General features: G+C 66.8%; 58 protein-coding genes and 1 tRNA gene (2 of these 59 cut by a window edge). 17 read left to right on the top strand and 42 right to left on the bottom strand.

What is annotated here, in order from left to right; genetic code table 11:
• The 4 genes in view from NZ773_02800 to NZ773_02785 are tightly spaced (at most 42 nt apart) and all read right to left on the bottom strand, a layout consistent with a single transcriptional unit that may run on beyond the window.
• On the bottom strand, positions 1 to 785 hold the 5' portion of the coding sequence (locus NZ773_02800; protein ID MCS6800857.1) for an alpha/beta hydrolase. 64 nt of this gene lie to the left of the window's left edge; 785 of the gene's 849 nt are visible here — the first part of the coding sequence; it begins with the start codon at positions 783 to 785; its stop codon lies off the left edge, out of view.
• Positions 786 to 817: 32 nt separating this feature from the next.
• Positions 818 to 1,567: a type I methionyl aminopeptidase gene (map, locus tag NZ773_02795; protein MCS6800856.1), complete on the bottom strand. Its 750-nt coding sequence runs from the start codon at positions 1,565 to 1,567 to the stop codon at positions 818 to 820.
• Between the two features lie 42 nt (positions 1,568 to 1,609).
• The gene (locus NZ773_02790) at positions 1,610 to 2,101 is read right to left on the bottom strand and encodes a hypothetical protein (GenBank protein MCS6800855.1); all 492 of its coding nucleotides are present in this window, start codon (positions 2,099 to 2,101) and stop codon (positions 1,610 to 1,612) included.
• Positions 2,094 to 2,327, bottom strand: coding sequence for a hypothetical protein (locus tag NZ773_02785; GenBank protein MCS6800854.1), 234 nt, complete (start codon positions 2,325 to 2,327; stop codon positions 2,094 to 2,096). The genes NZ773_02790 and NZ773_02785 overlap by 8 nt, the downstream gene beginning before the upstream one ends.
• 272 nt (positions 2,328 to 2,599) lie before the next feature.
• Here NZ773_02785 and NZ773_02780 point away from each other — a divergent pair, with 272 nt between their 5' ends.
• Positions 2,600 to 3,532, top strand: coding sequence for a ribokinase (locus NZ773_02780; GenBank protein ID MCS6800853.1), 933 nt, complete (start codon positions 2,600 to 2,602; stop codon positions 3,530 to 3,532).
• Here NZ773_02780 and NZ773_02775 read toward each other — a convergent pair.
• From NZ773_02775 to NZ773_02740, 8 genes are all read right to left on the bottom strand, one after another.
• On the bottom strand, positions 3,520 to 4,383 hold the full coding sequence (locus tag NZ773_02775; GenBank protein MCS6800852.1) for an oxaloacetate decarboxylase: 864 nt from the start codon (positions 4,381 to 4,383) through the stop codon (positions 3,520 to 3,522). The two genes, NZ773_02780 and NZ773_02775, sit on opposite strands and share 13 nt — an antisense overlap.
• A gap of 103 nt (positions 4,384 to 4,486) precedes the next feature.
• Positions 4,487 to 5,347 carry an alpha/beta fold hydrolase gene (locus tag NZ773_02770; GenBank protein MCS6800851.1) on the bottom strand — a complete coding sequence of 287 codons (861 nt, stop codon included), beginning with the start codon at positions 5,345 to 5,347 and terminating at the stop codon, positions 4,487 to 4,489.
• Positions 5,348 to 5,362: 15 nt separating this feature from the next.
• The gene (locus tag NZ773_02765) at positions 5,363 to 6,499 is read right to left on the bottom strand and encodes an NAD(P)/FAD-dependent oxidoreductase (GenBank protein ID MCS6800850.1); all 1,137 of its coding nucleotides are present in this window, start codon (positions 6,497 to 6,499) and stop codon (positions 5,363 to 5,365) included.
• The gene (locus NZ773_02760) at positions 6,496 to 7,743 is read right to left on the bottom strand and encodes an MFS transporter (GenBank protein MCS6800849.1); all 1,248 of its coding nucleotides are present in this window, start codon (positions 7,741 to 7,743) and stop codon (positions 6,496 to 6,498) included. Before NZ773_02760 ends, NZ773_02765 begins: the two co-directional genes overlap by 4 nt.
• 113 nt (positions 7,744 to 7,856) lie before the next feature.
• On the bottom strand, positions 7,857 to 8,825 hold the full coding sequence (locus NZ773_02755) for a D-glycerate dehydrogenase (protein ID MCS6800848.1): 969 nt from the start codon (positions 8,823 to 8,825) through the stop codon (positions 7,857 to 7,859).
• The gene (locus NZ773_02750; GenBank protein MCS6800847.1) at positions 8,825 to 9,673 is read right to left on the bottom strand and encodes a DMT family transporter; all 849 of its coding nucleotides are present in this window, start codon (positions 9,671 to 9,673) and stop codon (positions 8,825 to 8,827) included. Before NZ773_02750 ends, NZ773_02755 begins: the two co-directional genes overlap by 1 nt.
• Positions 9,673 to 9,963: a hypothetical protein gene (locus NZ773_02745; protein ID MCS6800846.1), complete on the bottom strand. Its 291-nt coding sequence runs from the start codon at positions 9,961 to 9,963 to the stop codon at positions 9,673 to 9,675. The genes NZ773_02750 and NZ773_02745 overlap by 1 nt, the downstream gene beginning before the upstream one ends.
• Positions 9,964 to 10,001: 38 nt before the next feature.
• The gene (locus tag NZ773_02740) at positions 10,002 to 11,213 is read right to left on the bottom strand and encodes a S41 family peptidase (GenBank protein MCS6800845.1); all 1,212 of its coding nucleotides are present in this window, start codon (positions 11,211 to 11,213) and stop codon (positions 10,002 to 10,004) included.
• Between the two features lie 126 nt (positions 11,214 to 11,339).
• Between NZ773_02740 and NZ773_02735 the strand changes: the two genes are divergently transcribed.
• Positions 11,340 to 12,815, top strand: coding sequence for an O-antigen ligase family protein (locus tag NZ773_02735; protein MCS6800844.1), 1,476 nt, complete (start codon positions 11,340 to 11,342; stop codon positions 12,813 to 12,815).
• Here the strand turns inward: NZ773_02735 and NZ773_02730 are convergent.
• From NZ773_02730 to NZ773_02690, 9 genes are all read right to left on the bottom strand, one after another.
• Complete coding sequence (locus tag NZ773_02730; protein MCS6800843.1) at positions 12,767 to 14,266, bottom strand: hypothetical protein; 1,500 nt, start codon at positions 14,264 to 14,266, stop codon at positions 12,767 to 12,769. The two genes, NZ773_02735 and NZ773_02730, sit on opposite strands and share 49 nt — an antisense overlap.
• A gap of 110 nt (positions 14,267 to 14,376) precedes the next feature.
• A complete protein-coding gene (locus NZ773_02725; protein ID MCS6800842.1) occupies positions 14,377 to 15,945 on the bottom strand; it encodes a B12-binding domain-containing radical SAM protein in 1,569 nt (522 codons plus the stop codon).
• Between the two features lie 162 nt (positions 15,946 to 16,107).
• Positions 16,108 to 17,616: an o-succinylbenzoate--CoA ligase gene (gene menE, locus NZ773_02720; protein ID MCS6800841.1), complete on the bottom strand. Its 1,509-nt coding sequence runs from the start codon at positions 17,614 to 17,616 to the stop codon at positions 16,108 to 16,110.
• On the bottom strand, positions 17,613 to 18,710 hold the full coding sequence (locus tag NZ773_02715; GenBank protein ID MCS6800840.1) for a mandelate racemase/muconate lactonizing enzyme family protein: 1,098 nt from the start codon (positions 18,708 to 18,710) through the stop codon (positions 17,613 to 17,615). The genes menE and NZ773_02715 overlap by 4 nt, the downstream gene beginning before the upstream one ends.
• On the bottom strand, positions 18,707 to 19,525 hold the full coding sequence (menB, locus tag NZ773_02710; GenBank protein ID MCS6800839.1) for a 1,4-dihydroxy-2-naphthoyl-CoA synthase: 819 nt from the start codon (positions 19,523 to 19,525) through the stop codon (positions 18,707 to 18,709). The genes NZ773_02715 and menB overlap by 4 nt, the downstream gene beginning before the upstream one ends.
• 21 nt (positions 19,526 to 19,546) lie before the next feature.
• Complete coding sequence (gene menH / locus NZ773_02705; GenBank protein ID MCS6800838.1) at positions 19,547 to 20,380, bottom strand: 2-succinyl-6-hydroxy-2,4-cyclohexadiene-1-carboxylate synthase; 834 nt, start codon at positions 20,378 to 20,380, stop codon at positions 19,547 to 19,549.
• Positions 20,377 to 22,107, bottom strand: coding sequence for a 2-succinyl-5-enolpyruvyl-6-hydroxy-3-cyclohexene-1-carboxylic-acid synthase (gene menD / locus NZ773_02700; GenBank protein ID MCS6800837.1), 1,731 nt, complete (start codon positions 22,105 to 22,107; stop codon positions 20,377 to 20,379). The genes menH and menD overlap by 4 nt, the downstream gene beginning before the upstream one ends.
• Positions 22,104 to 23,423, bottom strand: coding sequence for an isochorismate synthase (locus NZ773_02695; GenBank protein MCS6800836.1), 1,320 nt, complete (start codon positions 23,421 to 23,423; stop codon positions 22,104 to 22,106). Before NZ773_02695 ends, menD begins: the two co-directional genes overlap by 4 nt.
• Positions 23,420 to 24,031: a TetR/AcrR family transcriptional regulator gene (locus tag NZ773_02690; GenBank protein ID MCS6800835.1), complete on the bottom strand. Its 612-nt coding sequence runs from the start codon at positions 24,029 to 24,031 to the stop codon at positions 23,420 to 23,422. Before NZ773_02690 ends, NZ773_02695 begins: the two co-directional genes overlap by 4 nt.
• 222 nt (positions 24,032 to 24,253) lie before the next feature.
• On the opposite strand from NZ773_02690, the gene rpsO reads away from it, so the two are divergent.
• The 9 genes from rpsO to NZ773_02645 all read left to right on the top strand — a co-directional run bounded on the left by rpsO (position 24,254) and on the right by NZ773_02645 (position 32,386).
• Entirely contained in the window at positions 24,254 to 24,520 is a 267-nt protein-coding gene (rpsO, locus tag NZ773_02685) for a 30S ribosomal protein S15 (protein MCS6800834.1), read from the top strand.
• A 161-nt stretch (positions 24,521 to 24,681) separates the two neighbouring features.
• Complete coding sequence (locus NZ773_02680) at positions 24,682 to 26,889, top strand: polyribonucleotide nucleotidyltransferase (protein ID MCS6800833.1); 2,208 nt, start codon at positions 24,682 to 24,684, stop codon at positions 26,887 to 26,889.
• A 206-nt stretch (positions 26,890 to 27,095) separates the two neighbouring features.
• Positions 27,096 to 28,439 (top strand): acetyl-CoA carboxylase biotin carboxylase subunit, encoded by a 1,344-nt coding sequence (accC, locus tag NZ773_02675; GenBank protein ID MCS6800832.1) that lies wholly within the window; start codon positions 27,096 to 27,098, stop codon positions 28,437 to 28,439.
• A complete protein-coding gene (locus NZ773_02670; GenBank protein MCS6800831.1) occupies positions 28,436 to 28,780 on the top strand; it encodes an Asp23/Gls24 family envelope stress response protein in 345 nt (114 codons plus the stop codon). Before accC ends, NZ773_02670 begins: the two co-directional genes overlap by 4 nt.
• Entirely contained in the window at positions 28,770 to 29,249 is a 480-nt protein-coding gene (gene nusB / locus NZ773_02665; protein ID MCS6800830.1) for a transcription antitermination factor NusB, read from the top strand. The genes NZ773_02670 and nusB overlap by 11 nt, the downstream gene beginning before the upstream one ends.
• Positions 29,250 to 29,269: 20 nt before the next feature.
• Positions 29,270 to 29,539, top strand: a complete 270-nt coding sequence (acpP, locus tag NZ773_02660) for an acyl carrier protein (GenBank protein ID MCS6800829.1) — start codon at positions 29,270 to 29,272, stop codon at positions 29,537 to 29,539.
• Positions 29,540 to 29,635: 96 nt separating this feature from the next.
• The gene (gene tatC / locus NZ773_02655) at positions 29,636 to 30,409 is read left to right on the top strand and encodes a twin-arginine translocase subunit TatC (protein ID MCS6800828.1); all 774 of its coding nucleotides are present in this window, start codon (positions 29,636 to 29,638) and stop codon (positions 30,407 to 30,409) included.
• Positions 30,410 to 30,507: 98 nt separating this feature from the next.
• Positions 30,508 to 32,250, top strand: coding sequence for an acetyl-CoA carboxylase carboxyl transferase subunit alpha (accA, locus tag NZ773_02650; GenBank protein MCS6800827.1), 1,743 nt, complete (start codon positions 30,508 to 30,510; stop codon positions 32,248 to 32,250).
• A gap of 41 nt (positions 32,251 to 32,291) precedes the next feature.
• Positions 32,292 to 32,386, top strand: a tRNA-Sec gene (locus NZ773_02645).
• 323 nt (positions 32,387 to 32,709) lie between these two features.
• Here the strand turns inward: NZ773_02645 and NZ773_02640 are convergent.
• From NZ773_02640 to NZ773_02630, 3 genes are read right to left on the bottom strand one after another with little or no spacing between them, the layout of a single operon-like run.
• Positions 32,710 to 33,381, bottom strand: a complete 672-nt coding sequence (locus NZ773_02640) for a response regulator transcription factor (GenBank protein MCS6800826.1) — start codon at positions 33,379 to 33,381, stop codon at positions 32,710 to 32,712.
• Positions 33,378 to 34,712 (bottom strand): GAF domain-containing sensor histidine kinase, encoded by a 1,335-nt coding sequence (locus NZ773_02635; GenBank protein MCS6800825.1) that lies wholly within the window; start codon positions 34,710 to 34,712, stop codon positions 33,378 to 33,380. The genes NZ773_02640 and NZ773_02635 overlap by 4 nt, the downstream gene beginning before the upstream one ends.
• Positions 34,713 to 34,769: 57 nt before the next feature.
• Entirely contained in the window at positions 34,770 to 35,117 is a 348-nt protein-coding gene (locus tag NZ773_02630; protein MCS6800824.1) for a hypothetical protein, read from the bottom strand.
• A gap of 238 nt (positions 35,118 to 35,355) precedes the next feature.
• On the opposite strand from NZ773_02630, the gene NZ773_02625 reads away from it, so the two are divergent.
• A complete protein-coding gene (locus tag NZ773_02625; protein ID MCS6800823.1) occupies positions 35,356 to 36,477 on the top strand; it encodes a VIT1/CCC1 family protein in 1,122 nt (373 codons plus the stop codon).
• On the opposite strand, the gene NZ773_02620 is transcribed toward NZ773_02625, so the two are convergent.
• The 10 genes from NZ773_02620 to NZ773_02575 form a co-directional block, all read right to left on the bottom strand.
• Positions 36,448 to 37,263 carry an alpha/beta hydrolase gene (locus NZ773_02620; GenBank protein MCS6800822.1) on the bottom strand — a complete coding sequence of 272 codons (816 nt, stop codon included), beginning with the start codon at positions 37,261 to 37,263 and terminating at the stop codon, positions 36,448 to 36,450. The genes NZ773_02625 and NZ773_02620 overlap by 30 nt on opposite strands.
• A complete protein-coding gene (locus tag NZ773_02615) occupies positions 37,264 to 37,386 on the bottom strand; it encodes a hypothetical protein (GenBank protein MCS6800821.1) in 123 nt (40 codons plus the stop codon).
• Positions 37,387 to 37,501: 115 nt separating this feature from the next.
• On the bottom strand, positions 37,502 to 38,218 hold the full coding sequence (locus tag NZ773_02610) for an HD domain-containing protein (protein ID MCS6800820.1): 717 nt from the start codon (positions 38,216 to 38,218) through the stop codon (positions 37,502 to 37,504).
• A gap of 8 nt (positions 38,219 to 38,226) precedes the next feature.
• Positions 38,227 to 39,234 carry a hypothetical protein gene (locus NZ773_02605; GenBank protein ID MCS6800819.1) on the bottom strand — a complete coding sequence of 336 codons (1,008 nt, stop codon included), beginning with the start codon at positions 39,232 to 39,234 and terminating at the stop codon, positions 38,227 to 38,229.
• Positions 39,231 to 40,805 carry a phosphoglycerate dehydrogenase gene (gene serA, locus NZ773_02600; protein ID MCS6800818.1) on the bottom strand — a complete coding sequence of 525 codons (1,575 nt, stop codon included), beginning with the start codon at positions 40,803 to 40,805 and terminating at the stop codon, positions 39,231 to 39,233. Before serA ends, NZ773_02605 begins: the two co-directional genes overlap by 4 nt.
• A gap of 91 nt (positions 40,806 to 40,896) precedes the next feature.
• Entirely contained in the window at positions 40,897 to 41,997 is a 1,101-nt protein-coding gene (locus NZ773_02595; protein ID MCS6800817.1) for an alanine--glyoxylate aminotransferase family protein, read from the bottom strand.
• An 89-nt stretch (positions 41,998 to 42,086) separates the two neighbouring features.
• Positions 42,087 to 43,640, bottom strand: coding sequence for a murein biosynthesis integral membrane protein MurJ (gene murJ / locus NZ773_02590; GenBank protein ID MCS6800816.1), 1,554 nt, complete (start codon positions 43,638 to 43,640; stop codon positions 42,087 to 42,089).
• 47 nt (positions 43,641 to 43,687) lie between these two features.
• Entirely contained in the window at positions 43,688 to 44,086 is a 399-nt protein-coding gene (locus NZ773_02585) for a plastocyanin/azurin family copper-binding protein (protein ID MCS6800815.1), read from the bottom strand.
• Complete coding sequence (locus tag NZ773_02580) at positions 44,083 to 45,381, bottom strand: DUF1501 domain-containing protein (protein ID MCS6800814.1); 1,299 nt, start codon at positions 45,379 to 45,381, stop codon at positions 44,083 to 44,085. Before NZ773_02580 ends, NZ773_02585 begins: the two co-directional genes overlap by 4 nt.
• Before the next feature lie 9 nt (positions 45,382 to 45,390).
• The gene (locus NZ773_02575) at positions 45,391 to 46,857 is read right to left on the bottom strand and encodes a DUF1800 domain-containing protein (GenBank protein MCS6800813.1); all 1,467 of its coding nucleotides are present in this window, start codon (positions 46,855 to 46,857) and stop codon (positions 45,391 to 45,393) included.
• A gap of 253 nt (positions 46,858 to 47,110) precedes the next feature.
• On the opposite strand from NZ773_02575, the gene NZ773_02570 reads away from it, so the two are divergent.
• Entirely contained in the window at positions 47,111 to 47,677 is a 567-nt protein-coding gene (locus tag NZ773_02570; GenBank protein MCS6800812.1) for a uracil-DNA glycosylase, read from the top strand.
• A 10-nt stretch (positions 47,678 to 47,687) separates the two neighbouring features.
• Here the strand turns inward: NZ773_02570 and NZ773_02565 are convergent, their stop codons facing one another.
• Positions 47,688 to 48,257 carry a hypothetical protein gene (locus NZ773_02565; GenBank protein ID MCS6800811.1) on the bottom strand — a complete coding sequence of 190 codons (570 nt, stop codon included), beginning with the start codon at positions 48,255 to 48,257 and terminating at the stop codon, positions 47,688 to 47,690.
• 60 nt (positions 48,258 to 48,317) lie between these two features.
• Between NZ773_02565 and NZ773_02560 the strand changes: the two genes are divergently transcribed.
• Positions 48,318 to 48,518, top strand: coding sequence for a hypothetical protein (locus NZ773_02560; protein ID MCS6800810.1), 201 nt, complete (start codon positions 48,318 to 48,320; stop codon positions 48,516 to 48,518).
• A 7-nt stretch (positions 48,519 to 48,525) separates the two neighbouring features.
• Here the strand turns inward: NZ773_02560 and NZ773_02555 are convergent, their stop codons facing one another.
• From NZ773_02555 to rpsT, 7 genes are all read right to left on the bottom strand, one after another.
• Positions 48,526 to 48,684, bottom strand: coding sequence for a hypothetical protein (locus tag NZ773_02555; protein ID MCS6800809.1), 159 nt, complete (start codon positions 48,682 to 48,684; stop codon positions 48,526 to 48,528).
• 3 nt (positions 48,685 to 48,687) lie between these two features.
• Positions 48,688 to 49,230: a LysM peptidoglycan-binding domain-containing protein gene (locus NZ773_02550; protein ID MCS6800808.1), complete on the bottom strand. Its 543-nt coding sequence runs from the start codon at positions 49,228 to 49,230 to the stop codon at positions 48,688 to 48,690.
• A complete protein-coding gene (locus NZ773_02545; GenBank protein MCS6800807.1) occupies positions 49,220 to 50,785 on the bottom strand; it encodes a polyamine aminopropyltransferase in 1,566 nt (521 codons plus the stop codon). The genes NZ773_02550 and NZ773_02545 overlap by 11 nt, the downstream gene beginning before the upstream one ends.
• Before the next feature lie 4 nt (positions 50,786 to 50,789).
• On the bottom strand, positions 50,790 to 51,692 hold the full coding sequence (locus NZ773_02540; protein ID MCS6800806.1) for a DUF4178 domain-containing protein: 903 nt from the start codon (positions 51,690 to 51,692) through the stop codon (positions 50,790 to 50,792).
• A gap of 3 nt (positions 51,693 to 51,695) precedes the next feature.
• Complete coding sequence (locus tag NZ773_02535; GenBank protein ID MCS6800805.1) at positions 51,696 to 52,304, bottom strand: DUF4178 domain-containing protein; 609 nt, start codon at positions 52,302 to 52,304, stop codon at positions 51,696 to 51,698.
• 4 nt (positions 52,305 to 52,308) lie between these two features.
• Positions 52,309 to 52,527, bottom strand: a complete 219-nt coding sequence (locus tag NZ773_02530) for a DUF350 domain-containing protein (GenBank protein ID MCS6800804.1) — start codon at positions 52,525 to 52,527, stop codon at positions 52,309 to 52,311.
• A 192-nt stretch (positions 52,528 to 52,719) separates the two neighbouring features.
• A complete protein-coding gene (gene rpsT / locus NZ773_02525) occupies positions 52,720 to 53,070 on the bottom strand; it encodes a 30S ribosomal protein S20 (GenBank protein ID MCS6800803.1) in 351 nt (116 codons plus the stop codon).
• A 254-nt stretch (positions 53,071 to 53,324) separates the two neighbouring features.
• Here rpsT and NZ773_02520 point away from each other — a divergent pair, with 254 nt between their 5' ends.
• The 3 genes in view from NZ773_02520 to NZ773_02510 are tightly spaced (each overlapping or abutting the next) and all read left to right on the top strand, a layout consistent with a single transcriptional unit that may run on beyond the window.
• Positions 53,325 to 54,314, top strand: coding sequence for a zinc ABC transporter substrate-binding protein (locus NZ773_02520; GenBank protein ID MCS6800802.1), 990 nt, complete (start codon positions 53,325 to 53,327; stop codon positions 54,312 to 54,314).
• Entirely contained in the window at positions 54,311 to 55,051 is a 741-nt protein-coding gene (locus NZ773_02515; protein ID MCS6800801.1) for a metal ABC transporter ATP-binding protein, read from the top strand. Before NZ773_02520 ends, NZ773_02515 begins: the two co-directional genes overlap by 4 nt.
• Positions 55,048 to 55,352: the 5' portion of a metal ABC transporter permease gene (locus tag NZ773_02510; protein ID MCS6800800.1), read on the top strand. Its footprint extends 580 nt past the window's final position; 305 of the gene's 885 nt are visible here — the first part of the coding sequence; its start codon is at positions 55,048 to 55,050; its stop codon lies beyond the right edge, outside the window. The genes NZ773_02515 and NZ773_02510 overlap by 4 nt, the downstream gene beginning before the upstream one ends.

Here is a 55,352-nt window from a genome sequence, read left to right as displayed (position 1 = left end):
TCCAGCATCACCATGTGGCCGTGCCCGGGCATGCCCCAGTCGCGGCCAAGCATCACCAGTTCCATCCCGAGATAGTCCGCTCGGCGCTGCCAGCTCGCTTCGGGAATGAAATCCTGCTCACCGCCAACGATCAGGCTGGGGATGTCGCGGTACAATCCTTCGCCCACGGGTGCCACCCCCCGCGCCAGCTGAAACTCGTTGTAGCTCGCCGGGCTCTCGGGAACGAGGGAGCGGTAGTAATTCTCGAAGTGCGCCGCCGGGAACCGCTCGCTCTTGCCGAAGAGAGCGAACGCCATCTCCCGCTCGAGGCGGACGGGCTCGGTTTCCTCGCGCACGGGACCTCCGCTTGCGAGGTCGGGCGGCGAAACCGGCGCCACCAGCACGACCGCGCGGACGTTGCGCCGATGCTCGGCGGAGAGAGAAGCGACGACCCGGTCGGTGATATGGCCGCCCATGCTGTGGCCGATAAGGATGATCGGCCCTGCTTGCTGGACCACTTCGGCGAGCGCGGCGACAGCGCGGCCGAGACCGAGGGTCGGGAAATCGGGCGGCAGAGGCGACCGCCCATGCCCCGGCAGGTCGACCGTGTAGACAGGGAAGCCGCGCTGAACGAACGAGGCGCGCCAGCCCTCGCTTCCGTCGGGAAGGAACTCCCAGCAGACACCCGTGTGTCCGGCACCGTGAATGAACAGCACCGAGACGGGGCGGGACGGGCTCGCTGGGATGCGCTGGGTCACGTACATCTGGTAGGGGGGGGCGCCGGCATAAAAGGCTCGGTCACTCACTCTCGCGACTCCCTGCTCGAAGGGTGGGGCGCTCAGTCTAGGACAGTGATCGGGATCGGGGCCCCTTTCGTCACGACATAGGTGTGCTCGAATTGGGCGGAGAGCGACCCGTCGATGGTCCGGATCGTCCAGCCGTCGGCCGCAGTTTTTGTATGGATCGCGCGCGTCGTCAGGAAGGGCTCGATTGTCAGGACCATGCCCTCCTCGAAGCGCCGCTGCTCGTTCGGGTCAAAGAAGGCGGGGATGAAGTGCGGCTCCTCGTGGATGTGCCGGCCGACCCCGTGAGAGCCGAGGTCACGAATGACCTTGAAGCCGGCGCGCTTTGCCTCCGCTTCGACCGCTTTGCCGACGACATTCATCAGCCGGCCGGCCCGAACGACCGCCGCTGCGGCCTGCTGCGCCCGCCGCGCCGCCTCGACGAGCCGCGCTCGCTTTGAGTCGATCGGCGGCACGATGAACGTCGCCCCCATATCGGCCCAATAGCCGTTCAGTTCTGCCGAGACGTCGATGTTGACAAGGTCGCCCGGCTGGATGACGCGAGCGCCGGGAATGCCGTGCGCCGCCTCATCGTTGACGCTGATGCAGGTCCATCCCGGAAACTTGTAGGCGAGGATCGGCGCCGACTGCGCGCCGTGGGCGCGGAGCACCCGCTCTCCAATCCGGTCGAGTTCGCCCGTCGTGATCCCCGGCCGCAGGTGCGCTGCCATCTCGCGCAGCGTGAGCGCGCACACCCGCCCAACACGTTTCAGCCCTTCGAGTTCTTCCTCCGCTGTCACGACCATAACCGACGCTCCTCAGCATGATTGTACGCCGGGGAGAACACTTTAGAAGGTGCGGCCGAGCCGCTGGTCCCACGGTTGGGGAGCAGCAACACGAACGACCTCCTCCTCTTGGTCGCGGACGTAGAGATACAGCTGGGCGAAGAACTCTTCTTCAGGCAAGGGATAGGTAGGATTGATGCAGAGATAGGGAAACGGCCACGGCGGCCGCATCCCTGGCGGAGTGATCACTTCGATCCGCCGCCCAACGCGCAGCCGGTAAATCACGCCGGGGAAGAGCCGGGAAGGCACATCGAGGTGTCCCTCCCGCTCTAGCCGCTGCCACGTCTCCTCGCCGAGCGTTGCGCGGGCAACCTCACGGGCGCGCCGGCGCGCTTGCTCGTAATCTTCGCGCGTGAAGTCGCGCCCAGCGCTCCGCTTCGGAACCCACTCCCAATGGTAGGCCCACGGAAGCTCGAGAGGGGTTCCCTCGGCGTCGAGCCGCTGTTCCGCCGGGCGGCGAAACAGGCGGCGGAGCCAGGCGCGAAGATTAGCCACCAGCGATCGGGGCCAGGATCTGATATTCCTCGACCTTCGGGTCGAACGGGCCGTGGTCGATCACGTGCTGGCCATCGACTTTCTTTGAGACAGCGCATCCCGCCTCGCGCGCTTCCCGAAGAATCCGCTCGGCAATGGCGATCTGCTCGCGTGCTTCTTCGGTATCGGTCGTGCTCCACTCGATCACCTGATGGCCGCGGCGATTGGCGATGATGATCCGACCCATTGTTCCCCCTTTCTGGCGCCGTGAGTTGCGCGCTTCCTCGTCCTCCTCGGACGACGGCTGCTGCCAGTTTATCGCTCATACCGAATACGTGCAATCCTTCTCGTCGTGCCGCGCGGAGTGAGCGGGAGGCAGGCGTGTCCGCGCGGAGGTCTCGCGTCCGCTGGGGCGTGGCCTTGGGATGGGGGTGAGGGTTCGTCGCCGAGAAGAGCAGGGACCCGGGCGAGAGGCGACCGGGCTGCGCAGGGCCGAGGCTGCCGCGTATCATCCTCCTCATGCCAGAGGTGGTGGTTGTCGGCTCCCTGGTCATCGATGTCGTCTTTCGGGTGGCCCGGCAGCCCGTCGGCGGCGAAACGCTCACTGCTGAGGAGGCGGGGGTCTTTCTCGGCGGCAAGGGGTTTAATCAGGCGGTTGCGGCGCGCCGCGCCGGCGCAACGGTCGCCCTCGTCGGCCAGCTTGGGGACGATCTGTTCGCGCCCCTCTTTGAGGCGGCGCTCGACCGCGAGGGGATCGATCGGCGCTGCGTCCAGCGCGGAGGCAGCGGCACGGGCATCTCGGTGCCGATTGTCGACCGCGAGGGGCACAATACGCTCATCGTTGCCCCGCGTGCCAACCTTATCCTCCCCCGCCGTCTCGTCGACGCTGCGCGCGCTCTCATCGCTGCCTCCCGCGTCGTGGTCGCGCAGCGGGAGACGAGCATCGAGTCCATCCGGCGGGCAGGGGAACTGGCGCGGGAGGCGGGCGCGACGTTCCTCTGGAACGCGGCGCCGGCCGGTCCAGTCGACCCCGCTCTGTTTGCCCTCGCCGATATCCTCGTGGTCAATGAGCAGGAGGCCGAGGCGTTTGCCGGGCTGTCCCTCGAGAACGAAGACTGCCTGCGGGAGGCGGCGCGGCGGCTGCAGCAGCGGGGCCCTGCAACGGTGATTGTGACGCTCGGCGAGCGCGGCGCATTTCTGCTCACCGGCGGGCGTGAGCTCCGTCTGAACGCCATCCGCGTCGACGCGGTCGATGCAACCGGCGCCGGCGATGCGTTTGTGGGCGCGTTTGCGGCGCGGCTTGCGGCGGGCGACCCTGTCGAGCGCGCTGTCCGCTTCGCCAATGCGGCGGGGGCGCTCGCTGTAACGACGCTGGGAGCGGAGCCCGCAATGCCGACCCGAGCGGCGATCGAGCGCCTGCTTGCGGCTGTGCCGCCGGCTTATGAGGCGTAGCGCTGCTCCAGCGCCAGCCAGCCTTCCAGGCCCGCGAGCCGTTGCCGTTCCTCCCAGTCGAGCATCTGCCCAACGAGCCGCTCGCTGCTGCCGTCAGCGGCAAGGACGGCGAACGCCTCGCGGACGGCGAACAGCGCGACGCGGAGCGCCGTGTTGGCATAGAGGGCGATGCGAAAGCCAAGCCGGTGCAGCTCTTTCGCCGGCAGAAGGGGGGTCTGCCCGCCTTCGACCTGATTGACGAGGAGCGGCGCGTCAATCTCCCGCGGGAGCCGCGCAAGCTGGTCGCGGTCGCGCGGCGCCTCAACGAAGAGAATGTCGGCGCCGGCGGCGCGGTAGGCGCGCGCGCGCGCGATTGCGCCTTCAATCCCCTCGCTGGCGAGCGCATCGGTCCGAGCGATGATGACCGTCTCGGGGTCGCGGCGCGCTTCGACCGCGGCGCGGATCTTCTGCACCATCTCCTCGCGGGAGATGACCGCTTTGCCGGCAAAGTGGCCGCACCGTTTCGGACTGACTTGATCCTCAAGCTGGATCGCCGCCGCGCCGGCGCGTTCTAGTTCGCGCACTGTCCGCCGCACATTCAGCGCGTTGCCGTAGCCGGTGTCGGCGTCGACGATGAGCGGCACCTCGACAGCGTCGGCGAGACGGGCAGTCTGAGCGGCGACTTCCGCGAGGCCGAGGAACCCGAGGTCGGGGAGCCCGAACTGCGCGTTCGCCAGGCCGGCGCCCGTCAGGTAGACCGCGGGGAAGCCGGCTTCCTGCGCGAGCCGCGCCGTCAGCGCGTCGACGACGCCCGGCACGATCAGGATCTCGGGCTGGGCGAGCCGGGCGCGGAGTTGCGCCGCTCGATTCATGGCTGCCTCCTTCCGATCGCCACTGCCGCCCCATCTCCGCAGGAGCTGCAGGGCATTGCTGTTGCCGATGCTGCCGCTTCCGCCGCGGCCGGTGCAGCGGCGCTCAGCCGGCGCTTGGGAGCGATCGGAGCCATGCCGCGGTCAGTTCAGCGACGAGCTGTTCTTCGGCGGGGGTGTAGCGGTGCCCCGCCCCAGGAAGGACCACCGCCTTCCGGTGCGGACTGTTGACAGCGAGCCGCATCAGGTCTTCTGCTACCCCGCGCTGGTTGACGTTGGTCTCGTGCTCCCCCGTAATGCGGAGGAGAGGAACTCGAATGCGGTCTGCCCACAGTTCGAAGTTATAGGTCTCCCCGCCGTACTTATCGAGGTAGGCGGGGCCGGAGCGGAGCAGCGGTTCCGTCGGGAACGTCAACTCGAACAGGTGGAAGGGATCACCCGCTTCTGCGAGAGCGCGGGCACGCGCGAGGTTCCGTCGATACTCTTCCGCATGTTCGCTCTGCTCGTACCATCGCGCCGAGAAACGCGGTCCAGAACAGGAGATGACCGCCGCCAGGCGGGGGTCGGGAGCGTGGGCAGCGTAGTAGATCGCTTTTACCCCGCCGTTGCTGTGGCCGAGAATGGCGATCCGGGAATAGCCGCGGTCGGCGAGAAAAGCGATCGCGGCGGTGAAGTCGAGGGAACAGTCGGCGAGGATCTCGAACGCAGAGCCGAAGTAGCCTGCCCGGCCGAGCTGCTTCCAGACGATGCTGTGGCCTCGCGTGCTGAGCGACAGCACCGCAAACCCGGCGTCCGCGAGATGCGGCGCGACGCCGAAGATGGGGCGGCTGTAGAACGTTGAACCTGTCCCGCCGTTCACAATGATCGCGTCGGCAGCCGTGCCGGCGGCCGGGCCGCGTGGCGGAAGAAAGCCGGCGGGCAAGTCGAGCCCGTCCGCCGTCCGCACGAAGACAACATCAACCCACATGGTTCCTCCGCCTGCTCATCTCTCTCCCAGATAGCCGAGCAGGAGCCGGTGCGGGGCGCGCCAGACATCGCGGACGAAGCGGCGGTAGCTCCGCTCTCCCGTCAGCACGCCGACAAAGAGGGCAGCGACATAGCGGTTGCGGAACGCGAGGCGATCGATGGCGCGCGGATGACGGAAGACCAGCCGCCCGAGCCGGTCTGCCAAGCGGAACTCGCGCCCGTAGGCCGCCATGACCGCGGCAGTATAGGGGGCGAGGTCAGCCAGTTCTCCGCGCAGATACCGGTCGATGGTCTCGGCTGCCAGCCGAGCGCTCTGCAGGGCGTACGCGATGCCCTCGCCGAGAAAGGGGTCGACCACCCCCGCAGCGTCGCCGACGAGGAGGACATTTCCCGCGTGAAGGGGCCCGCGTGGGCCCCCGACGGGCAGCACGTGCCCGCGCAGCGAGCGGATCTGAAAGGGGGTCTCGCCGAGCACGGCACCAACATAGCGCTGGGCGCGTTCGCGCAGACCGGGAACCTTTTCGTGCAGACTGCAGAGCCCGATCGAGAGGTGGGCTGCCTTCGGGAAGAGCCAGCCGTAGCCCATCGGCGCCGCATCGAAGTCAAACCACACTGTATCCCGCCAGGCTTCGAGAGCGGGAGGCGGCACCTCGACCTCGGCCTCAATCGCCGGCATCAGACGCGCGGCTGGCTGGAGGCCGACGGACGCAGCGACCCGGCTTGGCGCGCCATCAGCGCCGACGATCACCCGCGCTTCGATCGCGCCGCGCTCAGTGAGGAGCATCCCATTGCGGACGCCGAGCGCCCCCCACCCGTGCTCGACGCGCGCTCCCGCCTGCCGCGCTGCGTCAGCAAGGCGCGCGTCGAATCGGTCGCGCATCACCGTCCATGCGGCCACGTCACGGAGGCGGATCTCCGCGGGCCGCTGTCCCTGCACCGAGACTAAGGCGCGGGTCGGCGCACGTTCCAACACGTCTGCCGGGACGAACGGCAGTTCAGCAAGCGCCTTGCGCGTCACCCCGCCGCCGCACACCTTGTAGCGCGGCAGCTGTTCTCGCTCAAGCAGCAGGACATCCCAGCCGGCGCGGGCAAGCCGCAGCGCCGTCGCGCTGCCGGCGGGGCCGGCGCCGACCACCGCCACATCTGCCTTCACAGCCGGCGCACTCCCGGCGCTCCAACAATGACGAGGACGCTGATAAGGAGGGTGACGGCACTTGTCACGGCGACAGCAACGGGCGCGCTGCTCAGGTCGGCGAGCGCGCCGACAAGCAGCAGGCCGAGCGGCGACGCTCCCCACGTGAGCAGGGTGACGCTCATCACGCGGCCCTGCAGCTGGTCGGGCACTTCGCGCTGCACGAGACTGGCGGCGAGCGTCTGCGCGGCGACCCCGAACGCCGTCGCAACGAGCAGCAGAGCCAACGAGAGCACAAATCCGGTCGCCGATGCCCAGAGGGGAAGCAGCACGCCGCTGGCGATCGCTAGGCCGGCGAGTGTCCACCCATGATGGCGCGGGGGCAGCCACGCTGCCACGAGGAGCGCCCCGAGAAGGGCGCCGACCCCGCTTGCGGCGGAGAGCAGCCCGTAGCCCGAGGCGCCAGCGAGCAGCACGTCGCGCGCAAAGACGGGAAGAAGAACGACGTGCGCTTGCCAGAAGACGACGATCGCCGCCGATAACAGAACGAGGGCGAGGATAGTCCGGTTGCCGACGAGATAGCGCAGCCCCGTCGCCAGTTCACGGGCGAGGTCGCGCTGGGCGGCCGGCGCTGCCGGAAGCGGCCGAATGCGCGTCGAGAGGCCTGCCATCACGAGGAAGCCCATGCCGCTCACGATGATGCACCCCGCTGCGCCGACGAAGCCGAGCAGCACGCCGCCAATCGCCGGCCCGACAATCCGGCCGGCGTTCATCACTGTGGCCAGCCACGCGATCGCCGCGGTTCGGGCCTGCGGCGCTACCAGCTGGGGGACCATCGCTTGACGCGCCGGCATATCGAACGCCCAAATGATCCCGGTGACCCCGGCGATCAGCACGACGACCCAGAGCGGAGCGAGCCCGGCCCAGACGAGCAGGCCGAGCAGGATCGACAGCCCCGCAATGCTGGCGCGGGTGACTGTGACGAGGCGCGTCCGGTCGACGCGGTCGGCGATCACTCCGCCGAGAAGTCCGAACAGCAGCATCGGGAAGGCAGAAGCGGCCTGCACAAGCGACAGGTCGAACGCCGAACCGGTCAGCTGCAGCACATACCAGCCCTGCCCGATCTGCTGGATCCAGTTGCCGAGAACGGCGGCGAGGGTGCCGAAGAGCAGAAGGCGGTAATCTTTCGAGTGCCAGGGCGTGAAGCGCCGAGAAGGCGGCGCGGAAGGCGTGCCACGTGCTGTCGCGCTGCTGAGCGATGCCATCAGCCGGATTGTAGAGCGTTCTCCCGCGCCCGACGCGGCAGGCGCGCGCACTGCGCACGCGGAGGAGGCCCGCTGACGCCCCGCAGCGCGACAGTGCATGTCCCGCTCGCAAATCAGCTCAGCACCTCGGGGTTGACGCAGGCGCGCGGCCGCCGTCCCTCGAGCACGGCCTGCAGGTTGTCGACCGCGAGGTCGGCCATGGCGAGACGGGCGGTGATCTCAGCGCTCCCGATATGCGGGAGGAGGATGCAGTTGTCCAGTTCCCGCAGCGGGTCGGTGGGAGGAAGCGGCTCCTCTTCGTAGACGTCGAGACCGGCCGCGAAGATCCGCTGCTCGCGCAACGCCTCTGCCAAGGCAGCTTGATCGACGACCGCGCCGCGGCTGGTGTTGACGAGCACGGCGGTCGGCTTCATCAGCGCCAGCTCTCTTGCGCCGATCAGGTGGCGGGTGGCCGGGGTGAGGGGAACGTGCAGGCTGACGATATCGCTATCGCGGAGCAGTTCATCAAGCGAACTGCACCAGGCGAGCCCCAGCGCCTTCTCGGTCTCCGGCCGGCGCCGGCCAGCGTAGAGGATCTCCATGCCGAAACCGCGCGCGCGCCGGGCGACGGCTTGGCCGATCTTGCCGAGCCCGACAATCCCGAGGATGCGCCGCGAGAACGGCTGGCCGAGCAGGAGCGTCGGGCTCCACGAGCCCCACCGGTTTTCGCGGAGAAGCCGCTCCGCCTCCCACCATCGGCGGCAGGCGGCGATCATCAGGCCGATGGCGATATCGGCGGTCGCGTCGGTCAAGACATCCGGCGTGTTGCAGACGGGGATGCGGCGCGCGGTTGCAGCTGCGATATCGATGTTGTCGACGCCGACACCGTAGTTCGAGATAACGCGGAGCCGCGGCGCGTGGGCGAGGACGTTCTCGCCGATCCGGTCGGCAACGGTGCAGAGCAGCCCGTCGGCCGCCGCGACTTCGGCGTGCAGCAGGTCGGGCGGGATCGGACGGTCTTCGGGCCACACCCGTATGTCGGCGATGGACTCCAGCCGCGTGAGGGCGTTGCCGGGGAGCGCTCGAGTTACGAATACGCGCATCACTCACCTTGGGGGCGCACCAGAAGCGCGCCAAGCACGATCAGCGCGCCGCCGACGACCGTGGAGGTGCGGACCGGCTCGCCGAGCAGCGCCCATGCGAGCACGGCGGCGCTGAGCGGCTCGAGCAGGCCAAGCACCCCCGCAGTTTGGACAGGCACGCGCTGTAAGGCTCGATAGTACAGCGTGAAGGCGAGCGCGGTGTGGGCGATGCCGAGCGTGGCGAGGAGGGTGAGGTCACGGAGGGGGAGAGCGACCCCGCTGGCGAGCGCAACGGGGAGGAGGGCGAGGCTGGCGACAGCCGTCTGGACGCTCACGATCGTTGCCGGCCGGCTCGTCTGCCCGAGGTGCTTCCCGGCAATCGGGATCAGCGCGCCGAGGAGCGCCGCCAGCAAGCCAAGCGCGACCCCCTGCACGCGCACCTCGCTCGGGTCGCCCAACCCGGTGAGGACCGCGACGCCGCCGATCCCAAGCCCAGTGGCGATGAGCGCGCCGCCCGCCGGCCGCTCATTGAGCAGCAGCGGCCCAAGGACGGCGAGGAAAATAGGAGAACTGGTCGTCGCAAGGACTGCGCTCGCGACCGACGTCTCGCGCAGCGCTTGGAAGAAGCAGAGCCAGTGGAGGGCGAGCGCGAGGCCCATCCCCACAGCGGCAGGGCGCCGGACCAGCTGCCACCACTGTGCGGCGCCTCCGGTGGCGCCCAGTCCCACGCCGAGCGCAACCCCGGCGAAGAGGACGCGGTAGAACACTGCGACGACGCTCGGCGCGTTCACCAGCCGAACGATGATCGCGACGGTCCCCCACCCACATGCGAGCGCCGCGATCAGGAAGTACGCTCCTTTGCCGGTCATCAGGAGCGGAGTGTTGTCGCGACCCAGTCGGCGATCGGACGCAGTCCCAGCGGGTCAAGCTGGCTGTTCGCGAACTGGATCCAGCTCCAGAAGATCACGATCCATCCAGCGAGAAGGAGCGTCACGACAAGCAGGCGCAGAGCGCGGCGGCTACTCAGCTGCGTCTCCCACTGGTCGCCTGCTGGAACGCGATGAAGAAGGCGGGTGCAGAGCGCCGCCCACCAGAGCGAGACAATGATGGCCGGCAGAACGAAAACGAAGAGGGTCAAGGCAGCGAGGAGCTTCGCCATGCTGAGATGCAGCCACGCCGAGGCCGGCTAGGGACGGACTACCGGCCGGTCTGCAGGAACTCAATTGCGCGGCGAAGCTGGAGATCGTTGCCGCTCCGCCAATCCTCTTCCGACATCGGCACAATGATATCCGGCACAATGCCCTGACGCTCAATCTGGCGGCCGCTCGGCGTATACCAGTGCGAAATCGAGACGTAGACCGCACCGCCGTTCGAGAGCTCCTTCCAGGTGTTGACGGTGCCTTTGCCGAACGTGCGCTCGCCAATGATGGTGGCGCGCTTGGCGTCCTGGAAGGCGCCAGAGATCACTTCTGCCGCCGAGGCCGACCCCCTGTTCACGAGGACTACCAGCGGTAGCTCTGTCAGCTGGCCGCCGGGCTTGACGCGGTACGTTTGGCGCTTACCGTCGCCATTGACGTCCTCGAGAATAATGCCTTCCTTAAGGAATTGGCTGGCAACTTCGATTGTCGCCGTGAGCGAGCCTCCCGGGTTGGAGCGCAGGTCGAGGATGATCCCCTTGGGATGGTGCTTCTTGATCTCAGGGATGGCGTTGCTCAGCTCTTCGCCGGTCCGCTGCGTCACCTGGGTAATCTGAATGTAAGCGAAGCCTTCGGGCAGCAGCCGATAGTGGACGGTGATCTCCGGGATCGGGCCGCGGACGATCTCGACGTCGAAGGGGTTTTCGCCTTCGCGCTTGATAGTGAGGCGCACTTTGGTGCCGCGCGGGCCGCGGATCTTCTGCACTGCCTCGCTGACGGTCATCTTAGTCGTATCTTCGCCGTTAGCCGCCATGATCCAGTCGCCCGGGCGCAGCCCGGCGAGGGCGGCCGGTGAGCCGGCGATCGGCGAGATGATGATGAGGCGATTGTTCTCATCCATATTGACCGTCGCCCCGATCCCGTCGAAGGCGATCCCCTGATTGTTGCGGCGCGCTTCTTGGTACTGCTCCGGAGTGAGGTAGCTCTGGCTCGGGTCGCCCGCCGCTTCGATCATCCCGCGGATCGCCCCTTCTGCCAGTTTGGAGAGATCAAGCTTGTCGCGGTCGACAAAGTCGGTGCGGAGGATGCGCAGCACCTCGTTCAGAATGCCGAAGCCGTCTGCGGTCGGTGCCGGACCCGCAGCGATCGCCGGCGGAATGCCGTGGACGACGGTCGGCGAGTAGCGGCCGACGCCGACCCCGGCGCCGAACGAGACGATGACTAGCATCGCCACCAAGAAGGTGATGACCGAAAGTCGAGCGAAGCGCCGCATTGGCTCTGTCTCCCCGCGCCGGCGTGAACGGCGCATTTCATTCTACCACCGGAGGGGGCTGTCGCCCTATTGCTGGAAGGTCCCGGCGCCGTCTTCCCCGGCGTCGGGAGCGGCTACAATCCGGCCGTGACTGTCTCGGCGCTCTCTCCGGCCGCAGCCCGCGCTCTTCTCATTGCGGCGGGGTTGCTGGCCGTCGTCGGCGGCGCCGCGCTTGGCGTGCGCGTCCATCCTGTTGCCGGCTTCGCCCTCGTTCTCGGCATCGCCGCCGGGATCGGCATTCTCGTTCAGCCGCTGGTCGGCTTCGTCGCCTTCATTCTCACCGTGACGCTTCTTCCCTTCGCGGTTATTCCGATCCCGATCGGCGGCGTTCGGCTGACCTTCGTTGATGCCATTCTTGCCAGTTTGCTGCTGCTCTGGATCCTTCGCCTGCTGCTCCGCCGCCAAGAGACGGTTCAGACGACCCCGCTCGACGGGCCGATCCTCGTCTTCATCGGCTTGGCGATCGCATCGTTTATCTTCGGGATTCAGTCGACAACGGCGGAGCTGACGCGCTTCTTTCTGAAGACGATCAACGGCATTCTCTTCTTTTTCACCGTCGTCAACATGGTCGACGACCGGCCGGCGCTGCGGCGGCTTGCGCAGACGTTCATCGTCGGCGCGACGGGAGCATCGCTTATCGGCATAGTCCTGTACTTCCTTGATCAGGACCTCGCGACTCGGATCCTCCTCAGCTTGCGCGCGATCGGCTACTACCCCTCGGGGTCGATCGTCACCCGCACAATCGCGGAGTCGCAGCTGCTGCGGGCGGTCGGCACGAGCGTCGACCCGAATGTGCTGGCAGGAACGCTCCTCCTGACCGCACCCTATACCGCAACCCAACTGTTCAGCCCGAAGCCGGTCCTGCCGCGCGTCTGGCTGTTCCCCGCGTTTGCGGCGATGCTCCTCTGCTTGGTGCTCACCTTCAGCCGGAGTTCATGGGCAGGCGCAATGGCGGCGGGCGCGCTCCTCGCGACGCTCCGCTACCGCCGGATTTGGCTGGTTGCGCTTCTCGTCGCCGCAACGATCGCAGTCACGCCGTGGGGCGACCTCGTGGTCGATCGGTTCCAGTCGGGGATCGAGTTCGAGGATCGCGCCGCCCAGATGCGGCTTGGGGAATACCGGGACGCGCTTCGCCTCATTCAGGCCTACCCCTGGTTCGGCGTCGGCTTCGGCGCCGCGCCCGACCTCGAACTGTACATCGCCGCCAGTTCGGTCTACCTCCTGATTGCGGAGCAGATGGGACTGGTGGGCCTGAGCAGCTTCCTAATCGTCATTGTGACATTTTATGTCACGTCACTGCGCGCTTGGCGTCAGCTCGTTGCCCCGGAGGATGAAGCGGTGCTGCTCGGCGCGATCGGGGCGCTCACCGGTGCCCTCGTCGCTGGGGTCTTTGACCACTATTTCTTCAACCTGCATTTCCCGCAGACGATCGCGCTCTTCTGGATGAATGTCGGGATCGCAATGGTCGCCCGGCGCCTTGGCCGTGCCTCTGGTGTGGCAGCGGTGCCCCGCGCCTACGAAGATGCAAGCGCGCGGACGCGCGTCCAGTCCTCGACGATGTAATCGCGCAGTTCCTTGCCGAAGTCGCTGACGATCTCGAGGCGGGCGGGGTCGAGCGGCACGGCGAGATACTGCAGCCGCAGGACGTCGCCGTCCTTAGCGAAATAGGGGCCGAGACCGCTGAAAAAGAACCCCGCGCGCTCGGCGTAGTCGCAGAGCGCCGGCGTGCTCGGGTGGGAGAGCGGCAGTTCGAGGTAGATAACCTCGGCGCTGCCGGTCTCGACGAGAACCCGCTGGGCCTGCCGAATCTCGGCCGGCGTGTCAGCTCCGATCGCGTGAACGCTGATGCGGCCGCGCCGCAGCCCTCGGTCGAAGCTGACATCGACTTGCCCGAAACCAAAGAGCGCCGCGCCGCGAGCGAAGCGGGGCGCGACGCCGAATTGGGCATAGATCCGCTGCAGCATCGCCGCGTGGCGAGGCGGGGCGTACCGCTCTTCTCCGCTGAGCGGCCGGAGCGGCGTGAAGTACAGCATCGTGGAGACGCGCTGTTCCAGCGTCTCATCGATCGCTTTGAACTGCATGGAAGCGGGAGCGAGACCGAGCGAGATGCCGCACACCTTCGCTCCGAACCGCTCGTTGACGCGCTGGCTGAACGGATGGTTGGTGACGGGCTGGCTGTAGATGCCGGCCAGCCCGAGCCGCTTCGCCTCCTCGACGAGGAAGGCGCGCATCCGCTCCATGAGGTTCCGTCCTCGATGCGCGGGCACGACCACAGCTTGGCCGCTCTCGGCGAGGGGACCAAGACCCGGCCGTTCGAGGGCGTAATGCCCCACGAGTTCGCCGCTCATCGTCACGGCAACGACGGAGACGAGTTCGCCCCGCTCATTCTGCTCGACAATCCGGTCGGGGTAATAGAGGTCTTCATTCGGATAGGTGTAGCCGTAGGTGCGGAAGATGCACTGGGCGACCCCGATCGCCTCGTCCGGCCGCATGCGCCGGATCGCATACTCTTGGGGCGGCGCGGCGACGACGTCCTCACTCCACGGGGTAAGCGCCGCCGCCGGCAGCCGTTGGGTGATGTCGGCGGTCGGCAGTCGCTTGCTCAGTCGGAGCTCCATCCCTCGCGGACCGAGGTTGACCCAGCGTGCCTCGTCGAAAAACTGCCGGATCAGCCGGGAGGCGTGGCGACGCTCGGGGTTCTCTTCGAGAGGACGAAAGCGGGGCGGGGTGAGGGTAACGTTCTGCTCCGGATCGAACGGCAACCCCAAGTCGGAGATCGTCAGCCGGATTGTCGTCGCCGTCACTTCGCTGCTCAGTTTGATTGAGCCGGGCGCAGCAGGGTCAAGCCGGTCGAGCACGAGCGTCAGCGCTGCGGCCCCTACCTCGCCCGCCTGCTGCGCGTCGGCGGCCGAGCATCCCGCGCCGCGGAAGAGGTGCTCGACATAGGCGCGGGCGAGAGGAAGCGAGGACGGCTGACCCGGGATCGTCAGCTCGGTCCGCTCGGCAGCAGCCATCGGCCTCCCTCCGGCGAAGTGTGCCTGCTCGGCGGAGTATTGTCATCCGCAGTCAGGTCGGTCAAGCGAGGAGAGAGCGGCGACGAACTTGCCGAGCCGCTGCTGTTCGGCTAAATGCGCGCCGGCAGTTCGGTGCCGACGCGGGTTGGCGCGCCTTGCTTCAATTCGCCCCGTTCAGCTTTGTATTTGATCATCCGGTAGATACGGGCGTAGAGCGAGTCAACCGGGCGCAGCCGCTCGGTGTATTTGCGGTACAGCTCCCGCGACTCTTGCATCGACCAGCGCTCATCGTAGTGGACAAACTGCCGGCCGGTATAGAGGGCATAGGGCCGAAGCTTGCCCGGGGGCAAGATGCTGCCGTCCTCATCGAGGGGGATCAGCCCCGGCCAGCCCTTCTCGGGGTTCGGCCAGTTGATCGTCGCCGGCAAGGGCGTCAGCAGGTTGGCCGTTTGGTAGCGGCTGACGCTGCGCACCCAATCGGCCATCTCCATGATCGACTCTTCGGTGTCGCCCGGCAGCCCGATGATGGTCATCGCCACCACAATGAAGCCGCGGCGGTTCAGTTCCGTCAGGTCGCGATGCACTTGGCCGGGCTCCTGCCGTTTCCGGATCAGCTTGAGCGCCTCGGCGTTCGAGGACTCGACCCCCAGATAGAGCATCTCCATCCCCGCCTCGAGATACGCTTCCATCATCTCGGGGCTCTGGCCGAGCTCGGCACGGTTTTGGCTGATCAGGAACATGCCTTTCGTGTGATCTTTCCAGGTGCGGATCCGCGCCAAGCGCTCCTGGTAGAACTTCGTCGCCCGCAGCGGCGGCGCATGGAGGTCGTCGGAGACGAAGACCGCAAAGCGGCCGTCCAGCGGCGACCGGAAGATAAGCCCGCGGTCGGCGAGGTCCTGCAGCTGCGCGATGCGGGCGAGCTCGACCTCGCGGCTGACCATCCGATAGCCCTTGAACTGCTGGATAACCTCGCAGAACGAACAGTTCTCAGTGCAGCCCCGCACCGTCTCGAGGACGCCGGCGGCCATCGGGTTCTTCGGGGTCAGGTCGAGGATCGAGTCGTAGTCCGGCAGCTTGACGAAATCCGCCGGGATCGCGGGGCGGTGCGGCCGCGTCTCGACGACTTTGCCCTCGTCGAGAAAGGCGATGCCGCCGATTTTCTTCAGTTCGCGGACGAGATCGGCTCCCTCATAGGTGAGCAGCAGGTCGCAGATCGGCCCAATGACATCTTCGCCTTCGCGCTGGACGACGACGTCGACCTTGCCGTGCTCGATCGCCTCGGCAGGAAGCGGCCCCATTTGCGGCCCGCCGCCGATGATCTTGATCGTCGGGTGGTAGAGCTTGGCCAGCCGCCCGATCTCGTACGCGCGCGGCGCCTCATTGATCAGGCAGGTGAGACAGAGAATATCAACCCCTTCGAGGTCTTTCCCGGGGTCGATCGGGCCGCTGCGGTCTTCCATCCAAATCGACCGCTCGTAGTGATAGGCGCCGTCATAATCGCGCAAGGCACCAGAGAGAAAGAGCATACCTTGGCGAAAGATCGCCACGTATTCGAAATTTCCTCCGGTCGAACGCGGCTGAACGAACATAACGCGCCGCGTCGGCTTGTTCTGCAGGTTCAGGTTCGGAACAACCGGCGCCTTCCTCGGGGTGAACATGGGAAGGAGCGTCGTCGCCATATCCCCTCTCAGTTGATGAGCAGAGTGACAGGTTCTGTCATCTCTAGAACACCGCTCTTTCGCAAACGATACGGCAGCGCTTCCGGAGGTGCCACGGCACGGCGTAGGACTGCCCGCGGCGGGGGGAAGCGTGAGGAGAGGGTGAGCCGTCCTGACAGGCGGCTAGCGCTCCTCCTCCGAGTCGCTCGTGGCGGTTGCGCCTTCTTCGAGGTAGGGGGTCAGCCAGCGGCGCAGCTCACTTCGCAGCAGCTTGCCTGCAGCGTTGCGCGGCAAGTCCGCGACGGCAATGAACTGACGCGGCGTCTTGTAGCCAGCGAGGCGGGAGCGGCAGAACGCCTCGAGGTCGGGCTGGGAGTCGCCGGCGAGAACCACAAACGCGACCGCGCGCTGTCCCCATATCGGGTCTGGCGCGCCGACCACACCCGCATCGATCACGGCAGGGTGCTCCCGGAGGACCGCTTCGACCTCCGCCGGCGAGATGTTTTCGCCTCCGCTGATAATGAGGTCGTCCCGGCGGTCGAGCACGGTGAGGTAGCCATCGGCATCGAGCTGGCCGATGTCGCCGGTCCGAAACCAGCCGTCGGGGCGCACGGCGGAATGCCCGACGTAGCCCGGGCTGACGGTGAGCCCCCGGATGGCGATCTCGCCCGGCACGCCGGCGGGCAGAGGCGACCCGTCCGGGGCGAGGATGCGGATTTCGGTGGGGAAGAGCGGCATTCCCGCAGCGCCGAGCCGCGTGACGGCTTCCTCCGGCGCGAGCGTGGTCACCTGCGAAGCGGCCTCAGTCAGCCCATACGTTTGGACGACCGGCATGCCCGCCGCGACGGCGCGTCGCAGCAGGTTGTGGGGAAGCGGTCCGCCGCCGACCAGAACACAGCGCAGCGTTGGCGGGTAGGGGCGGCCGGCGCGGTCGTCAAGAAGACGCTGCAGCATCACCGCCACAAGCGAGACGATCGTCGCTCCCCCGTCAATCGCGCGGTTCACCGCCGCCGGGACGAAGCTGCGATGGAGATCAACCGCGCTGCCGACGAGCGCCGCTCGGATTAGGATCGACAATCCTCCGACGTGGAAGAGAGGAAGGCAGGCGATCCACCGGTCTTGGGCAGAGAGCCCAAGGCGGAGCGCTGCGCCGACCGCGCTCCACAGGTGATTCCCGTAGGTGAGCAGCGCCCCTTTTGGCCGTCCGGTTGTCCCCGAGGTGTAGATGATGGTGTGGACAGTCTCACTCCGGACCCATCGTACCTCAGGCTGAGGCGAGGGCCGGTCGGGAGCGCACAGGGCGACGAGGTCGAGGGGCGCCGCTCTCCCGGCCGCGGCCGCCGCCGCCGCGCCGCGCTGGTAGTGCGCCGCGTCCGCAATCACGATCGAGGCCGCGCAGTCGCTTATCTGCCAGGCGAGTTCGTCCACGGTCAGCCGAGTATTGAGCGGAACGAGAACCGCCCCGGCGCGCGGCACGCCATGGACGGCGGCCGCATACTCCGGGCTGCTGTCGGCGAGGAGAGCAACCCGCTCTCCCGCCCGCACCCCGCACTCCGCAAGATGGGCGGCGACAAGACTGGCTCGCGCGTCGAGGTCGCGATAGCTCCACGCAACTGCTTCGCATTGCACGGCGAGCCGGTCGGGGGTCAGCCGGGCGCGCTGGCTCAGCCATTCGGGGATCTGCTCGCTCATTCTTCCAGGCTCTCTCGGACGGCAAAGCGGGCAAGCTCGCGCTCATCTAGCGGCGCGCCGAGCCCGTGGCCGCCCGGCAGGTACATCGTCCCGCGGCACAGCGGCAGCGGTTGGGCCAGAAGATCGCTTGCAAGGAGCGGCCCAGTCGCAAGGCCGCACGCCGGCACTGCGCCCGGCAGCGCAGCTGCCAGCTGCGCTGCTGCAGCTGTCGCGATGCCGCTCTCAATGGTGGTGGTGACAAAACAGCGCACCCCGCGGTCGAAGGCTCGAACGGCGAGGTCGAGCGCAGCGCGGAGGCCGCCGAGGATCATCGGCTTCAGCACGAGCAGGTCGACGGCATCGGCGGCGAGGAGCTGCCCCGCCGCTTCGAGCGACGCAACGTCCTCATCTGCCGCAATCGGGACCTCGCTCTGCTCACGCAGCCGACGGAGGAGCGCAGGCTGCCCCGGGGCAACCGGCTGCTCCACAAGTTCAAGCCCGAGTGGGCGAAAGGCGCGGAGCGCAGCGAGGGCGGCCGACGCATCCCACGCGCCGTTGGCATCGATGCGCAGTCGGACGGTCGGCCCCACCGCCGCTCGGATGCGCTCGAGCCGGCGGAGGTCATCGGCGAGCGGGCGGCCGCCCACCTTCACTTTGATCGTTCCGAACCCGGCCGCGACCGCTGCTGTTGCTTCGGCGACTACCTCGTCGTCTGCGGCTGCGCCGAGGACCGCGTTGACCGGAAAAGCCTGTCGCTTCTTCCCAAGCAGCTCGGCGAGCGATCGCCCGGTCAGCTGTCCCTGCAGATCGAGCTGCGCGGTCTCGAGGGCGAAGCGCACCGCTGCTTCAGTCGCGGTTGTTCCCCGTGGAAGGGGAAGGCAGTCGAGAGCGGCGGGGAGTGCCTGGCGGACGGCATCGAGCAGCCTCGCGACAGGAGGTCCCGCCGCGAGCCCGTGGCCGAGGAGAGGAGCGGCTTCCCCCGTTCCGGTCAGGCCCTCGCGGCTGTCGAGGCGGACGATCCAGATATCGCGCGCCCGAAGAACCTCGCGCGCCGTGACGAAGGGCCGACGGAGCGGCACCCGGACGTGCGTCGCGCGCAGGCGGTCGATGATCACGGAAAGCGCGGGAATTTCGAGAAGTCGGGCTTCCGCTTCTCGATAAAGGCGTTGCGCCCTTCTTTTGCCTCATCGGTGAGGTAGTAGAGGAGAGTTGCGTCGCCCGCAAGCTGCTGGATGCCGGCCAGCCCGTCGGTGTCGGCGTTGAACGAGGCCTTGAGCAGCCGAATGGCCGTCGGGCTCTTTTCGAGGATCTCCTTCGCCCACTTCACCGTCTCTTCCTCAAGCCGCTCGAGCGGCACCACAGCGTTGACCAATCCCATCTCGAGCGCTTCTTGCGCGGTGTATTGCCGGCAGAGATACCAGATCTCCCGCGCCTTTTTGTGGCCGACGATCCGCGCCAGCATCAGCGCCCCATAGCCGCCGTCGAAGCTGCCGACTTTCGGGCCGGTCTGCCCAAAGCGCGCGTTGTCGGCGGCGATCGTCAGGTCGCAAATGACATGCAGCACATGGCCCCCGCCGATCGCGTAGCCGGCGACCATGGCGATAACCGGCTTCGGCAGCAGCCGGATCTGGCGCTGCAGCTCCAGCACGTTCAGCCGGGGCACGCCTTCCTCGTCCACATAGCCGCCGTGGCCGCGCACTTTTTGGTCGCCCCCGGAGCAGAAGGCTTCTGTTCCTGCGCCGGTCAGGATGACGACGCCGACGCTGTTGTCGGCATGGGCACGGCGGAACGCATCCTGCAGCTCGACGATGGTCTTGGGACGAAAGGCGTTGCGAACGTGGGGACGGTTGATCGTGATCTTTGCCATCCCCTCGGCGGTCTCGTAGATGATGTCTTCATACTCTCCTTGCTTTTGCCACGCAACTGGCATTTCGCACCTCCTTCAGGAGCTTCAGCGGACAGGCGGCTCGAGCGGAAAGGCCGAGCGGAGGAAGCGGTCGACGACAGCAGCGAACTGAGCCGGCTGCTCGAGATGGGTGGCATGCCCGGCCCCGGGCAGGATCGCGATGTCGCTCTTCGGCAGCCGGTCTGCCATCGCCTGAGCGAGCGCGACGTATTTCGGGTCCTCGGCGCCGGCAATGAGGAGAACGGGCATGGCGAAGGTGACGAGGCAGTCCAGAACCGGCTCCTCAGCGCCGGCGCCCATCCCGCGCAGGCTGAGGGCGAGCCCCTCTGCCGAGCAGGCCAGCCGCTGCTGGCGGAGCCGTGCCCGCACTGCCGGCGGCAGCCGTGCTTGGCTGGCCCACAGCGGCAGCGCTTCCCACTGCTCGACGAAGGCGGCGATGCCGTCGCGCTCCAGCAGACGGGCTCGCTGCTCATCGGCGGCAAGCCGCTCCTGCCGTTCCTGAGCAGAGGCGATCCCCGGGGAGGCGCTTTCGAGGATAAGGGCGCTGACCCGGTGAGGAAACGCGAGCGCAAAGCGGAGCGCGAGACGTCCGCCCATCGAGTAGCCGAGGACCGCCGCGCGCGCAATCCCGAGCGCGTCGAGGAGAGCGGCGAGATCGCGGACGCTCGAAGCCATCGTCGCGCGCTCCGGGTCACGCGGCAGTGTGGTTCGGCCGTGGCCGATGAGGTCGATCGCGATCAGCTGCCGGCCTCGCCACGCCTTCCGGAATGGCCGCCACGTCTCGACGCTGCCCGTGAAGCCGTGGAGCAGCACGAGCGGAGGGCCAGCGCCCCAGCGCGCAACGTGGTAGCGAACTCCCCGGACAGCGACGCTCGTCATGGCGAACGCAGCTCCACGCCGCGAAGCGCTGCCGAGACCGCCGCCATCAAGCGCCGGTGGACGGCGACGTTCTCGTCACGACGAGTGCGGACCTCGAGAACAGTGACCCCCGGCGCTTCGAGCGAGGCGGCTACGAGGCCGCGCAGATGGTCGGCTCCTTCCACGCGGCGGTAGGTCAGCCCGTACAGGTCGGCCGCCGGCGTGAAATCGAGCCCATGCGGGGTGCCGAACAGCTCTTCGAAATGGTCTGCCTGCTCGGCCTGCGGCAAGAAGGAGAAGATGCCGCCCCCGTCATTGTTGATCACGATGATCGTCGCGCTCAGGCGATAGCGCTTGGCGGCGAGCAGGCCGTTGAGATCGTGGTAGAAGGAGAGGTCCCCAAGGACGAGAACGACGGGCTGGCGAAGGGCGGCGACCCCAAGCGCGGTCGAGACCACCCCGTCGATCCCGCTCGCGCCGCGATTGGCGAGCATGCGGACGCGCCGCCCGAGGACCGGGAGAACAGTCTCGGCGTCGCGGATCGGCATGCTGTTGCCGAGCACAAGCGTTGCGCCTGCTGGCAGCGCATGCGCGAGGGCGGCGAACACGGCCGGCTCCGACAGCGCTCGCTCCGCCGCGAGTGCTTCTTCGAAGGCGCGCCGCGCCTCAGTCTCGAGCGCCTGCCAGCGCACCAGCCAGCCGGGGTCTGCCGCACTGGCGCCGACTTGCTCGGCAAGGGCAGCGCACAGCGCGGTGGGGCTCGCCCAGATAATGTCGGTCGCCGTCACGGCAGGGTCGGGCCATCCTCCCGGGTCAATGACAACTTGGCGTGCCGTCGACTGCTCGAGATAGCTCTGCAGCGCCTTTGACACCGGTGTCGCGCCGAAGCGAACGATGCAGTCGGCGGCAAGCGCCTGCGTAACTGCCGGCTCGCGCAGGAACAGGTCGTAGGCGGCGAGCACCGTATCTGCTCCGCACTCGCTGCCGCGCAGCTGCGAGAGCACATCGGCGAGCACGGGCCATCTCAACGCGGCCCCGAGGCGCGCTGCGGCGGCGGGAAAGGCCGGGTCGTCTTGTGGCCCGCAGACGATGACCCCGCGCCGCGCTCTCGCCAGCGAGGCTGCGAGGTCGGCGATGGCGCCGGGAGGGAGGACGCGGTCACCTTCGATGATCGTCGGCGCCGGCGCAGCGGGCGGCAGGCCGGGCGCAGGGAGAAGCGGCTCGCGGACGGGCACGTTGATATGAACCGGGCCGGGGCGATCTCCCTTGGCGAGCGCGACGGCGCGGGCGGCGACCATCCGCGCCTGCCGCGCCGCTCGTGGGCCGGGCTCGGGAAGAAGCAGCTCCTGAAACCACTTGACCTGCCCGCCATACAGCCGCACTTGGTCGATCGTTTGGAGGGCGCCCACTTCGCGCAGCTCGGGAGGCCGGTCGGCGGTGAGCACAAGGAGCGGCGCCCGGCCGTAATACGCTTCGATGACGGCAGGGAAGAAATTGGCGGTCGCTGTTCCTGAGGTCGCGACGACGGCGACGGGATTGCGCTCCGCTTTCGCAAGCCCAAGCGCGAAGAAGGCGGCGGAGCGCTCATCGAGAAGGACCCACGTCCGGATGCGGGGATGGCGCCGGAGCAGCAGCGCGAGCGGCGTTGAGCGCGAGCCCGGGCAGATCACTGCCTCGCGGACGCCCGCAGCGGCGAGGGCGTCGACGAAGGCGCCGATGAAGCTCCGCAGCGTCTCGGCATGGCTCATGGCCCGCTCACCTGCAATGCTTCGCGCATCGGCTGCAGCTTCAACTCTGTCTCCTGCAGTTCCCGCTCGGGATCAGAGCCGGCGACGATCCCGCAGCCGGCGTACAGTCTCGCTTCCTCTCCGGTGACCAGCGCCGACCGGAGGGCGACGACGAACTCCCCGTCCGTCGGCGTGAGCCAACCGAGCGGGGCGGCGAACCAGCCGCGGTCAAACGGTTCGTGCCGGCGGATCGCCGGGAAGGCAGCCGACGGGGGAGCCGCGCCGACGGCAGGAGTAGGATGAAGACGGTCAACCACGGCGAAGATTGTCTCCTCGCCCCGGAGCTGACCGGTGACCGAGGTCTTCAGGTGGTGAAGGTTCGGTAGACTGACGACGGTCGGCTGCGCGGGGATGTCCAATCTGCTGCAAAGCGGGGTAAGCGCCTCGCGCATCGCGGCGACGACGAAGTGGTGCTCTCGTCGCTCCTTCGGGTCCCCAAGCAGGGAGAGCGCGAGACGCGCATCGGTCTCGGCGGTGGCGCCGCGCGGCGCAGAGCCGGCGAGACACATCGTCTGGAGCGTGCTGCCAGTCAAGCGGACCAGTCGCTCGGGCGTTGCGCCGAGGAAGACGCGCTCCCCGCGGGCAACAGCGAATGTGGCGCATCCGGGGTAGGCGGCGCGCAGGCGGTCGAGCGCGGAGAGAACAGGAAACGGCGCCGCGTTGCGGTAGATCACTTCGCGGGCGAGCACCAGCTTCTCGAACGCGCCGCGCGCAATCTCAGCGACGACCTGCTCGACAGCGCGCCGAAAAGAAAGGGCGCCGTCGGAAAGGCAGAAAGCTGCGGGTGCTGCCGGCGCGAGGCGGAGGTCGGCTGCCTCGCCGTCGAGAGCGCGGAGGGGAGAGGCGACGGACCCGCAGTCGACCCGCCATGCGGAGCCGAACTCGACGACGACAGCGACGGCCGGGATAAAGAACCAAGCGCTGCCGAAGGGATCCCAGTGCGGGGCAAGGGGGCGATGAGGGTCGAAGGCGACCCCGCCGACGCAGAGAGGCGCTGCTGGGGCATCGGCGGGGGCGTCGACCTCGCTCGCCTCCACCAGCGCTCGCCACCACGCGTCCGCGCGCTCGAGGCGATCCGGTCCCGCAGCGCGGAAAACAGCCGCCGCGCCGACGCCGGCGAAGGCGCGGCCGGTCGCCGGATGCGCCCAGAAGAAAGCGTCTTCCTGACCGCGCTCGGCAAACAGCGCGAGGGGGTCAGCGCCGGCGAGCCGCGAAACCGTCACCCGAAGGCGGGGCGGGCGGAGAGAGGCGGCAGCTTCGCGGGCGGCAATCGTCATGGCTGCTCCGATGAGCGCTCAGGATCGAGCCCGACCCCGCGCAGGAAAAGGCGGCGCAATGTCCAATACGCCTCGCGCAGCGAAGCGGGGGGCTCGGCGTGCGACCAGGCGGTCACGACCTCGTTCAGGGCGCCGAACCACGCTTGGGCAACAAGGGCGGTATCGATCGGGGCGATTGCGCCGGCGGCGACAGCGTCGTCGAGCTGGTCGCGGATCAGCGAGGTGAATTCGTCATGGAGCGCTCGCAGCCGCTGCCGAATGGGCTGTCCGGCGGCGACCCCCTCGACGAGGAAGAGGCGGGCGAGGTCGCGATGAGAGGCAAAAGCGTCGAGAACAGCCCCCAGCGCGGCCTCGATTTTGGCGACGGGGTCCGGGGCTGCCGCGATCGCCGTCTCAACGCGGGCGCGAAGCTGGGCAGCGGCGCGGTCGAGCAGGAGGAGAAAGAGCCGCTCCTTGCTCGGGAAATGGAAGTAGATCCCGCCCTTGGAGGTGCGCGCTTCGCGGGCGATCTCATCGACACTGGCGAGGTGATACCCTGCCCGGGCGAACACCCGCAGCGCTGCATCGAGAATTCCATCGCGCCGGTCGCGCGCTCGCACCTGATTCATGTTTCACTCTTTTCTAAACCGACTGACAAGTCGGTTGGAGCTATGGTAGCATGCCGGCGCGCGCTTGACAACTGCGCGGCCGCGAACCGCGAAGAAGGGGTGAAGGAACCTGCTATACTTCGTGCTGGAAGGAAGAACGAGAACGTACGAACCAGTGCCCAATCGGGGCGCCGCGAGGACGCCCGACGCGCGGCGCAGAGTGAGAGAAAGGGGAACGCGGGCGTGCTAAGTAAAGAGCGAACGCAGCAGATTATCGAGCAGTTCCGAACGCATCCTACCGATACCGGCTCGCCTGAGGTCCAAGTTGCGCTCCTGACCGAACGGATTAATGCCCTAACCAACCACCTGCGCGAGCACAAGCACGATCACCATTCCCGGCGCGGCTTGCTGATGATGGTCGGCCAGCGCCGCCGGCTGCTGGCGTATCTCGCGCGGGAAGACGTCAACCGCTACCGCGCCCTGATCGCGCGGCTTGGGCTGCGCAAATAACCAAGGTGACGTCGTCTCTCGTGCGGCTGCGCCCCTCTCCCCGTTCAAGCCGCCCGCAGGCGGCTTGGCTGCGGTGACCTGGGCCGTTCTCGCCTGCCCTCCCTTCCTTCACAAGGTTCGAGACGTCTGGCGCGATGCTGCGTCGGGCGGGGAAGTGGAAGATGATTCATCGCGTCGAGCGTGAGATTGGGGGACGGGCCCTCATCCTCGAAGCAGGCCGCTTCGCCGAGCAGGCCAACGGCGCCGTGACAGTCCAGTATGGCGACACTGTCGTTCTGGTCACGGCTGTCATGAGCAAGAGTGCCCGGGAAGGCATCGACTTCTTCCCGCTGACCGTTGACTACGAAGAGCGCCAATATGCTGCGGGTCGAATTCCTGGAAGCTTTCTGCGGCGCGAAGGCCGCCCAAGTCAGGACGCGATCCTTGCGGCGCGCCTAACCGACCGACCGCTTCGTCCCCTTTTCGATAAACGGATGCGCAACGAAGTGCAGATCGTGACGACCGTCTTGTCCGCCGACCGAGAAAATCAGCCGGACATCCTTTCGATCATCGGCGCCTCTGCTGCCCTCAGCATCTCGGATATTCCCTTTGACGGCCCGGTCGGCGGGGTTCGCGTTGGCCTTGTCGACAACATGCTCGTCCTCAACCCGACGAGCAGCGAACTGCTGCGGTCGAAGCTTGACCTCACCGTCGCTGGCACCCGCAACGCCATCCTCATGGTTGAATGCGGCGCGAATGAGGTGCCGGAGCGGGCGATGATCGAGGCGATCCGGTTTGGGCATGATGCCAACCAAGCAGTGATCGAACTGCAGGAGGAGCTGGTACGCGCCTGCGGCAAGCCGAAGATGCAAGTTCCGCTCGCCGAGGAGCCGGCGGGGCTTGCAGAGGACGTGAAGCGGGTGCTCGGAGGACGGCTTGCCGATGCGCTTCATCACGCGGTCAAAGCGGAGCGCGAGGCAGCTACCAACGCCCTGCGGCAGGAAGTGCTCGAAGCGCTCGCTGACCGCTACGAGCCGAAGCTGATTCACGCCGCCTTCGATGCCGCGATCGAGGCGCAGCTCACCCGCGACATCCTCGACCATGGCCGCCGGCCTGACGGCCGCACCACGACGCAAATCCGCCCGATCAGCTGCGAGGTGCGGCTCCTCCCGCGCGTCCACGGGTCGGGGCTCTTCACGCGCGGACAGACGCAGGTGCTCTCAACAGTGACGCTCGGCTCGATCAGCGAACAGCAGGAGATCGAGGGGTTTGGGCTGGAAGATTATCGCCGGTTTATGCACCACTACAACTTCCCGCCCTACTCGACCGGCGAAACGGGCCGGATCGGAGCGCCTCGCCGTCGCGAGATCGGTCACGGCGCCTTGGTGGAGCGGGCTCTTGAAGGGGTCATCCCCGACCAGGAGGAATTCCCCTACACCATCCGAGTGGTGAGCGAGGTACTCAGCTCCAACGGCTCGACATCGATGGCGAGCGTCTGTGCAAGCACTCTCGCCCTCCTCGATGCCGGGGTGCCGATCAAGCGGCCAGTCGCCGGTGTGGCGATGGGCTTGATCATGGGCGAGGAAGGCAAGTACGCCATTCTTACCGATATCCAAGGCGTCGAGGATGCCTTCGGCGACATGGACTTCAAGGTCGCCGGCACCGAGAAGGGCATCACCGCTCTCCAGATGGATATCAAAATCAAAGGCCTCCCGATCGAAGTGATGGAGCGCGCGCTTGCCCAAGCCCGCGACGGACGCCTGTTCATTCTGAACAAGATGCGCGAGACGATCGCTGCGCCGCGCGCAGAAGTGAGCCCCTTTGCTCCTCGCATGATCGTGCTCCAGATCAATCCGGAGAAAATCCGCTACCTGATTGGACCGGGAGGAAGAACGATCCGCGGCCTGATCGACAAGTACAAGGTGAAGATCGACGTCGATGACGACGGCAAAGTCGTCATCAGCTCGACGAATGAGGCGAATGCTGCCGCTGCTATCCGCGAGATTGAGGCGCTGACCCGCGACGTGGTCGTCGGCGATATCTACCACGGCAAGGTAACGCGGCTGGCGAGTTTTGGCGCCTTTGTTGAGATCCTCCCGGGCAAGGAAGGACTAGTCCACATCAGCGAGCTTGCTCCCTATCGGGTGAACAGTGTCGACGAAGTCGTCAAAGAAGGCGACGAGGTCGTGGTGAAGGTGACCGAGATCGACCGCCTCGGGCGGATCAACCTCTCGCGACGGGCAGCGCTGCTTGCAGGCGGGAAAGACGGCCGTCTCGGCTTCGAAGAAGGCGAGACAGTTGACCGGCCGGAGCGACGCCCTGAGCGCGGTCGCGGCGGCACGAGCAGCAGCGCTGGCGGCGCGAGCGGCAGTAAATCTCGGCGCCTCTAATCGCGCTTCTGCCGCGTCGTCTCGGCGAATGACGGCCGCCCCTGCAAGCCGGCAGTTCGCTTGCGCACTGGTGGGGGAAGGTGCCGGGAGCCTCCCGCGCCAGGAAGCCCGCGCGGAGGCAGCGCGTCGACCGAGGGCTGCGGGCCGTCGACGGGAGGCATCGTCAAACGCGACCCGGAACACCGCCGCGCGGGAAAGGGCGTAACGTGTTTCGCAAACTGTTCATTGCGAACCGCGGAGAGATTGCCGTTCGCATCATCCGCGCCTGCCGCGACCTCGGGATCCGCTCGGTAGTCGGCTATTCTGAGGCCGATCGCGACAGCCTCGCAGTTCAGTTGGCCGACGAGTCGATTTGCATCGGTCCGGGGCCGAGCGCGAAGAGCTACCTGAACATCCCGAACATCATCACGGCGGCACTGCTGACCAACTGCGACGCGGTCCACCCCGGCTACGGTTTTCTTTCGGAGAATCCCTACCTTCCTGAGATTTGCGAGCATTGTGGCCTAGTTTTCGTTGGGCCGCCGGCAGAAGCGATCCGCGAGATGGGCGATAAAGCGCGGGCGCGGGCGCGGATGGCGGCAGTCGGCGTACCGACGGTGCCGGGAACAGACCGCCCGCTGCGCAATGTGGCCGAGGCGCGGGACCGTGCTGCTGCGATTGGATATCCGGTCATTCTGAAGGCGGCGCTCGGCGGCGGCGGACGCGGCATGCGCGTTGCCCGCGATGAAGCGGAGCTGATCCACTGCTACCCGCTCGCTGAGGCCGAAGCGGAGACAGCGTTTGGGCGGGCGGACCTTTATCTTGAGAAATATCTCGAGAGCCCCCGCCATGTCGAAGTGCAGGTACTGGCCGATCGTTTCGGGACGACGATCGCGCTTGGCACGCGCGACTGCTCGACCCAGCGGCGGTATCAGAAAATCATTGAAGAAGCGCCGGCGCCGGCGCTTCCTCCGGAAACGCTGCGCGCAATGGCTGACGACGCGGTGCGCGGCGCAGCGGCAATCGGCTATGTCAATGCAGGGACAGTAGAATTTCTCGTCGACCGGGAAGGACGGTACTACTTCATCGAGATGAACACGCGGCTTCAGGTGGAGCATCCGGTCACTGAGGAGCTGACCGGCGTCGACCTCGTGCGGGAACAGCTGCGGATTGCGGCGGGCGAGCGGATCGCGCCGCTCGCGAGCGAAGCCGATGGGCATGTCATCGAGTGCCGGGTCACCGCCGAAGACCCGGAGCGCGATTTCCGCCCCGTCGTCGGGACGGTCACCGCCTATCGCCCGCCGGGCGGCCCGGGGATCCGGGTCGATAGCCATCTGATGGCGGGGTACACTATTCCGCCATACTATGATTCGCTGCTCGCGAAGATCATCGCTCGCGGGCGGACGCGCGACGAGGCGATTGCCCGCTTGGACCGGGCGCTTGCCGAAACGGTGATCGAAGGGGTGGTCACAACGGTGCCGTTCTTACGCCGAGTGCTCGCCAGCCCGGCCTTCCGCAACCGCCATCTGCATACTGAGGTGGTGCAGTCGATCCTCGCGGAGGCGCGATGACCCCGCCGGCTCGCTATCCGGTCGAAGGAACCGTCCGGGTCAGCCCTGCGGTTATCCGGTCTGTCGCCGCGCTGACGGCGATGCAAGTGCCGGGCGTCGTGGCGGTCGGCAAGCGGCGCTCGCCGCCGCGGGGCAAGCCGTTTCCTGCTGGGTATCACGACGGCGTCCGGGCCGAGGTTGAGAACGAGACCGCCTACGTAGATATCGATTTGACCGTGGATGCGAGCGCGAACCTTGTCGAGGTGGGACGCCGGGTTCAGCGCGAGGTCGCCTCGGCGATCGAGACAATGATCGGGCTGCGGGCGCCGGTCGTGAACGTGCGCATTCAAGATGTCGTCTGACCGGCGCGCGCTCACGGCGATGCGCCGGCGAGCCCGCGTCGCTGCCTTCGAGGCGCTCTACGAGTATGACACCGCCGGCCACGATCCGGAGGCTGCATTGCGGCGGCGGCTGGAGAGCGTCGCTGCCCTTCCCGCGGATGACCGCGCCGCTGCCGCGCCGCCGCGGGAGGGAGTGCCGGTCGATACGGCCTATGCGTTCCGTCTCGTGCGCGGCGTGGCGCAGCATCTCCCGGCCATCGACCGCGCCCTCGCCGCGGCCGCGAGCGCTTGGCCCCTCGAGCAGATGGCAAAGGTGGACAAAGCGATCTTGCGTCTTGCAATTTACGAAATCCTCTTTGATAATGGCGTGCCGATCCGAGCGGCGATCAACGAAGCTGTCGAGCTTGCGAAGCTGTATGGCGGCGAGAGTTCTCCGCGGTTCGTCAATGGCGTGTTGGGGACCATCGCCGCCCAAGCATCTCGCGACTAGGGAACGCCTGGAGAACAGAGATGGCTACCGTTTTCGAGCGCATCCGAAGGATCACCGTTGAACAGCTTGGCGTCGATGAGGAGAAGGTGACTCCCAACGCCTCGTTCATCGAAGATCTCAATGCCGACTCGCTGGATCTCGTCGAGCTGATCATGAGCATTGAAGAGGAGTTCAAGAAGGACGGCGTCGAGATCGAGATCTCCGACGAGGATGCGGAGAAGATCCGGACGGTTCAGGACGCGGTCGACTATCTCAAAGACCTCGGTATCGAGGACGACGAAGACGAATAAGCGCTAAGGATAAGGAGCGCCTGCCCGCTCGCCGGGAGGGGGCGGGCTTTTTTTGTCTCCTCCACCGGGTAGAATTGGCGAGGAGCGCCCAGCCCGATGGCGATACTGCACCGCGTCGACGACAACCCCGAGCGCCGCATGACCATTGTGGAGCACCTCGCGGAGCTCCGCACGCGCATTCTCTGGTCTCTCGGCTCCCTAGTCGCAGCGACCGCAGTCGCCGCTCTCCTCGTCAGCCAGATCCTCGACGTGCTGCGCCGGCCCCTCGGCGACTTGCTCGCCGCGCAGACAGCGAACGGCCAGCCGGCGGTTGTCCTGATCACCACCGAGCCGACCGAGGCCTTCGCCGTGTACATCAAGGTCGCCTTGCTGAGCGGCTTGGTCCTCTCCTTCCCGATGCATGTCTACCAGACAGTGATGTTCGTCGCGCCGGGGCTGCTCCCGCATGAGAAGCGGCTTCTCTACACCTTCCTCCCCTTCGCGACCCTCAGCTTCCTTGCGGGCGTCATCTTCGGCTATTTCGTTCTCCTTCCTCCCGCGATCCAGTTTCTCTTGACCTTCGGCGTCGACTATCAGATCGGGCAGCCCTACATTAAAGTGTCGAGCTACATCGACCTCGTGGTCCGCCTGCTGCTCTGGATCGGCTTTTCCTTCGAGACCCCGATCTTCATGCTGATCCTCGGGCGTCTCGGCATCATCCGCTATTCCCAGATCAGCCGCCTTCGCAAGTACGCCATCGTCGGCGCCTGGGTGGTTGCCGCGCTCATCACCCCAACGTTCGACCCCGTAAACCAGACCCTCGTGGCGCTGCCGCTGATGGTGCTGTTCGAAGTCGGCGCTCAGCTCGTCCGCATATTCGGCAGACGTTAACGCTCGGTTTGCGCTTGGCGAACTGCCTCGCGAAGGGGTCGTGGGCTACTTGGTCCCATGCTATCCTCAAAAAGGGCGGTCCAAGGGGGACGACGCCGATGTTGCGATGGCCAGAGTTCTTGACGCGGTTCGGTCCAGCGCGACGGGAGGACGAGCCGCCGGCGGGCGAGCCGAGCGCAGCAACGCTCGACACCTGTCCTTCCTGTGGGGCGAACTTGACAAGCGATATCGAATATCGGCGGCTGCGCGTCTGCGCATCGTGCCGGCACCACTTCGCCCTCTCCGCCCGCGAACGCGTTGATCTGCTGGCCGACCCGAACACCTTCCGCGAGATCAACCGCGGACTGCGCAGCGGCGATCCGCTCGCCTTCTCCGATAAGCTGCCGTATCGAGAGCGGCTGGTTGACGCGCAGCGCCGGACCGGCTTAGCAGAAGCCGTTCTCACCGGCGTCTGCCGGATTGCCGGCCACGCGGTGGTCCTCGGCGCGCTCGACTTCGATTTTCTCGGCGGCTCGATGGGCGCCGCGACGGGCGAAAAAATCGCCCGCGCCTTCGAGCAGGCGACCCGCGAGAAGCTGCCGATCGTTCTCATCGTCACGAGCGGCGGCGCGCGGATGCAGGAAGGCATTCTCTCGCTGATGCAGATGGCCAAGACGGTCGCGGCGGCCAAACGCCACCACAGCGCCGGCTTGCCGTTCATTAGCGTCCTGACCGACCCGACGATGGGCGGGATTTACGCCTCCTTCGCCAGCCTCGGCGACATTACGCTTGCCGAACCGGGAGCGCTGATCGGTTTTGCCGGGCCTCGCGTCATCGAAAGCACCATCGGGCAGCGCTTGCCGCCGGGCGCGCAGCGGCCGGAGTTTCTCCTCCGTCATGGCCAGCTTGACCAGATCGTCGACCGCGCCAAGCTTCGCGGGCTGGTAGCGCAGCTCCTCAACCTTGTTGACTCCCCCTATCGCCTCACGGCGACAGAAGAGGCGGCGCTCTCGACAGTCGCGCCGAGAGCCGGCGAGACGGCCTGGGAGACGGTGCAGCTCGCACGGCATAATCGCCGACCGACCACGCTCGACTACATCCGGCTGATGACGACGGGGTTCGTCGAACTGCACGGCGACCGGGTTTTCGGCGACGATCCTGCGATCGTCGGCGGGCTTGCGGAACTGGCAGGTCAGCCGGTGGTCATCGTCGGACACGAACGGGGCCATCCGGGCGATCCAGTCGACCGCAATGAGGGCCGCGCTCGCCCCGAGGGCTACCGGAAGGCGCGTCGGCTGATGCTGCTTGCCGCCAAGCTCCGGCTGCCGCTGGTCACCCTGATCGATACGCCCGGCGCCTACCCCGGCCTCGAATCCGAAGAGCGCGGGCTGGCCGGGGCGCTCGCTCTCTGTCTCGCCACGATGGTCGAACTGCCCACCCCCATCGTCTCCGCAATCATCGGCGAGGGTGGCAGCGGGGGAGCGCTCGCCCTCGGAGTGGCCGACCGCGTCCTGATGCAGGAGAATGCGATCTATTCGGTGATCGCTCCGGAAGGCGCCGCAGCCATCCTCTATCACGATCCTTCCCGTGCCGAAGAGCTGGCGAGCGCGCTCCGGATTACGGCGCGTGACTGCCGCGCGTTCGGCGTCGTTGATGCGCTCGTCTCCGAGCCGGTTGGGGGCGCCCATCACGACCCGGAAGCGGCTGCTCATCTCCTCAAGAGCGCCCTCGTCCACGAGTTGGTCGAACTGCAGCGCCAGCCGATCGACAAACTGCTGGCGCGTCGCTACAAGAAGTTCCGGACCATGGGCGAGGCGGCATCGTCTCTTCCTCGGAGCGAGAGCGCCCCGCGAGGGGAGTGAGCGCCCCGTTGGCTGTGCCTGTCATCTGCTAGGATCGTCGCGGGAGCGGATGGGGCCCGGTGGTCCTCGCGGTCTTCAAAACCGTTGCCCGGCGGCCCGCGTCGTCGGGGGAGGGTTCGACTCCCTCGCGCTCTCGGTTCTCTCTCCGTTCTTCCCGCAGCCGGCGCTCTCAGGCCGAGCAAGCGGGAGCCCGCACCGCTGATGCCGCAGCCGACGCCGGCCGATGCTGCAGCGCTCGGCCGCCAGCCGACCCGATGCCCTAGCGTGCGCTGCGCTCGTCGGCAGCGGATGCGGGCAGCAAGAGCGGCCGTCGCTCACAAGTAGAGAGACGGTCGCACCTCTCGCCGCGCCGGGGGGCTCCTCGACGCGGTGAGGTTGCAGCAGTGCAGCGTAGCAGGCCAAGCGCGAGAGGGGTGGTCCGGCGCGAGCGCGCTCCGCGGCCGGCAGCGTCCTCGCCTGCTAGCGCTGCTGCGACAGCTGCTTCGCGGCGAAGGCGGCGGCTTGGGAACGCCGCGTCAGGCCAAGCTTGCTCAAGATCGACGAGACGTAGTTTTTCACGGTTTTGTCGGAGAGGATAAGCTCGTTGGCGATCTCTTTATTGGTCTTGCCCTGCGCGATGAGCGGAAGAATGCGGCGCTCCTGTTCCGTCAGCGTCTCGAGCTGACGCTCCTCCGGAGTGCGCTCGCCGGCGGCGACGGCCCGGATCCGCTGCAGCGCGCGCTCGGCGACGCCGGGGTCGAGGAGCGAGCCGCCCGTTGCTACTGTCTCGATCGCGCTTACCAGTTCGCGAGCGCGGGTCTGCTTCAGCAGGTACCCGGACGCTCCCGCCATGAGCGAGGCGAAGACGGCCTCCTCATCGGCGTAGGAGGTGAGCATGAGCACCTTCGTCCCCGGCCGCTCGGCGCGGATCTCGCGGCAGGCTTCGACGCCCGTCCCATCGGGAAGACGAACATCCATCACAATGACATCCGGTTCTGTCCGGAGCGCCTCGCGCACTGCCTCCTGAACGCTGCCCGCCTCGGCGACGACGGCGAGACGCTCCCGCCGTTCGAGGAGCGTCTTCAGGCCTTGGCGGACAACTTCATGGTCGTCAACGATCATGATCCGGATCGGCGCCGTGTTCTCGGTCACGCTCGCACTCCTTGGGCAATCGGTATGGTCACCACGAGTCGGGTCCCCGCTCCCGGGGCGCTCTCGATCTGCAGGGCTCCCCCGACGGCGGCGGCGCGCTCGCGCATATTGCGCAGGCCATTCCCCACCCGGTTCGGCGCGGCAGGGTCGAAACCGCGGCCATCGTCCTCGATCACGATGGTCATCGCATCGTCTCGGCGCGCGAGGCGGATCGCCACCCGCTTCGCGTCGGCATGGCGGGCGATGTTGGAGAGCGCTTCGCGCACCAGTTGCAGCACATGCCAAGGAGCATCGGAGTCGAGCGGAAGCTGCCCTTCTGCCGAGAACTGAATGTCGACCCCCGTTGTGCGCCGATGGCTGGCGACAAGGTCCGCGATCATCTCAGTGAGGCTGCTTGGCTCCAGCATCGAGCGGAGATTGTGAATGTAGCCGCGAATCTCGAGGATTATCGCATTCAGCGCCTCGATCGCTTCGTCAAGCCGAGCGGAAGCAGCCGCCGGGTCGCTTCTGAGCAGGTCCTGTGCATCCTCGAGGACGAGATTGACGCCATAGATCGACTGGATCGTCCCGTCGTGCAGTTCGCGAGCGATGCGGTTCCGCTCTTCGGAGGCGGCGAGGCGCTGTACCTGCTGGTGAAGGCGAGCGTTTTCGATCGCGACCGCGGCGTGAGCGGCGAGCAGGACGATGAGGCGCTCGTCGTCGTCGGTAAACTCGCTGCCGTCGACCTTATCGGCGAGATAGAGGTTGCCGATAACCGTGCTCCCGCTGACGATCGGCACGCCCATCAGCTTCGACATCGGCGGATGATTCGGCGGAAACCCTGTTCGTCGCGGCTCTGCGGCAAGGTTGGGGACCCGGACCGGCTGCCCCTCGCGCAGCATCGTTCCAAGGATGCCATGGTTCCGGGGAAGCGACCCGATCGCGGCGCGCTCGGCTGGCGTCAAGCCGGAGGTGATCAAGTCTGTCAGAAAACCGTCGGGGCCAAGAATGCCGAGAGCAGCGTAGCGCGCGCCCGACAGTTCGCGGACGATGTCGACAATCCGCTGGAGCACGCGCTCCAGTGAAAGCTCCGACGCGATCACGATGCTCGCTTCGTCAAGGGCGGCCAGCTGCCGGTTCTGGGTGATAATCCGCTGCTGCGAAGCGTCGAGCCGCTTCATGATGATGCCGTTGAACGTAACGACCCCGACCCCAGCAATGGCAAGCGTGAGCAGGAGGGAGAGCCAGCCGGGAATCCACGGCGCGATCACGAATCGGTCAGCGGCGATGAGGCCCGCGACAAAGGCGATCGGGAGGACGACAGTAGTCAACTGACGGAACCGCGCGTCCACGCCGCCATCCCCTCCGGCGAAGCAGGTGTTCGCTCGATTGTACGCGGCAGCAGGCGCTTATGCCGAGGGTGTCGGTTCGCGGTTGAGGATCGAGCGCACGGTCACTTGGAGAACAGCGGGCGCGGCGGGGAAAACCGCAACGACGTGCCGATCGCGCGAGGCGAGGCGGGCCACCCACCGCGGCGCTTGGTCCGCGTCGCCCGTCACGATCAGCCATCCCTGCGGCGATGCTCGTCGAATTGAGGCGATCAGAGCATGGTCGTGAGCGGGATCCTGATTGACGATATAGATCGTCAGCGGCGCGCGGCTGTCAAGGCAGCGGGTCACTTGGTGCTCACGGCTCAGCCACCAATCGACACGGTCACCTAATTCGTTCGCCGGAGGAAGCACGGCTATAGTCGTCATCTGCCTCCTCTCGCCCTCTTGAGTGGCAGCGTGTCGGCAATCGATCTCTTTGTGCAGAACCGTACCGAAAGCGAGCGGTTCCTGCTGGTGCCGATGCGACTGGCGCCGATAGGCCAACTGGCCTGTTCTTGGCGCGCAGCGATCCGGCGGCACTGTTTTTCCCGAGCGCCAGTGGTGCCAACGCAGGGAAGGCGGTTATCCTTGATCCCTTCTCCATTTTCACTGTGGGAGAAACAGCATGCCCAATTCGGCTGCCGAACGCTATCGCACCAACTATCTTGAAGAGCGCGAGGCAGCAGCGCTCTATCGTCAGCTTGCTGAGGCGGAGAAAGACCCTAATCTTGCCTCGGTTTATCGGCAACTGGCGGAGATGGAAGACCGCCACGCCGCCGTCTGGGAAGCGCGCCTGCGCGAGCTTGGTGAACCGCTTCCGCCGCCGGGGATGCGCTGGCGCGCGCGGCTGATCGCTTGGTTGGCGAAGCGCTTCGGCGCGGGCGCCGTGGTGCCGATGTTGCTCACATCGGAGCAGGATGCCGGCAGGAGCTATCTTCATCAGCCTGAGGCGCGCGCTGCCGGTATGCCGGCGCAGGAACGAACGCATTTCCACGTGTTTCGGACGCTGACAGCGCCGGGCGGGCTCGGCGGTCCGGCGGTGGCGCTGCTGGAAGGGCGGCACCGCTCCGCCGGCGGGAACGCCCTCCGCGCTGCGGTTCTCGGCGCGAACGATGGGCTGGTCTCGAACTTCAGTCTCGTTATGGGGGTTGCCGGCGCGACGCTCGAGTCATCCTCGGTCTTGGTCGCCGGCTTTGCCGGCCTTCTTGCCGGGGCGCTGTCGATGGCACTCGGCGAATGGCTCTCCGTCCAGAGCGCGCGCGAACTGTATTCCCGCCAGATCGCCATCGAGCGGGAAGAACTGGAGGTTTCTCCTGAGGAAGAAGCTGCTGAACTGGCGTTGATCTACCAGGCAAAAGGCATCCCGCGCGAGCAGGCGGAGCGGCTTGCGCAGTCGATCGTTGCCGCACCGGAAACGGCGCTGGAGACCCTTTCGCGAGAGGAGCTGGGCATCGACCCAGAAGAGCTGGGAGGATCGGCGTGGGTGGCGGCCGGCGCTTCGTTCTTGTTGTTCGCCATCGGCGCGGTGATCCCGCTCTTTGGGTTCCTCTTCGCGAATGGCCTCACCGCGGTCGCGCTGAGCGCTATAGCGAGCGCTGTCGGCCTGTTTGTCATCGGCGCTGGGATCACGCTGTTTACGGGGCGCAGTATTTGGTATTCGGGGCTGCGCCAAGTACTGTTTGGCGCTGTGGCGGCGGCGATCACATTCGGGATCGGCTCACTGGTCGGTGTGGGGCTCGGGCTGTGAGGGGGCGAGCGGCCGGGCGAGAAAGTCCAGCACCGCCCCGGCAAACCCCACGGGGTTCTCGAAGATAAGCTGCTGTCCGCCGGGAATGAATTGGAGCTGCGCTCGCCTAAAGAGCGGGCGAAGGGTCTCAATCCGATCGAGAAAGTAATCCCGCTCGCCATAGAGCAGGAGGGTCGGCGCTTCGATCGCAGGGATGCGCGTTTTGGGGTCGTAGCGAAAAACGGCGCGATGTGCCTCTTCGTTGCGCGGCCCAGGGCGCAGAATCCCGAGGTGCATTCGGTGGATGACCGCAGTCGGAAGCGCCGGATTTGTTGCGCGCAGGAACCGCCAGAGCTCGGTCGTTTGGCTGCCGTCAGGTCTCATGGGGGTCCACTTCAGGGCGGCGAGCTTCGCCTGCCGGGTCTCCTCGTCATAGTCCGGCAGGCCAGAGAGCACCAGCCGCTGGATCCGTTCCGGCGCAGCAGCGGCCACCTCCACGGCAACCGAACAGCCTGTCAGGCGGCCGACGAGGTGGGCCCGCTGCCATCCGAGGGCGTCGAGCGCCTCGATCACGGCGCGCGCATAGTCGGGGATCCCCCAGCCGCCAGGCGGCGGCGGGTCGGATTCGCCGTAGCCCGGCGTGTCGATCGCGACGACGCAGTAGCGCTCCGCGAACAGCGGAAGGAGGTGGTCGTAGACCGCGCTCGACAGCGGCGTCTGGTGGAGCAGGAGAAGACGCTCTTCTCCGCTGCCGGCTGTGCGGTAGTGGATCAGTCCGCTTGAGGTCGCGAGATAGCCGCGCCGCACCTATTTCTTGCCGAGACGCCGCGCCAGGCGGCGGGTCTTGTGGGGGCGCATCGCCAGCCGGCGGCGACGCTTGATCTTGGCGGCAAGGAGGTTGCGGCCGCGGTCCTTCGGCAATCCGGTCATGGTTCCTCTTTCGCGCTGCCCGTGTTCTTCCTGCGGAAGGCGAAGCCCGCCGCACGGGCGCTCGTGACGCTGGTCCTTGCGGCAGAAGTATACCGAATGGCTTCTTCTGCCGGCTCTACTCGAATTGCGGGATGAAGTATTCCTCAACGCGATCTTGATGACGAGAGTCGAGCACGACCCCATTGATCATCAGCTGCAGGGTGCATTGCAGAAACTGGGCTGCCGACCGGCTCAGCACCATTCGATCGAGGAAGATTTCGAAGAAATCCATGATCGACACCATCGTTGTATCGACGGTCAAGTCGAGCTTGATCACGCGCCGGACAGGGTCCACGTCGATCGCGTTGCGCGTAACCGCGTAGTTGACCCGGTCGTGGATATCAAACGTGCGGGGATCGGGATTGCGGACCCGGGAGCGATGCACATCGGCTTTATCCGCGATGATGACGGCTGCAGAGATCTCGCTCACGGGCGCGCCGTCGTCTTCATGGTGACCAACTGCCGTTACCACTTCCACGATTTCGTCGACCGGCATCCCAAGCCGGCGCAGGATGTCGTAGACAAGCAGTCCCGTGGAATGGCCGTGGTCTCGCCGATTGACGACATTCCCGAGGTCGTGGAGATAGCCCGCGATCGCGGCCAGCTCCGCGGTCCGTTCGGGATAGCCGAGGCGAAGGAGGAGGTTCTGCGCGCTCGCCGCTACCGTGGAGGCGTGGCGCTGTCCGTGCTCGGTGTAGCCGAGGACGCCGAGCGCGCGGTTCGCGCCGGTGATCAGCGCGTCGATTTCGAGAGAAGCGGCGACATCGCGAACGGTGATCCGAGGACGCTCCATGGGACCTCCTAGGGGCGCGGCGTCGGAGACGCCGGAACGGGGAGAATGGGGATGAGCGGGGTGACGGTCGCGGTCGGCGGGGCGACTGTCCGAGTTGGCTGCGGGATCGGCGTCGAGGTTGGGATCGCATTGCCGTTCGGGGGCGTCGCGGGCAGGCGCGGCGTCGTAGGAACAGGCGTGAAAGTCGCGTTCGCTGGAGGAACGGTGGGCGTGGTTCCTCCTCCTGCTGGCGGGAAGGGAGGGATCGCGCTGGTCGGAACGCCCGGCGGCAAGGCTGGTGTTGAGAGCGGAGTGGAGAAAGGAAGAGGCGGAAGGCCGGGCAGCGTGGCGCGGGGGGTCGGCGTGGCGGTGGGAAGCAGCGGCGTGGGGGTGGGGTCGGGGTCCTCGGGAAGGACCCGCGGCGTGGCGGTCGGCAGGAGAATGATCGGCACGCCGAAAGTGGGGGTCGGCCCGACCGGCTCAGCCGGGCTGGGCGTCAGCCCCACGATGAAAGGGGTCGCAGTCGCGGTTGGGGTGCTTGTTGGCGCGATCGCCAGCGCCGGCGGCTGCAGCGCCGGCGTCAGCACGACGGCGCTCACGCCAAGACAGTAGAGAAACGTGCTGACGACGAAGACGAGGAATGAGCCGAAGTAAAACCGCCGGTCGTTGCGGCTGAGCCCGTTCCACCAGCGGCTGAGCGGTCCTTCGCGGGCGATTTCAAGCAGCTCCCCATCTTCATCGACAACATAGCGGTCGGAGAGCTGGTAGGGCGGCGCGATGATGTCGCCCGAAAGCGGCAGGGTCTCGGACGGCTGGGCGGGGTCGAAGATAGTCCACTCGGACGGCGACGGCTCAGCGGAGGGCGTCGAGAGCAGCGAAGAGGAACTGCTCGGCGCCGGCCACGAGGCGGCGAGGGGCACCGTTTGCTCTGGCTCGCTGAGCGGGGCGGGTTCGGCGGCGGAAAGGAGCGGCGCCGCCTGCTCGGTTGGGCTGAGGGGCGCCGGCTGGTCGTCCGGCGAACGGGTTTCGTCGATCACAAGCTCACGACGACCGCGTCGTCGATCCCATCGAGGGCGCGCACCTCGTTCAGCACCTCGTCGGAGATCGGCTCATCGACCCCAACGATCATCAGGGCGCGGCCGCGCGGATGGTCACGGGCGACGCTCATGAACGCGATATTGATGTCGCGCTGGCCGAGCAAGGTGCCAACTCGACCGATCACCCCCGGGCGATCGGTGTTGTGGCAGAGGAGCATCGTTCCCGCCGGAGCGATATCCATCTGGTCATGGTCGTTGATCTGGACAACGCGCGGCTCGCCGCGCAAGACGGTGCCCGCCACAACCGTCTTCTCCCCTTGGCGGTCGATAGCGATACGAATGAGACTGGTGTAGTTCTCAGAGTCGGTCGTCTTCTGCTCGGTGAGCCGCAGTCCGCGCTCCCGCGCCACAAAGGCGGCATTGACCAGATTGATCTGGTCCTCGCTCGAGGCGCGGAACAGCCCCTTGATCACGGCTGCTTTCAGGAGGGCAGTGTCGTGCTGGGCGATCTCGCCCTCATACGTCACCATAACGCTGCTCACTTGGCCGCGCGCCAGCTGCGCGGCCATCGCCCCGAGCGCTTCGGCAAGAGGAAGGTACGGCTGCAGCGCTTTCAAGGTCTCCGCAGGAACGTGCGGCAGGTTGACGGCGTAGCGTGCTGGCCGGCCATGCAGGACGTCGACGATCTGCTCGGCGACATCGACCGCCACTTGCACTTGGGCCTCTTCCGTTGAAGCGCCAAGGTGGGGCGTGACGATGATCTTGTCGCTCTTGAAGAGGATGTTGTCCGTCGTCGGCTCGTGGGAGAAGACGTCGACAGCGGCGCCCGCAATGCGGCCGTCTTCCACCGCACGGAAGAGCGCGTCTTCATCGATGATGCCGCCCCGCGCCACGTTGATCACGCGCGCTGTCGGCTTCATCTTGGCGAGCTGCGCCTCGCCGATCAGCGAGCGGGTCTCGTTTGAGAGGGGGATATGGACCGTGAGAAAGTCGGCGACCCGCAGCACGGTGTCGAAATCAGCGAACTCGACCCCGATGTTGCGGGCGTGATCTTCACTCACGAACGGGTCGTAGCCGACAACCCGCATCTGGAGGCCGAGAGCGCGCCGGGCGACCTCGGAGCCGATCTTGCCGAGACCGATGATGCCGAGCACCTTATTCCGCACCTCGACCCCCGTAAACTTGGCGCGCTCCCAGCGGCCGGCTTTCAGCGCCATGTGCGCTTGGGGCACATTGCGGGCAAGAGCGAGGAGCAGCGCGATCGTATGCTCGGTCGCCGCGATCGTATTGCCGGTCGGCGCGTTGACGACGGTGATCCCTTTGCGCGTTGCCGCCTCCACATCGATATTGTCGACGCCGACACCGGCGCGGCCGATCGCGCGCAGCCGAACGCCGGCGTCGATGACAGGGGCGGTCACTTTCGTCTCGCTGCGCACAACGAGGGCGTCGTACGCCGCAATGCGGCGGATCAGCTCCTCGGGCGTCTGCTTTGTGATGACGTCGACCTCAGCGACGCTCCGGAGGATAGCGATGCCTTCTTCGGCAATCGGGTCGGCAACCAGAATGCGCACGCGTTTCTCCCGCAGATATGGCTTGCTCCTCGCCGTCGCGCGCCTTCCCCCGTAGCGGAGGCACCGCCTCCCGGCGAATGCGCGGTTCGACCTAGGCGGTTGCTGCCGCGGCGGAGTAGCCTACTTTCGGCAGCACCTCGCGCAGGGCGTGCAGCGTCTCCTCGATATCGGCATCACGCACGTAGCCAAGATGCCCGATCCGGAAAATCTTGCCGTCGAGCGCGCCCTGCCCTCCAGCGACGACCACGCCTCGCTCGCGCAGCGCCGCTCGCAGCGCTTTCACCTCAACGCCGTCGGGCGCCCAGACGGCGGTGACGCTGTTGGAGGCGTAGCGTTCATCCTTCGCCAGCAGCCGCAGCCCGAGTTCTTTCACCCCCGCCCGAGTTCGTTCGGCGACCCGGCGGTGCCGCTCGAAGATCGCGGGCAGCCCTTCGGCGAGCATGAGATCGAGTGCGACATCGAGGGCATAAAACACCGAAATTGCCGGCGTCCACGGGGTCTGGCCCTTGTCGAGCGATTTCTTCGCCTCGCGAACGTCGAGATAAAAGCGCGGCATCTTGGCGTTGGCGTTGGCTTCCCAGCCGCGCTCGCTGACCGAGAGAAAGGTGAGCCCCGGCGGCACCATCCAGCCTTTCTGCGAGCCAGAGACCACAACATCGAGGCCGAGCGCGTCGACTGGCAAGTCGATGGCGGTCAAGCTCGAGACGGCGTCGACGAGGATCAGCTTGTCGGCCGCTTTCACCACCTTCGCGATGGCGGCGAGGTCGTTCGTGACGCCGGTCGAGGTCTCGTTGTGCGTCACCGTCACCGCCCGGATCGACGGGTCAGCAGCCAAGGCCGCCGCGATCTGGTCGGGGTCCGCGGCTTCCCCATCTTCGAACCGCAGCCGCTTGACTGTCGCGCCGTAAGTCTCCGCAATCTTGGCGAAACGGTCGCCGAACACCCCGATCGACACCGCCAGCACCGTCTCGCCAGGAGAGAGGAAATTGACGATGGCAGCTTCGAGCCCGCCGGTGCCGGCAGCCGTCAGCGTCACCACATCGTTCTTCGTTTGAAAGAAGGTCTTCAAGCGCTCCGTAACCCGCAGAAGGATGTCCTTGAACTCGGGACCCCGGTGGTCGACCATCTGCTTGGTCATCGCCATCAGCACTTCTTCGGGACACGGCGTTGGCCCAGGGATGCGTAAATTCACAGGACAGTCCTCCAATTCGTCGAGCGGGGGTCGGCGACTTCGTTCACGCAGTGATCTCGCGCCGCCAGCGCGCCGGCGGCAAGAGAAGTCTACTTCCGCCTGAATGCTCGATCAAGGAAGGAACGCAGGCGCGCGATCAGGAAGGAGGCCTCCGGCGCGCCGAGCAGCAGCAGTGTCCCGAGATAGACGGCTCCTCCCGCCGCTCCCGCCACGACCACGGCGGGGACGAGCAGCAGGGCATCCGCCGGCAGCACCCACCCCGCGAGCCACCACGTCAGCCCGGCGGCGCTCCCCGCCAGCCCGATCCGCCCAAGCGCCACGATGCTCGCGCGGAGGGGGAGGGCGCGCAGCATCAGCGCCGTCAGGAGCGCCATCATGAGAAGATGCCCAATCCACTGCGCCGAGTTGGCGAGGGTCAGCCCCACCATGCCGAATGGCTGGACGAGCGCCAGCGCGACGGCAAGATAGATCCCCACCGAGGCAACCCCAACGAGAACGGGGCGAATGGTGTCCTGGCGGGCGTAGAAGGCGAAGATCAGGATTTGATCCAATGCGGCCGCGGGGGTCCCCGGCGCATACGCGAGGTAGGCGAGTGCGGTGCGCGCCGTGTCGCTGCTGGTAAAGGCGCCGCGCTCGAACAGCAGTCGGATCACCGGCTCGCGGAGGACGGCAAGCGCAATGACCAGCGGCACAGCGAGCAGCAGGACAGCGCGCAGCGCTTCTCCCAAGGCGGCGCGGTACTGGGGCGAGGCGGCCGGCATGCGCGACAGTTCGGGAAGATAGGCGGTCCCGATCGAGACGGCGACCACCCCTAACGTCAGCTGCGTTAAGGTGGTGGCATAGCGCATCGCGGTCAGGTCGCCCGGCGGAAGGCTCGACGCCAGAATAGTGTCGATGTACACCCCCGTGTTCGTCACGATCAGCCCGAGCAGCACGGGGAGATAGAGCGCGCCGATCCGGCGGAGCTGCGGGGTCCGCCAGTCGAAGGAAAGCTGCAGCCGGACCGAGCGGAGGGCAGCGGCTTGAAGGACAAGCTGGGCGACCGAGCCAGCGAGAAGGGCGAGCGCCAGCGCCTCGACCCCGTGGTCGCGCAAGGCCCAAGCGGCAACGATGAACCCGAGGTTAAAGACTGCGGCCCCAAAGGCCGGCGCGCCGAACTGCCGGCGCGCCTGCAAGATACCGATCGCCACCCCCGACATTCCGAGAAAAAAGAGGCTCGGCGTCATCAGCCGCAGCAGGTGCAGCGTCGTCGCTTGGGTCTCTGCATCAAAAAACGGGGTCAGGACGGCGACAATCGGCGCTGAGAAGAGAAGGACCAGCGCGACAGCCGCAGCCAAGAGCGCGCCGAAGAAGGAGAGCAGTAGTCCCGCAAGGCGCTGGAACGCTCGTTCATCGCGCTCCGCTTCGCTCGAGAGAACAGGAACGAAGGCGGCAGAGATCATCCCGCCGACGAGTAGGTCGTAGGTCGTCGTTGGGATGCGGCTTGCTGCAGTGAAGGCATCGGTGGCAGCGCTGCGGCCGAACAGGGCGGCGATCGTCTGCTCGCGCCCCAACCCCAGCAGCCGGCTGACTGCTCCGCCAACCGACACGGTGAGCGCCGCTCGCGCCAGCCGGCCAACCCGCGAGGGGGACGGCTCTGTCATCGCCGGGATTGTAAAACGCCGCTTTCCGGCGGCGCGCCTCGGCGCGGTTAGGGGGCGGAGCGGTGTGCCGTCACGAAGGGCAGGTAGACCGCGCCCAGAACGATAACCTGCCCTCGCATCGCGGGATGCGGAATGCAGTAGTAGTCGTACCGCCCGGGCAGCGTGAACGTGATTTGATCGCTTTCTCCTCTGGCGAGAAACCGGCCGTCGTAGCCGAGCGCCGGGATCGAAACGTTATGCACATCGTCGGGGTCGCGGTTGACCCACTCCACGGTCTCTCCCGCCTGAATGACGAGCGAGGACGGCCGGTATGCCCAGCGGTCGCGTCCCGTGACGACAATCTCAACAGTGCGCACAGCGGGCTCGCTCGCGGCTGGAGGTGGGGGCACGGCCAGCAGGCCCGCCAGTGCCGCGCAGAGCAGGAGGAGGCTGAACTGGCGGCTCATGCGAGGAACGGCACGGGAGCGAACGTGCCGCCGAGCACGGCAACGGGGTCGCCCCCAAGCCAGTCTCGGATGATGGTGGCGTAGACCGAGCGGAAATCGATCTGGAAGCGAATGTCGCGGCTTTGGTCGAGCGCGGTGAAGTCGGGATCGGTCCCATAGAGCCCGCCCTTCACCGGCGCGCCGATGACGAAGAGCGGCGCCGCCGCGCCGTGGTCAGTGCCGAGGCTGTCGTTGTCGTGAAGCCGCCGTCCGAACTCGGAGAAGGTCAGGATGACGACATCCTGCAGCCGGCCAAGGTGCTCGAGCTCGCGCAGGAACGCTTCGACCGAGTCGGCAAAGTTGGCGAGAAGGTCGGCGTGAGCGCCGGCCGTCGGCACCGGCACGCCGCCGCTCGCCGCCACCTGATTGGCGTGCGTGTCAAATCCGCCGCTCTGGACATAGAAAATGCGCGCGCCAAGATCGGCGCGGATCAGTTGGCACACCGTTCGGAGCGGCGGGCCGAACCCGCGGCTCGGAAATGTCTCCTTCGGGGTATAGCTACCGGCGATCGCCTGCAGCTTTTCGGCGGTCGTCATCGCGTCTTTGAAGATGGTGCGTGTCAGCGCCTCATAGGCGCGGGGGCTGGTCGTGGTCGCGCTTTCGAGGATGCTCTTCAGCGTTGTTGTGCGCAGGGTCCGTTCGGCCGGCGGCGCGGCGCCGTCCGTTTGGAAGCTGAAACTCGCGACCGACGAGATCGTCGGGACGATGACATGGCGCACCCAGAGCGCCAGCGGCAGCGTTGAGCCAACGCTCCACGCCTTCACTTCCGGCTCGGAGGCAGGAACGCCGGTGCCGCTGCAGCAGTTGGCGAGGTAGCTGCCGAGCCATCCTTGGCTTGCTGGTCGGTCAGGCTCGGCGGTATGCCAGATATCCATCGAGCGAAAGTGGGAGCGGTTCGGGTTGGGATAGCCCACATTCTGGATGATCGCCACTTGGCGCTGTTCGTAGCGCGCCTTGACCTTGGCCAGACTAGGATGCCAGCCGAGCGTGGCCGTGAGCGGCAGCGTTGCGGCCGCGGGAATAGCGAGCCGGGGTCGGGCAGCATAGTAGGCGGGGTAGCCGATAGGGACGATGGTGTTCAGGCCGTCGTTGCCGCCCGACCACTGCATCACGACGAGGATCCGTCGCGCGGCGAGGGGGCTCGTAGCCGCTTCCACGAACTCGGCGGTGCGGGTAAGAAAAGCAGGTGCGGTCAAGCCGATCGAGACGAGCGACGCCCCGCCCTTGAGAACATCGCGCCGGCTAAACGGCAGCATCCCATCCCCCTAGTTCAACTGGTAATTGGGTGAGGCGAGCAGGAGGTAGAGCATCCCTCGCACCTTCACGCCTTGCCCATTCCAGACATTGACGGGCGGCGGCTCGCTCTCCGGCGGTTGGACGGCGAGGGCACTTCCGGTTACTGCAACCGGCACAAAGACGCGCTGCGCCGCAGCCGCAGCAGCTGTGCGCTGCCCGAGATAAGAAACGAGTGCGTCGCGGAACGAAGGCGAAATGTCGCCGTCCACCAGCCGATTGGCCAGTTCAGTGACCAGCCCCTCGGCCGTTGACTGCCCGGTGGCATTGCAGAACGCGACGGCGTCGAAATAGGTCGGCCCTTGGTTCGTTTGGGCAGTGAGCACCGTGTTCACTTGGTTCGCGCGGAGCAGGAGCGGCGTTGTGCCCAGCCACTCCACGCCCTCGGGCCATCCCTTCACTGAAGGGGGGTCGTAGAGGTCCACGCCGAGAGCGCGCAGCTGCTGCACGACGAACGGATAGGGAAGCCAAGGCTGGCCCTTCTTGTCGACGAGGTTCAGCTGTTTCACGAGACCGAGCAGGAATTCAAGCGGCGTCTTCACTTGGCAGCGGTACGCTCCGTCTGAGAGAAAGACGGGGCTTGTGAACAGCGTTTCGAGCATCGCCCGAACCGAGTAGCCGCTCGCGTAGTAGGCTGCCGCGACCGCTGCGACTGTTGGCTCATCAATACTGTCCGAGATGAAAAAGCGAAACAGCTTGCGCGCGAGAAAGTCGCCGGTGTTCGGATGCTGAAGGAGCAGGTCGAGGAACCGCTCCCCTTGGTCAGCGCTGTACGGGAATGGCTTGCCGAAGATCGTCTTCGGCGTGGTGTCTTGCTGTCGCGTGTCGAGATAGAAGTCCCCTTTCTTCCACCGGCCTGCGGGGTCGTCGCTCGTCCGGAACCGCCATCCCGTGAAGGTTTTCGCCGCCTGCTTGACGTCCTCCTCGGTGTAGCCGTTGCCCTCCCCAAGGGTGTACAGCTCCATCACTTCCCGGGCGAAGTTCTCGTTCGGCGCGTTCTTGGAGTTGAGCCGCGTGTCGAGAAAGATCATCATCGCCGGGTCTTTGGCGATCCCATGAAGGAGGGTGCGGAAGCTGCCTAAAGCGTTCGCCCGCAGGAACTCGATCTGCCGGGTCATGAACCCCAGGTCATCGACGACTTCGATCGAGGTGGCGAAATGGCTGTGCCAGAAGAAGGTCATCTTCTCGCGCAGCTGCTGCGGGCTGAAGGCCATGCGGTAGAGCCACGCTTGGCGGAGGTGATCGAGCCGTGTCGGGTCGAACGCTGTGCCCAGCCCTCCGGTTGGGTCGAGGGCGCTTGACACCGTATCGTCATAGAGCAGCCGCTGGAGGGTGGCGGAGAAGCCATCGGCCCGAGCGCGAAGAAACTCGGCGCGCGACGGGCCAAAGCCCGTCCGACGCAGCAGGTGGGCAAGCGCTTGGTCATTCGTCAACGGCATCGCAGCAGTCCCTCGCGAGGGGAAGGGTGCCGCATTCTCGCCTCCGGCAGAAAACAGCTTCCGCGAGGCCGAGGAGGGCGGTCCTTCCGGCGCAATCGAGGATGGTCACCACCTGAGGAGACGAGTGAACTCAGATGATCGTTTCGGCCTAAGAGTCCTGCCTCTGAAGTCCTGGGGCGCCGCGCCGCGCGGAGACGCGGCGGCGCTCGCGCAGCTCATCGCCGCGGTGCAGGAGTGTCGCCGCTGCTGGACAATGGCAGAACGCCGCCGCGTCTTCTCCGCCGCGAACGGCTCCGCCGGCGCAGCCGTCCTCTTCGTTGCAGAAGCGCCCGGCCGGCTCGGCGCGGAACGAACTGGCGTGCCGCTCTTCGGTGACCGGACAGGACGCGCGTTTCGCCAGCTTCTCCTCGCTGCCGGCTTGAGCGACGAGGAGGTGTTTGTCACGAACGCCGTTCTCTGTAACCCGCGTCAGGGGGAGAAGAACCGGCCGCCCATGCGCTGGGAGCTCGCGAATTGCCGCGACCACCTCCGGCGCGCGCTCGACGCCGTCGACCCGCTCGTGGTTGCTGCGCTCGGCGGGGTTGCCCTGCGCGCCCTCGCCGCGATCCAGCCGCACTCGGCGACGCTGCAGACGGTGGGGCAGCCGGTCCCTTGGTTCGGACGTTGGCTTATCCCGCTCTATCATCCCGGCCCGCGTGCGCAGCTTCGGCGCTCCTTCGACCAGCAGCGAGAGGACTTCGCCCGGCTTGGGGCATTCATCCGCGAGCAGGCCCGGCTGACCCTTCTCGGGGAGCGCGGGGCAGCGGCGGGAGGTCGATGAGCGTGCCCGCTCAGCTGCTGGCGACGGCGATCTCCTCAACCCGCTGGAGATGCGCCTTATTGACGGCGACAAAATCGAACTGACCGGCTGCGCCTGCTGGCCAGCGGACCGTTGCGCCCACAACCGGCAGAAACTCGCGCTCGTCGTTGAGGACATCGAGCGTCCGCTTCCCGGCGAGGCAGACGATCGCGCCGGTGAGCCCGATCTGGCCGGTGAGCAGCGCCCGGATCGCGACGCGGCGGAGGTTCGCGCGGCTGATCGCCGTCTCGACTGATGAAACGCCGCCGCTGCGCTCTCCGAGAAGAAGAAGATGCGCCTTATTCAGCGCGACGAACGGAGAGGCGACGGTATCGCCGCCGGCAAGCGGGTGGATCGTGACGCTGGTCAGGGGAAGGAAGCGGGAGCGCGGCCCTTTGAGGGCAGAGGAGAGAATATCGTTGACAACGTCGCTCAGCCGCTGGCCTTCGAGGCGGTGGGCAGTGCCGCGGTAGGCCTCGGTGGCGGTGAAGGCCCAAATCTCGACGGGCTCTTTTCGGATCCATTTTCCGCTGCGCGATGGCGCGGCGCTGACCTGCTCCATCCTCCCCTCCGATCACTTCCCGTACCATACTCGATCGAGCATCTCGAGGGGGAGGACACGATGGCCGAGACGGCGGAGGAATTGCGAATCCGGCTCGCCAACTACGAAACGCTGCTCAAAGCCACCCAGGAGCGCCGGCAGCAGGCGCTCGCGCAAGGCAACCGCGAAATAGCAGGCAAGATCCACCAAGGCGAGCGGGAATGGAAACGCCGGATCGAAGAGATTAAGCGCAAGCTCGCCGCGCTTGAAGGAGGCAGCTAGGGCCTGCTTAGGCGGGTGCGAACTGGGGCAGCAGACTTGCAATGAGGCAGGCGACCATGCCGAGGAGGATCGCGACGTAGAGGTAGCGGAGCAGTCGGCCGGGACGGGAGCGGGGCGGCACGAGCGAGCGGCTGACGGTCGGGCGGCGGCGCTTCGAACGGGCCATCGGTCACCGTGACGGCGGAATGCGGAGTGTCTGTCCGAGCCGAATTAATTCGCGGTCCCCAAGGTTGTTCAACTGGACGATCGCCTCGATGCTGACATTGTACTGGCGGGCGATCGAGGTGAGGGTGTCGCCCTCAACAACGGTATGGATGCGTTCGGCCGCGGGCGGAGTAGCGGTCGGCGGAGCGGCAGCGGCCGCCGTCGGTGTCGCCGGAGGAGGAGCCGCCGTCGGGGTTGGGATCAGCCGCGCCTGGTTGGGCCCTCCCCGCGCCACCCAGTTCCAGCTGTCCCAAGCGATGAGGGCGATCAGGAGGGCGAGCACGCCAATCGCTGAGCGATAGAGCAGCGAAGAAGGCACTCCGCGCAAGGGGATCCGCAGTTCGAGGTTGCCGCCGGCGCGCCGGCAGTCGAGGCAGAGCCGATTGCCGTGATCTTTGCAGAAGGGGCGGCGGCACTGAGGGCATTGGCTGTCCGGCGGCGCGCCGCAGCGGTAGCATCGGATGACGACGAGCTTGCCGGTCGTCATCGCGCCGCGGCTAACGTCCACGCCACTCCCGCCAGGCACGGGCGTAATAGTCAAGGATCTCCTGCCGATCGAGGGTGCTCGCCGCGACCGGGAGGGGGGCGATATCCGGCTCGAACACCACTGCCCGCGCCATCGCCTCCGCAGTCAAAAACCGGACCGCCGTTCGCGGCCGATAGGAATGATGAGGGATAGCGAGGTCGGATGCGAGATAGAACCCCCACTCGCCAAAGGTCGGGACGAGGACATGATACGGCAGCACCTGCAGCCCCGCCGCTTCAAGGGAGGCGCCAATCGACCAGTACGCTTCTCGCGCATGGTACGGCGAGGTCGCCTGAACAGCGAGCATACCCCCGCGCGCGAGATGGCGCGCGGCCAAGCGATAGAACTCGACTGAGTAGAGCTTGCCCAGGTCGGGAGTGCGCGGGTCGGGAAGATCGATCACGATGATCGGAAAAAGCCGCGTTGTCCTTTCGAGCCAGGAGAATGCATCCTCATGCACCACCTCGACCCGAGGGTCGGCGAGCGCGCCCTGGTTAAGGGCAACGAGCGGCCCAAAGGTTCGCGCCAGGTGCGTGACCGCCGGGTCGAGGTCGACCAGCGTCACCCGCTCGACGTCCGGGTCGCGCAGCACCTCGCGCAGCGCAAGCCCGTCGCCGCCGCCAAGGATCAGAACATCGCTTCGCCAGGGCGCAAGAGAGAGCGCCGGCTGAACGAGCGCCTCATGGTAGCGATATTCATCAAGGGAACTGAATTGCAGATTGCCGTCCAAGTAGAGCCGAAGGTCATCCTTCCACTTCGTGAGCACGATGCGCTGATAAGGCGAATGGGCGGCGTAGATGATCTCGTCGCGGAACAGCCGCTGCTCGAGCAGCGATGTCGCGTGCGTTGCGAGGAGAAACCCGCCGGCAAGCGCGCAGGAGCTGGCCAGTCCGAGAGGTCCGAACAGTCGCAGGTCGACTGCGTGACGAAACACCGCGAGGCAGGTCAGCGCGACCGCGAGATTGATCAGGCCGGCCACCAGACCGGTGCGGACAAGGCCAAGGAGCGGCAGCAGGGCGAGGGGGAAGGCAATGGCGGCCGCCAGCGCGCCGAGATAGTCCAGACTGAGCGCGCCCGCGATCGCCTCGCGCAGGGTTGAGCGCTCGCGAATAAGGCGGGTAAGGAGCGGCAGCTCTAGTCCGCACAGTCCGCCAACCACGGCAACTGCGCTGAACAGCGCCCAGGAGTACAGCCGGCCGTCGAAGGCGAAGACGGCATACAGGATCAGCGCCGCAAAGCCGCCGGCGAGCGCGACCCCGATTTCCACGACGAGAAACCAGGTCAGAACATGCTCCCGAATGAACCGCGAGAGGAACGCTCCCCCGCCGAGCGCCGCCATGAAGGCGCCAATCGTCACGGAGTAGTGGTACACGCTGTTGCCGAGCAGATAGGCGGCTTGGGTGCTGAGGAGCAGCTCGTAGATGAAGGTGCAGGCTGCGACAATGCCGGCAGCGCCGAGCAGCGTGACTGCCGGGTCGATATCGAAAAAGGCGGTCAGCCACGCGCGTCGTCGCCACGGCCCTGGGAGCGCGCGCATCTCGCTACTTCCCGCCGCCGCCACCGCCGCTGCGAGAGCTGCCCCCGCTCCCGCTGCGGGTTCCTCCTCCGCTTCGGCTTGTCCCCCCGAAACCGCTGCCGGCGCCCGGAGAGGCTCCGGCGAACGGCACGAACGCAATATCAACGCTGCCGTCTTCGCGCTCATCGATCGTGATGGATGAGGCGAGGCAGCCGCAGACGCAGATAAAAACGATGACGGCCAGCACGAGAGCGGAGAGGAGACTGGGACGTCCGCTGCCGAAAACGACTTGATCGGGGCGAAGAAGGGGGAGGCCAAACGCCTGCCGGACAGCATTCGCCGGCAACTTCTCGCCGCGAAAGAATTCGATCTCGCTGGGGGTCCACTCGATAGCGGCCTTGGTCTGGCCGAGCTGCGCGTCGAGGTAGCGCACTTGGTCGCCGCGGGTCGCCTTCCACGTCAGCTCGCCTTCGAGGTAGTCGATGGTGCCGATGCCGCGTGCCCGAACCGGATAGCGGGTCCCATCGAGGGTGAGGGTCAAGCCGACTGTTTCCGGGTCGGTCGGCTCGCGGGGAACGATGGGGTCGTACAGGGTGAACCCCTCTTCGCCCTCTGTCAGCCAGAGAAGTTCTCCCTCCTCGGTCATCAGCAGCCACTCGTCCCAAAAGGCGCCTTCCTCGCGGTAACGGACCCGGCCGATCACCTGCCACTGCTTTCCCCGGAACTGTCCCCACATGCCGAGGCTGATGGGGGTACGCGGAGTTGCTCGGACATTGGTGAGATTTGCGACGACCTGCAGCGCGGGGTCGGTCAGGTCGAGCTGCGAGCCGCAGCTCCGGCAGACGAGGGTCTTCGTCCGGCGCGCGTTCAGGACCTCGAGCGACGCTCCGCAGCGAGGGCAGGAGAGTTTCCGGATCTCGAGCGGCATCGGTTATGTCACAGCGATATCGTGGAACGCGTAGGGGTCGCCGACGCCGAACGTGATGCCATTCTCAGTGAAGACAAGAACGAGCAGGCGCCCGCCCGCATTCCCATCGACGTACTGGAATGTCGCGCCCGGCGGGGCGGTCATTGCCAGTTCGCCTTCTGCGCCGAGCACATGGCCCGTTCCCTTCTCGGTGACAAACATGCGGTGGGGCGGGATCTCCACCGTCGCTCCGACCCGGATCTTGTCCCAGCTCGGCACCGGCGCAGTCAGTCGCCGCTTCCCATACAGAACGTATTCGCCCTCGTCTTCGCTCAGCCAGGCAGGCTGGCCGTCATCGAAGCGGAGGAACCATTCATCCCAAATCCCTCTCTCATAGCGGTAGCGCACGCGGCCGAGGGTCTCGAACCGTCGGCCGGCGATCGTTCCGCTGCTGCCGACGCGCAGACGCGAGAGCGGCTCTGCGAGCTTCGCGGTCTTGCCGGTCGGGTCGAGCGCCGTGTCGCGCACTACCAGGGTCTGGCCGCAATAGGCGCAGACGACAAGAGAGGTGAACCGACTTGCGACACTGACCGGTCCGCCGCAGGCGGGACAGGAGAGGGAGCGACGTTCCACCTCGTCACCCGTGGATTGCGGCGGCGATGATGAGGGCGATCGCAAGCACGAAGAACCCGGTCATCACAGCGGCAGCCGTGTTGCGCTCTTGAAAGATCTCTTTGCCGAGCTGCGCCGGGGTGAACATGTCGAAGACCCAAAACGCGATCAGCAGCAAGACAAGACCGACGACAGCGTAGAAGAGCGAGAGGATGAAGACCCGAATGTCCGGCGCAAGGTCCACGGCACTTCCCCGAGCCGAAATTGCTCAGAGTATTCTTGACCGGCACACGGGTGTCAAGGGAAGGAGGCAGCCCCGAGCGCCGCTCCGCGCCGGGCGTACTCCTGCCTGCGCAAGCGAAAAGCGAAGCGCACAGGCATACGCCTCGGCGGTGAGCCGGGTCTCGTCACGGGGCCGGCGGGACAACCGGCGCAGCTAGCGCTTCTTTGCCTTGCCCTTCTGGGGCGGTGGGGCTGCCTCGGCGGCTGGAGCCGCCGCAGCAGACGCGCTGCTCGCCGCCGCGGCACGCTGCAGCTGGTGGAGCCGGCGCATCAGGCGCGACTTGCGGCGCGCGGCGGCGTTTTTGTGGATCACGCCTTTGAAGGCTGCCCGGTCAAGCGCCGAGACGGCTTTCAGAACCGCCTCCTGCGCATTGGCGTTTCCAGTCTCGATCGCGAGGCGCGCCTCTTTTACCGCGGTCCGGGTACGCGTCCGGATCGGCTTGTTGATCGCGCGGCGGCGCTCTGCTCGCCGCATCGCCTTCGCGGCGGACTTCGTATTCGGCACGGTTGCTCACCTTTCTCGAAGCATCGAACCTCTCAATCGTAGCTGAGCCACCTGGCTGCTGTCTACCTGCCGCAGCGCCTCTCCGCCCAGCGCGCGCCCTCTCTGCCGCTCGGGGACACGATCCGCTCGCGATCGATAAGTGCTCGGTCGGGCGAGGAGGAAGCAGGTCCTGCGCGGGGCAAGATCGTGTTCCCAAGGAGAGGGAGTTGCGCTATGATTTAGACGCATCAAAACTCTTTTCTTGGCGAAGAGAAATGTTGATCAGGGGCCGTTCTGCGCCGCTCCTGCGGCGCGGCCACGCCGCAGAAGGAGGGCATCTCCTCGGGAGAGCGGCAGCGCTTCTTGTCGTCTTGCTCGCCGCCTGTGCGCCGCTCTCTGCGCAGCCGACTGATGGCGAGGCGAGCCGCCCGCTGCGCATCGTCGCGACGACGGGCATCGTCGCCGACCTCGTGAGGAATATCGGCGGTGAGCGGGTCGAAGTCACCGCGCTGATGGGCCCCGGGGTCGACCCGCACCTGTACCGGCCGACTGCGGGCGATGTCCGCCGGCTCGAAACGGCCGATGCGCTCTTCTACCACGGTCTGGAACTCGAAGGGCGGATGAGCGACCTCTTCGCGAGGCTCGCGCGCAGCGGGCGGCCGACCTTCGCGGTGACAGCAGAGGTCCCCCGCGCCCTGCTCCGCCCCGCCGCCGAGGTCGAGGGCGCGTTCGACCCGCATCTCTGGCACGATGTCGCGCTGTGGCGCATCGTTGCGAAGACGGTCGCCCGTCAGCTCTCCACCCTTGACCCCGGCGCCGCCGAACTCTATGCGCGGAATCATGCCGCCTATGACGCGCAGCTCGAGGAACTCGACCGCTACGTTGCGGCGCAAGCGGCGACACTCCCTCCGCGGAGCCGTGTTCTTGTCACCGCTCACGATGCATTCGGCTATTTCGGCGCCCGCTATGGGTTCGAAGTGCGCGCCCTCCAAGGGATCAGCACCGTCACCGAGGCGAGCGCTGCCGACGTTCGCGAATTGGCCGGCTTCCTCTGCGAGCGGGGCGTGAAGGCGGTCTTTCTCGAGACGACGGTCGCGCCGGCGACCATTGAGGCGGTGCGGCGGGCGGCGATGGCGAACGGCTGCCTTGTCACTCTGGGAGGAAGCCTCTACTCTGACGCGCTCGGCGGGGCAGAGACGCCGGCGTCCACGTATATCGGGATGGTGCGCGCGAATATCGACACGATCGTTCGGGCACTGCAATGAGCGCAGCGCTGGAGGTGACCGACCTGACCGTGGTCTACCGCGACACGCCGGCGCTCGACGGCGTCACCCTGACAGTGCCGCCAGGGACGCTCGCGGCTATCGTCGGACCAAACGGCGCCGGGAAATCGACCCTGCTCAAGGCAGTGCAGGGGATTGTCCCGCGGGTGCGCGGCGAAATTCGGGTCTTCGGCGTTCCCGCGCGCCAAGCCCGGCTGCGCATTGGGTATGTTCCGCAGCGCACCGCCGTCGACTGGAACTTTCCGACAGACGTCCTCGACGTCGTGCTGATGGGCACCTATGGGCGCCTCGGCTGGCTGCGCCGGCCTGGCCGGCGGGAGCACGCGATCGCGCTTGAGGCGCTTGACCGGGTCGGGCTGCGCTCCCTCGCTCACCGCCAGATCGGGCAGCTTTCCGGCGGGCAGCAGCAGCGGGTCTTCTTAGCGCGGGCGCTCGCCCAGCAGGCAGACCTGTATCTGATGGATGAGCCGTTTGCGGGGATCGACGCTGCGACCGAACAGGCGATCGTCGAGGTCTTGCGCGAACTGCGCGCGGCGGGAAAAACGGTCGTGTGTGTCCATCACGATTTGGAGACGGTGGCGGAGTATTTTGACTGGGCGGCACTCCTCAACGTGCGCCTCTTCGCCGCGGGGACAGTCGAGGAAGCGCTGGCGCCAGAGCACCTTGCGGCAGCCTATGGCGGCCGGTTCGGGCGGCTGCTGCGGGCGGGGCAGCAATGACGGCCGTCCTGACCGACTATACGCTGCGGAATGTCATCCTCGGGGCGGCGCTCCTCGGGGCGGTGAGCGGCGTCCTCGGCACCTTCGCAGTCCTGCGGCGGCAAGGGCTGCTCGGCGACGTTCTCGCTCACGCCGCCCTGCCGGGGATCTGTCTCGCCTTTCTCCTCTCCGGCTCGAAGGCCATGGGCGTGCTGCTCTTCGGAGCGGGAATAACCGCGTGGGTGGGCGCGCTCCTCCTCCTCTGGATGGTGCGCCGAACCAAGCTTGGGGAAGACGCCGCGCTTGGGATCGTTCTTGCCGT

This window comes from Dehalococcoidia bacterium, assembly GCA_025054935.1.
Classification (GTDB): domain Bacteria; phylum Chloroflexota; class Dehalococcoidia; order SpSt-223; family SpSt-223; genus JANWZD01.
This window is presented reverse-complemented; position numbering and strand designations above follow the sequence as displayed.

Bases quoted from the DNA above. Each gene is read 5' to 3' on its own strand.
- map (MCS6800856.1), bottom strand. From the start codon at position 1,567: ATGGTCGTGACAGCGGAGGAAGAACTCGAAGGGCTGAAACGTGTTGGG.
- NZ773_02785 (MCS6800854.1), bottom strand. From the start codon at position 2,327: ATGGGTCGGATCATCATCGCCAATCGCCGCGGCCATCAGGTGATCGAG.
- NZ773_02780 (MCS6800853.1), top strand. From the start codon at position 2,600: ATGCCAGAGGTGGTGGTTGTCGGCTCCCTGGTCATCGATGTCGTCTTT.
- NZ773_02775 (MCS6800852.1), bottom strand. From the start codon at position 4,383: ATGAATCGAGCGGCGCAACTCCGCGCCCGGCTCGCCCAGCCCGAGATC.
- NZ773_02770 (MCS6800851.1), bottom strand. From the start codon at position 5,347: ATGTGGGTTGATGTTGTCTTCGTGCGGACGGCGGACGGGCTCGACTTG.
- NZ773_02760 (MCS6800849.1), bottom strand. From the start codon at position 7,743: ATGGCATCGCTCAGCAGCGCGACAGCACGTGGCACGCCTTCCGCGCCG.
- NZ773_02755 (MCS6800848.1), bottom strand. From the start codon at position 8,825: ATGCGCGTATTCGTAACTCGAGCGCTCCCCGGCAACGCCCTCACGCGG.
- NZ773_02750 (MCS6800847.1), bottom strand. From the start codon at position 9,673: ATGACCGGCAAAGGAGCGTACTTCCTGATCGCGGCGCTCGCATGTGGG.
- NZ773_02745 (MCS6800846.1), bottom strand. From the start codon at position 9,963: ATGGCGAAGCTCCTCGCTGCCTTGACCCTCTTCGTTTTCGTTCTGCCG.
- NZ773_02740 (MCS6800845.1), bottom strand. From the start codon at position 11,213: ATGCGGCGCTTCGCTCGACTTTCGGTCATCACCTTCTTGGTGGCGATG.
- NZ773_02730 (MCS6800843.1), bottom strand. From the start codon at position 14,266: ATGGCTGCTGCCGAGCGGACCGAGCTGACGATCCCGGGTCAGCCGTCC.
- NZ773_02725 (MCS6800842.1), bottom strand. From the start codon at position 15,945: ATGGCGACGACGCTCCTTCCCATGTTCACCCCGAGGAAGGCGCCGGTT.
- menE (MCS6800841.1), bottom strand. From the start codon at position 17,616: ATGAGCGAGCAGATCCCCGAATGGCTGAGCCAGCGCGCCCGGCTGACC.
- menB (MCS6800839.1), bottom strand. From the start codon at position 19,525: ATGCCAGTTGCGTGGCAAAAGCAAGGAGAGTATGAAGACATCATCTAC.
- menH (MCS6800838.1), bottom strand. From the start codon at position 20,380: ATGACGAGCGTCGCTGTCCGGGGAGTTCGCTACCACGTTGCGCGCTGG.
- menD (MCS6800837.1), bottom strand. From the start codon at position 22,107: ATGAGCCATGCCGAGACGCTGCGGAGCTTCATCGGCGCCTTCGTCGAC.
- NZ773_02695 (MCS6800836.1), bottom strand. From the start codon at position 23,423: ATGACGATTGCCGCCCGCGAAGCTGCCGCCTCTCTCCGCCCGCCCCGC.
- NZ773_02690 (MCS6800835.1), bottom strand. From the start codon at position 24,031: ATGAATCAGGTGCGAGCGCGCGACCGGCGCGATGGAATTCTCGATGCA.
- NZ773_02680 (MCS6800833.1), top strand. From the start codon at position 24,682: ATGATTCATCGCGTCGAGCGTGAGATTGGGGGACGGGCCCTCATCCTC.
- NZ773_02670 (MCS6800831.1), top strand. From the start codon at position 28,436: ATGACCCCGCCGGCTCGCTATCCGGTCGAAGGAACCGTCCGGGTCAGC.
- nusB (MCS6800830.1), top strand. From the start codon at position 28,770: ATGTCGTCTGACCGGCGCGCGCTCACGGCGATGCGCCGGCGAGCCCGC.
- acpP (MCS6800829.1), top strand. From the start codon at position 29,270: ATGGCTACCGTTTTCGAGCGCATCCGAAGGATCACCGTTGAACAGCTT.
- tatC (MCS6800828.1), top strand. From the start codon at position 29,636: ATGGCGATACTGCACCGCGTCGACGACAACCCCGAGCGCCGCATGACC.
- accA (MCS6800827.1), top strand. From the start codon at position 30,508: ATGTTGCGATGGCCAGAGTTCTTGACGCGGTTCGGTCCAGCGCGACGG.
- NZ773_02630 (MCS6800824.1), bottom strand. From the start codon at position 35,117: ATGACGACTATAGCCGTGCTTCCTCCGGCGAACGAATTAGGTGACCGT.
- NZ773_02625 (MCS6800823.1), top strand. From the start codon at position 35,356: ATGCCCAATTCGGCTGCCGAACGCTATCGCACCAACTATCTTGAAGAG.
- NZ773_02615 (MCS6800821.1), bottom strand. From the start codon at position 37,386: ATGACCGGATTGCCGAAGGACCGCGGCCGCAACCTCCTTGCCGCCAAG.
- NZ773_02610 (MCS6800820.1), bottom strand. From the start codon at position 38,218: ATGGAGCGTCCTCGGATCACCGTTCGCGATGTCGCCGCTTCTCTCGAA.
- murJ (MCS6800816.1), bottom strand. From the start codon at position 43,640: ATGACAGAGCCGTCCCCCTCGCGGGTTGGCCGGCTGGCGCGAGCGGCG.
- NZ773_02585 (MCS6800815.1), bottom strand. From the start codon at position 44,086: ATGAGCCGCCAGTTCAGCCTCCTCCTGCTCTGCGCGGCACTGGCGGGC.
- NZ773_02580 (MCS6800814.1), bottom strand. From the start codon at position 45,381: ATGCTGCCGTTTAGCCGGCGCGATGTTCTCAAGGGCGGGGCGTCGCTC.
- NZ773_02575 (MCS6800813.1), bottom strand. From the start codon at position 46,857: ATGCCGTTGACGAATGACCAAGCGCTTGCCCACCTGCTGCGTCGGACG.
- NZ773_02570 (MCS6800812.1), top strand. From the start codon at position 47,111: ATGGCAGAACGCCGCCGCGTCTTCTCCGCCGCGAACGGCTCCGCCGGC.
- NZ773_02565 (MCS6800811.1), bottom strand. From the start codon at position 48,257: ATGGAGCAGGTCAGCGCCGCGCCATCGCGCAGCGGAAAATGGATCCGA.
- NZ773_02560 (MCS6800810.1), top strand. From the start codon at position 48,318: ATGGCCGAGACGGCGGAGGAATTGCGAATCCGGCTCGCCAACTACGAA.
- NZ773_02555 (MCS6800809.1), bottom strand. From the start codon at position 48,684: ATGGCCCGTTCGAAGCGCCGCCGCCCGACCGTCAGCCGCTCGCTCGTG.
- NZ773_02545 (MCS6800807.1), bottom strand. From the start codon at position 50,785: ATGCGCGCGCTCCCAGGGCCGTGGCGACGACGCGCGTGGCTGACCGCC.
- NZ773_02540 (MCS6800806.1), bottom strand. From the start codon at position 51,692: ATGCCGCTCGAGATCCGGAAACTCTCCTGCCCTCGCTGCGGAGCGTCG.
- NZ773_02520 (MCS6800802.1), top strand. From the start codon at position 53,325: ATGTTGATCAGGGGCCGTTCTGCGCCGCTCCTGCGGCGCGGCCACGCC.
- NZ773_02515 (MCS6800801.1), top strand. From the start codon at position 54,311: ATGAGCGCAGCGCTGGAGGTGACCGACCTGACCGTGGTCTACCGCGAC.